Here is a 56250-nt window from a genome sequence, read left to right as displayed (position 1 = left end):
GGCCGCCCACCAGGATGTCGTAGGCAATGGTCAGGGCTGCCACCACGTCCTTGGTGATGATGGCGATGACGATCGCGATGATTCCCAGGGCAAGGACCCAGATGCGGTTGGCCTTGACGTCGTGCTCAGGGTTGTCCGAGTCCTCCGTGTTGATGTCCTTGCCGAACCAGCTGGCAACGAACGGCAGGACATCGGCGCGGGCCACGGTTGCGGCGGCGATGAGGGCGCCCGATGCGGTGGACATCATCGCTGCCACCGCCGCTGCCAGGACCAGCCCGCCGATGCCGACGGGCAGCAGGGTCTGGGCCACCTCGGCGTAGACATCGTCCTTGACTGCGATGTCGATGCCGGAGAGTGCCACGCTGGCAGCCATGCCGATCAGGGCGCCGGCAACTCCGTAGAGGATGCAGTAGATGCCTGCGGTGGCGCCGCCCCAGCGTGCCACGGTGGGGGTCTTCGCCGTGAAGACGCGCTGCCAGATGTCCTGGCCGATCAGCAGGCCCAGGGTGTAGACAACGAAGTAGGTGATGATCGTCTGGACGCCGATGCCGTCGATCTGGAAGAAACTCTCGTCCACCCGGCTGCGGATGCCCTCAAAGCCGCCCGCCGCGTTGAGCGTGAAGGGCAGCATCAGGAAGAAGATGCCCACGGTCTTGATGATGAATTGCACCTGGTCGGCCAGGGTAATGGACCACATGCCGCCCACCGTGGAGTAGACCAGAACGATGGCTCCGCCAACGGCGATCGCAATCGGACGCTCCCAGTCGAAGAGCACCACGAAGATGGTGGCGTAGGCGCCGGTGGATGTGGCACACAGCATCAGGGTGTAGGCGAGCATGACAATGCCGGAGGCCTCCGTGGCCCTGCTGCCGTAGCGCAGGGTAAGCATCTGGGAGACCGTGTAGATCTTCAGCTTTTGGATGGTTCCGGCAAAGAGGAGGCTCAGCAGCAGGACGCCGGCGCCGATGGCCACTACCAGCCACATGCCGGAGATTCCGAATTTGTAGCCGAGGCCCACGCCGCCCACGGTGGATGCGCCGCCCAGCACGACGGCGGCCATGGTTCCGGTATAGAGGAAGGGGCCGAGGCGGCGGCCGGCAACCAGGAAGTCGCTGTTGTTCTTGGTGCGGGACTTGCCCCACCAGCCGAAGGCCAGCATCGCGAGCAGGTACACCACCACGATGGCGATGTTGATGAAACTTGCATCCATGTTGGGCTCCTTGGAGCGTGTTGGCAGCGTGGCGCACGCCGGAAGGAAAGTGGACCGGGCGCCGCTGCAGGATTTGGGGGAGTGAGAGGGGATTCTCGGCTATTGCTCTATAGGCAACAAGTGTTTCCAAAGCGTAGGCTGTGACGGTGATAACAGTCAAGACCGCGTTGGGCCACGGGCCACGCGTGCAATGAGGCGTCACAGAAGGGGCCGGCCACTAGTATTGCTCCAAAGTGGGGCCGGGCTGCCGGCCATGAAAGGTTCGTAGATGAAGGCACTGCCAGTTGAGCCGAGCAACGTTCCAGTGGCCATCGGCTCGAGGATCCGGGCCGCCCGGCAGTCGCAGCGGCTGACCATTGAGCAGGTTGCTGACGCGACGGGGCTGACCAAGGGATTCCTCAGTAGGGTGGAGCGCGACCTTACATCCCCGTCCGTGGCTTCCCTGGTCACGCTGTGCCAGGTCCTCTCAGTCTCCGTCGGCGACCTGTTTGCGGCGCCCGAGACGCACCTGACCAAGCGCAATGACGGGCCGCGGATCTCGCTGGGCGGGCAGGGCATCGTGGAGCGGCTCCTCACAGCGCGCTCGGAGCGGCGCGTCCAGATCATCCAGGCCTGCATCGAACCGCACGGCCGCGGCGAATCCGAGCTCTACGCGGTGGACTGCGACGTTGACGTCCTCCATGTGATCAAGGGCAGCATCCGGCTGATCCTCACCAACGAGGAATACGACCTCAGTGCCGGCGACACCGTCACCTTTCCCGGGCGAGAGCCGCACACCTGGATCAACCCCACCGACAAGCCCGTCGAGGTTCTCTGGGTCCTGGTGCCGGCCGCCAGCCGCTAGCTCCTGCCCGCCCGGCCGTCCCGTGCGCTCCCGCCCGGTTGCCCGGCCGCCCGGCCGCGCTCCGCGGATTTGCGCTGCACCGCGCCCGGCCGGCCCTCGGCCACCGCAGGAAACTGGGCGGGAGCGTCCGCCGGTCAGCCTCGGGATGCCAGGGCAGCCCTGATCTCGGAGACAACCTGCTCTGGGTTGAACCAGATGTGCTCGGGCATGTAGCGGAGAACGGCGTAGCCCTTAACCGTGGAGGAATTGTTCCTGTCCCGGTCCCTGAGCATGTCCGCCCGCTTGGAATGGAACGCGTAGCCGTCAATCTCCACCATAAGGAATCCGTTGAGGAGGAAGTCCACGCGCCCAATTCCGGGTATGTGGACCTGAACTTCAAAGTCGATGCCGTTCACCCGGAAAAGATGCTGGGCGTCCACCTCAATGATGGATTCGGCGCGGAGATCCAGGTCCTGGAGAGCCCGCAGTGCCGGCGCGGACCGGTCCGCGCGGAGTTCCCGTTTCAGGAGCTCCAATGGCAGGCTGTAGAGCCGGATGGCCGATGTCGCCAGGGCAGTTGACGCTGGCGGCGGCAGGCATCCCAGCGCGTGCAGCACGACGTCTTCGACGCCCGCCACTGGCAGGGTTGGGTGGCCGCTGAAGCGCACCGATCGATGCCGGATCAACCCTGCACCGTGGCCATGGTTGCAGGCAAGATGCAGCTGGGGTGGCGCCTTCCTGAGCCAGAGCCCATAGTGCGGCGCCGCGCTCGCGCAGGTCAGCCGCGCGTTGTGATGGATGGCTGCCGCCAGCTCTTTGTTGCAGTTGGGCGCGAGGAAGACTCCACGCTTGGGTTGGTGGGCGCCACGCTGCGTGAGCCGGGCTATGTCCCTTCGCGAGTACCCGGCGTCGAGCAATTGGGCCGTCCGGGCGACTCCGCCGGCTTGTTTCAGGTGCTCGAGGATGTCCATCTGGCAATTCCAGCCGGACGGGACCGGCAATTGGAACAGTGCCCGGGCCGTATGTGGATTCGGTGGGCAGCGCTCTGGCGAGAGTGGATCCAGGACGGGACCCTTCCAGCAAAGTAAACAAGTGGTGCACATAAGGAAACCACCTGTATGATTGCAGTCACACCAGTCCCTCAACTCCTCGAAGGAGAGGCCTCCATTGGAAGAGCTGCGCATCGAAGCCAACGGCAACCTTGGCCCCATCGATTCATCCCGGATTCCGCGTTACGCGGGAGCCGCCACCTATGCCCGCCTTCCTCGCCTGGACCAGGTGGCCAGGGCTGATGTCACCGTGGTGGGCGTGCCCTTCGATTCCGGCGTCTCCTACCGCCCGGGGGCCCGGTTCGGCGCCAACCACGTCCGTGAAGCAAGCCGGCTGCTGCGCCCGTATAACCCGGCATGGGACGTCAGCCCCTTCGAGAACATCCAGGTTGCCGACGCCGGGGACATGGCCGTCAACCCGTTCAACATCAACGAGGCCATCGACACCATCCAGCAGAACGCCCTTGACCTCACGGCAGGCGGCGGCAAGCTGGTGACCCTGGGCGGTGACCACACCATCGCCCTGCCGCTCCTCCGCGCCGCTGCCGAGCGTGCCGGCGGGCCCATCGCCATGCTGCACTTTGATGCGCACCTGGATACCTGGGACACCTATTTCGGGGCCGAGTACACGCACGGCACCCCGTTCCGCCGGGCCGTCGAGGAAGGCATCCTGGATACGGAAGCCATCAGCCACATCGGCACCCGCGGCCCCCTCTACGGCAAAAAGGACCTCGACGACGACCATCGCTTCGGGTTCGGCATCGTCACTTCTGCCGACGTCTACTACCAGGGCGTCCTGGAAACTGTGGCGAAGGTCCGTGACCGGATCGGCAACCGCCCGCTGTACATCTCCGTTGACATCGACGTCCTGGACCCCGCCCACGCCCCGGGCACCGGCACTCCCGAGGCCGGCGGCATCACCAGCCGCGAGCTGCTGGAAATCATCCGCGGCTTCCGCGGCATGAACCTCGTGGGAGCGGACATCGTGGAGGTGGCCCCCGCCTACGACCATGCCGAGATCACCGGCGTGGCCGCCAGCCATGTCGCCTACGAGCTGGTCACGCTGATGGCTGACAATGCCGTGGCAGGGGACCGCTTCGGAGAAGCCAATGGTTACGCCGCCCAGGCCCTCGGCCAGGAAGCCCGCCGCCCGGCAGGCTTCGCCCCGGCAGGCAAGGAGTAGCCGCATGGGCGACGTCACTGCGGGCGCGGCAGCCGCACCCGCTGCAGAGAATCCGGGCGAGGGTGTGCGCAACGGCGGGGACCTCGTCGTCGAAACCCTTGAGGCGCTGGGCGCCAAGACCGTCTTTGGCATCCCGGGCCAGCACGCCCTGGGCCTCTTTGATGCCATGGGCCGCGGAAACCTGCAGTTCGTCTCCTCCCGGGTGGAAAACAACAGCGCGTTCGCCGCGGACGGCTACTCCCGGGCAACGGGCGAGGTGGGAGTCCTGTTCCTGTCCACCGGCCCTGGCGCGCTGACGTCCCTGGCCGGGCTGCAGGAAGCCTACGCCACGGGGGTTCCCATGGTTGTGGTGGCCAGCCAGATCCCGCTCGAGGGCCTGGGGGCCAGGCGCAAGGGCATGCTGCACCAGCTCGATGACCAGAAGGCGTCGGCGGCCAACGTCACCAAGAGCCAGCGCCTGATCCAGCACGCGTCCGGCATCCCGTCCGCCATCCAGGACGCCTGGACCGAGGCGATCTCCTCGCCCCAGGGCCCCGTCTGGCTCGAGATCCCTCAGAACGTCCTGCTCGATCCCATCATGGTGCCCCCTGTGGAGGACGCGCTCGCCGAGGCGGCGGACAATCCACCCAGGGTGGAGCTGGTCCGGGAAGCGGTGAAATGGCTGCAGTCCGCGGAACGTCCTGCCATCATCGCCGGCGGCGGCACGCGGCGGGGTAGGGCCGAAAAATCCCTGCTCTCAATTGCCGAGAAGCTTCGCGCACCCGTGATCTGCACGCCGGGCGGAAACGGCGCCTTCCCCTGGAACCACGAGCTCTCGCTGCAGTCCTGGATCGAGGACCGCTACATGACCGACCTGCTGGAGGACGCTGACGTCCTTGTGGTGATCGGATCGTCCCTGGGCGAGGTCACCTCCAACTACTTCACATTCGAGCCTCGCGGCCGGATCATCCAGATCGACGCCGAACCGAGGGTCCTGGAGTCCAACCGCCCCGGGCTGGGGATTCGGGCAGACGCAGGCCAGGCGCTCGCCGCCCTTGATGAAGCCCTGGACGCCGGGGCTGGCCGGACCGCGCCCACCTGGCACGGAAAACCGCCCGAGGAGCTCGTCAAGGAATCCCTCGCGAAGGTCCGCGCACGCCTGGAGTCGCAGGACCTGTCCAAGGAACTGACGTTCATGGCGGACATCCGCGCGGCGGTGCCGGCGGACATGCAGACATTCTGGGACATGACCATCGCGGCGTACTGGGGCTGGAGCTGCTGGGACGCCCGCGAGGGCCAGTTCCATTCAGCCCAGGGCGCCGGCGGGCTGGGCTTCGGGTTCCCGGCAGCCATCGGCGCGGCCGTGGGACTCGAGACTGTTGGCAGGCCCGCTGGCTCCGCCCGGGTACTCGCAGTATCCGGCGACGGATCCTCAATGTATTCCATCTCTGAACTTGCCACCGCGAGGCAGCACAACGTTCCGGTCACCTGGCTGATTGTGGACGACGGCGGCTACGGCATCCTGCGCGAATACATGGTGGGCGCCTTCGGCAAAGCCACAGCCACCGAACTGGCCCGCCCGGACTTCGTCAAACTTGCCGAGGCGTTCGGTGTGCCTGCCACCAAGGTAGCGCCGGAGGGCGTGGGGGACGCGCTGAAGGCAGGATTCGCCGCTGACGGGCCGAACGTCGTCGTGGTGGAAACCCTTCTGAAGATGTTTGCGCCCACGCACCTGGCGGAGTGACCCGCCACTGCTCCTGAAACCCCGGACGCCCGGAAGGCCCCAGCTCGCATAGAGCTGGGGCCTTTCGCGTACACCCCCGCAAGCGATTAGTTTCCCAAAGCAACAAGTTCTGGGATATGGTTGCTTCAGGCAAACAACTGAGGAGCCCTTCAACCATGGCAGTAGCGCCTGATACGGCAGCGGATCTTGTGTACCAAATCTTCGACCTCCAGCGGGCGGTGCGGTGCATCGCCACCGCCAGCGTGCGCGGGCAGGACACGGGGGTTGCGCTCCAGGGCGTGCTGCGCTTCGTGGGCGAGGGGGAGACCAGGGCCACGCGCCTCGCCGAGCGGCTGGGCGTCAGCGCGCCCGTGCTCAGCCGGCACATCGCGGATCTGGAGGAGCATGGGCTGGTTGTCCGCAGGCAGGACCCCGACGACGGCCGGGCCCAGCTGGTTGCCCTGACGGCCCTGGGAGCGGAAAAACTCCGCCACATCGAGGACCAGCGGACGGCGGTCCTGCAGGACTACCTGCGCGACTGGAGCGAGGAAGACGCCGGCAACACGGCCAGAATCCTGCACAAGCTCACTGAATCACTCAAACAATCAGCCCGGGCAACGGCGGCCGGCACCATCACAACCACCGCTTAGGAGCAGACCCATGGCAAGAACTGCCGCCCCCGCCGCATCAGCCGGCGCCCCCGCAGGCACTCCGCCCGAGATGTCCCACCGCCAGATCATGGAAGCCCTCACGGGGCTCCTCGCCGCCTTCTTCACGGCGATCCTCAGCAGCACCATCGTGGCCAACGCGCTGCCCACCATCATGTCCGACCTGCACGGCACCCAGACCGACTTCGCCTGGGTCATCACCGCCGCGCTGCTGGCCAACGCCGCCACCACCCCCATCTGGGGCAAACTCGCCGACCTCTATAACAAGAAGGTCCTGGTCCAGCTCAGCATCATCATCTTCGTGGCCGGCTCGGTCATGGCCGGCCTGTCCGAAACCATCCCGCTGCTGCTGGGTGCCCGCGTGATCCAGGGCGTGGCCATGGGCGGACTCACGGCGCTGTCCCAGGCCATCATCGGCACCATGATCCCACCGCGGAACCGCGGGAAATACTCCGGCTACATGGGCGCGGTCATGGCAGTCGGCACCGCCGGCGGACCGCTGCTGGGCGGCTTCATCGTGGACAGCCCGCTCGGCTGGCGCTGGACCTTCTTCGTCTGCGTGCCGCTCGCCGTCGTCGCCCTCATCCTGCTGCAGGTCACCCTCAAAATCAGCCATGTCCGCCGTCCCGCCAAGATCGACTGGCTGGGCTCCATCCTGTTGACCTCCGGCGTGAGCCTCCTGCTGATCTGGGTCTCGTTCGCCGGCAATCCCGCCTACTACGACTGGATTTCGTGGCAGACCGCCGCCATGGTGGGCGGCGGAATCCTCCTGCTGGCCCTGCTGGTGCTGGTGGAATCCAAGGTGGAGCAGCCCATCATCCCGCTCAAGATCATCTCGGAACGCACCACGGCACTGGCCATCCTCGCCTCCGTCGCCGTGGGCGTGGCAATGTTCGGGTCGTCCACCTTCCTGGGCCAGTACTTCCAGGTGGCGCGCGGCGCCAGCCCCACGGAAGCTGGGCTCCTGACCCTTCCAATGATCGCCGGAAACCTTGTTGGTTCAGTGGCCTCCGGACAGCTGATCAGCCGGACGGGCAAGTGGAAGGGCTACCTGATCGCCGGCTCCATCCTGCTGATCGGCGGGCTGGGCTTGTCCGGAACCCTGGACCACACCACCGAACTCTGGCACGCAGGGGTCTTCACCGCAGTGCTGGGCCTCGGCCTGGGCATGCTGATGCAGAACCTCGTCCTGGCCGTGCAGAACACTGTCCGGGCGTCAGACATCGGCACGGCAAGTGCCTCGGTTGCCTTCTTCCGGTCCGTGGGCGGCGCCATCGGCGTCTCCGTCCTGGGCGCCATCCTGGCCAACCGGGTCAGCGAGCTGGCCACGCAGGGCCTGGCAACCGCAGGCATCCCCGTAGAAGGAGGTACGGCCGGTGCCAGCATGGACCTGGCGCACATGCCGGAACCTGTCCGCCACATCATGCGGGCCGCCTACGGTGACGCCACGGCGGAGGTGTTCCTGATCTCGGCTGCCGTGGCCGTCGCGGCGCTGGTGTCCGTGCTGTTCATCAAGGAGAAACCCCTCCGGCGCACGGTGGACATCCAGCCGGGTGCCGGGGAAAAGAGCACGACGGCGGAGCTCGCCCCGGCTGGCAGGTGACCCTGAGGGGTAGTCCCCGCGGATGATCTTTCCCGGAGCCTGTTTCACCACGGGGAGGAGTTTCGTAGAGTGGGAAGGCTGAGGATGTCGGCCCCGGCTGCTACTACTTAAGCCTCCTACTCTTTACGAACCCATCATCGAACTCATCCCTAAGGACCCGCGGGCATGCTCCTCACCCTCATACGGCGGTTTTCCAAGCCGTATAGGCCGTTCATCACGGCCGTCATCGTGTTCCAGCTGGCGTCCACCATCGCGGCGCTGTACCTGCCCAGCCTGAACGCCCAGATCATCGACCAGGGGGTGTCCCGCGGAGACACCGACTTCATCTGGCGGACGGGCGCGGTGATGCTGGCGGTCGCGTTCACCCAGGTAGGCACCGCCATTGCAGGTGTGTACTTCGGCTCGAAGACGGCCATGGCCATGGGCCGCGACCTGCGCCGCGGGGTGTTCCGCAAGGTCACCAGCTTCTCGGCCATGGACGTCAACGCCTTTGGTGCCCCGACGCTCATCACCCGCGGCACCAACGACGTCCAGCAGGTCCAGATGCTCGTGCTGATGGGCCTGAACTTCATGGTGGCAACGCCCATCATGTGCATTGGCGGCATCGTCATGGCGCTGCGCGAGGACCTCAACCTGTCCTGGCTGGTGTGGGTTTCCGTGCCCCTCCTGACCGTGGTGGTGGGGTACCTGGTGGTCCGGCTCATGCCGCTGTTCCGGTCCATGCAGAAAAAGATCGACCGCATCAACGCCGTCCTGCGCGAGCAGATCATCGGTATCAGGGTGGTCCGCGCCTTCGTCCGGGAGCCGTATGAAACCGAGCGCTTTGGCGGAGCGAACAAGGAACTGACGGATGTCTCGCTGAAGATCGGCGCCCTGTTTGTCCTGATGTTCCCTGCCATCGGCATGATCCTCCACCTGTCCACCGCGGCCGTGCTGTGGTTTGGCGGGCAGCGCGTGGACTCGGGCGAGATGCAGGTGGGCGCGCTGACCGCCTTCCTGCAGTACCTGCTGCAGATCCTGATGGCGGTCATGATGGGCACCTTCATGGCCATGATGATCCCGCGCGCGTCAGTCTGCGCGGACCGTATTGGCGAGCTGCTCGACGTCGAGCCCTCCATCCACGATCCGGAACGCCCGGACGTGCCGGGCACGCTGGCCGGCGTGGTGGAGTACCGGAACGTCACCTTCGCCTACCCTGGCGCCGAGTCGCCGGTGCTGAGCAACATCAGCTTCACGGCGCAGCCCGGCCAGACCATCGCGATCATCGGCTCCACCGGCTCGGGAAAAACCTCCCTCCTGTCCCTCCTGCCCCGGCTCTACGACCCCGCCGAGGGGGAGGTCCTGCTGGACGGGGTCCCGGTCAGCAGGATGGACCGGGCCGACATCACCCGGCGGGTGGCCCTGGTACCGCAGCGGCCATACCTCTTCTCCGGAACCATCGAGCACAACCTGAGGTTCGGAAAGACCGAGGCCACGGACCAGGAACTGTGGGACGCACTGCAGGTGGCGCAGGGCGACGAGTTTGTCCGCGCCAAGAAGAACGGCCTCGGATCCCGCATTTCCCAGGGCGGGACCAACGTCTCCGGCGGCCAGCGCCAGCGCCTCTGCATCGCCAGGGCACTCGTGAGCAGGCCCCGCGTGTACCTCTTCGACGATTCGTTCTCCGCACTGGACGTGGCCACAGATGCCCGGCTCCGGGCCGCGCTGAAGGGCATCACTGCAGACGCCACCGTGATCATCGTGGCGCAGCGGATCTCCACCATCACCGAGGCGGACCAGATCCTGGTGCTGGACAACGGACGCATCGTGGACCGCGGTACGCACCAGGAACTCCTGGAAACCTCGCCCACCTACCAGGAAATCGTTGAATCCCAGCTGAGCGTGGAGGAAATGGCATGAATGCCCGCAGGAAGGACTCCACCGAGATCAGCGAATCAGCAGCTGACCAGGACGCACCCGACGCGGAGCTGGTGGACAAACCCGTCGAGGACGACGACTTCGTGGAGGAGGAGTTCAAGCCCTCCGAAGCCGACGGAGACATGTTCGGCGGGATGCCCGCCAAGAAGGCCCAGCACTTCTGGCCCTCCGCCAAGCGGCTGATGGGGCTGCTGAAGCCTGAGGCCCTGGGAATCTACGTGGTGGTGGGCATGGTGGTGATCGCCGTGGTCCTGAACGTCATCGCCCCCAAGATCCTGGGCCAGGCCATGGACGTCATCTTTGCCGGAGTGGTGGGAAAGCAGCTTCCGGCCGGCGCCAGCAAGGAACAGTTCGTGGACGGTCTGCGCCAGCAGGGCCAGGACAACTTTGCGGACATGGTTTCCCGGATGGAACTGGTGCCCGGCACCGGCATCAACTTCGACAAGCTCAGCATGCTCATCGCGGTGGTCCTGCTGATGTACTTCGTGGCCAACATCTTCCTCTGGCTGCAGGGCTACGTGCTGAACCGCATCGTGATGAAGGTGATCCGGCGGCTCCGCGATGACACCGAACGGAAGCTGAACCGCCTCCCGCTCAACTACTTCGACACCCGCCAGCGCGGCGACGTGCTGTCCCGGGTAACGAACGACGTCGACAACATCCAGCAGGCGCTCCAGCAGGCCTTCGCCCAGCTCATCAACTCGTTGCTGACCGTCATCGGCATCGTGGTGATGATGTTCATTGTGTCCTGGCAGCTGGCCCTGATAGCGCTGGTTGCCCTTCCCCTCTCGGGGGTGGCAGCGGGCATGATTGGCGTGCGCAGCCAGAAGCTCTTTGCCGCCCAGTGGAAGAACACGGGGGCGCTGAACGGGCAGATTGAGGAATCCTTCTCGGGGCATGACCTGGTGAGGGTGTTCGGCCGCGACGCGGACATGCTGGAACGGTTCGAGGAACGCAACGAGGAACTGTACAAGGCCAGTTTCGGGGCGCAGTTCGTCTCCGGCATCATCTTCCCGGTCATGCAGTTCGTCTCCTACCTCAGCTACGTGGGCATCGCCGTGGTGGGCGGATTGCGGGTGGCTTCCGGGTCCATGTCCCTGGGCGACGCCACCGCGTTCATCCAGTACTCCCGCGAGTTCACGCAGCCGCTGGGCCAGATGGCCGGCATGGCAAACATGCTGCAGTCCGGCGTGGCCTCCGCTGAACGGGTATTCGAGTTCCTCGACGCAGACGAGCAGGACGAGGAAACCGCCACCGAGCACCTCCCGGCCAGGACTGACGGGCACGTTGACTTCAACAACGTCACCTTCAGCTACACCGAGGACAAAAAGCTGATCGAGGACCTGTCCTTCACCGCCGAACCGGGAAACACCGTGGCCATTGTGGGGCCCACTGGCGCAGGAAAGACCACCCTGGTCAACCTGGTCATGAGGTTCTACGAGCTCAACGCCGGTTCCATCATGCTGGACGGCGTGGACATCACCCACCTCAGCCGCTCCGAACTCCGCTCCAAGGTGGGCATGGTGCTGCAGGATGCCTGGCTGTTCGGCGGGTCCATCTACGACAACATCCGCTACGGCAACCTCGAAGCCACCGAGGAACAGGTGATGGCCGCTGCCAAGGCCACTTTCGTGGACCGCTTCGTGCGGGCCCTGCCGGAGGGCTACAACACCGTCATCGACGAGGAAGGCAACAACGTCAGTGCCGGCGAGAAACAGCTGATCACCATCGCCCGTGCCTTCGTGGCGAATCCCTCGCTGCTGATCCTCGATGAGGCCACCAGCTCCGTTGACACCCGCACCGAGCTGCTGGTGCAGAAGGCCATGGCCGCGCTCCGCACGGACCGCACCAGCTTTGTCATTGCCCACCGGCTCTCAACGATCCGCGACGCCGACACCATCCTGGTGATGGAAAACGGCAGGATCGTGGAACAGGGCAACCACAAGGTCCTCCTCGCCACGAGAGGCGCGTACTACCGCCTCTACATGTCCCAGTTCGCCGGGGCGGACGCAGAGGACGTCCCGGTGGACGATTCGACGGCGGTGCACAGTTGAGCACCAACGAAAGCCAGCGGATCGAGGTCCTCATCCCCATGCGCTGGGGAGACATGGACGCCTACGGGCACATCAACAACGTGCAAATTGTCCGGATGCTTGAGGAAGCCCGCATCGCGGCCTTCGGCCCGCCCCGCGGTGCCGGCCTGCCCGGAGTTGACCCGCACGTCTCCCTGTTCAACGACGTCCCGGACGGCACCATGGCTTTGGTGGTGGACCACAAGATCAGGTACGTCAGGACTCTTGAGTACCGGAACGTGCCGGCCGTGGTGCAGGTGTGGATCGGCGCCGTCAAAGGGGCCAGCTTCGACATCCACTACCTCATCCAGGACCCGGTCACCCGGGAGGGCTGCGTCAAGGCGAGCAGCCACCTGGCGTTCGTGGACGAGGCCACGGGAAGCGTGCGGCGGCTGACGCCTGAACAGAAGGAACGCCTGGCACCGTTCACGGCCTGACGCGGATGCGCCGGCACGCCCGGTTGCGCAGGAGCAGCAAGCACCGGAAACTGAAAACCTAAACAAGGAGCAAACATGGCCCAGAAAAAGACCTGGAAAGAAATGTCCCCGTCAGCAAAGGCCGGCACCATCCTGGTGGCCATCGCGCAGGTGTCCCTGCTGGTGGCGGCGCAGCGGGACATTTCGAAGCGGCCCGCGGCACTCATCAACGGTCCGAAGGCCGCATGGCGGGCAGCATCCTTCATCAACTTCATCGGCCCCGTGGGCTACTTCACCTTCGGCCGGAAGCGTCCCGGCGCCGGCAAGTAGCGGCACCGGAGCTGCCGGGGGCCAAAGAAGACTAGACCGGCACCCGAAATGTGAAGGTGGTCCCTTCGCCCAGGGCGCTGTCCACCTCGATGGTCCCGCCGTGTGCCTCGACGATCGCCTTGCTGATCGGCAGGCCGAGGCCCACGCCGGGGATGGCTGTCCTTCGGACAGTGCTGGCGCGGAAGAACTTGGCGAAGACTTCGGACGCGTCTTCCGGGCTCAGTCCCATGCCGGTATCGGTGACCCGGCATGCCAGGTGTCCGTCCTCCCGCGCGAGCGAGACCATCACGCTGCCGCCGTCGGGGGAGTACTTGATGGCGTTGGACACCAGGTTGTCCAGCACCTGAGAGATCCTGGGCCCGTCCACGTGGGCCTCCAGCCGGTCCGGGGTATCAGCATCCAGCGCAACTCCCGAAGCTGCTGCCCGGGGGATGGCAGAGGAAACGCTGGAGCGGACCAGTTCTGCCACGTCCACGGCCTCGGGCGTCACGATCAGCTGGCCGTTCCGGCTGGACAGCAGGTCCGATACCAGCGTCAGGAGCCGTTCGGAGTTCCGGCGGATGATTTCCAGCATGTCACGCTGGGTGTCCTCGGGCTCGTCGCCAAGAAGGATTTCCACGTAGCCCAGGATCGAGGTCAGGGGCGTCCGGAATTCGTGCGAGACGCTGGAGACGAAATCATCCTTGGCCGTCAGGGCGTTCACCAGGTCCGTCACATCGCTGAAGACAATCACGGAACCGGCAAACGCGCCGTCGTCGTCCTTCATGGCCCGGGCGGTGGTCACGAAGGCGCGCTGTTCTCTTCCGGAGCCCAGCCACACAAGATAATCGGTGAAGGTTTCCCCGAGGACGGCGCGGCGGACCGGCCGCTGCTCCACGGGAACCAGCGTCACGCGGTCCGGCCCGAAGACCAGCAACTGGGACTCGTTCGGGTCCGCGATGTCCTTGGGCCGGGCGAGTTCGTGGTTGATCCGCTGCCTTCTGTTCATCAGGACGTCGTGCCCGTCCGCGTCGACCGCAAGGACCCCCAGATGGACAGTGTCCAGGATGGTGTTCAGGAGCGCCCCCTGGCGCTGGCTGGTGCGCAGGTTGTCCTGCAGCTGGGCATCCTTCTCCTCAAGCGCGCGCTGCTGCCGCGTCATGCTGAGCGTCAATACGCTGACGGACACCCCGATGCCGAGCATCATGACCGGAAGGAGCAGGGACCGCGCCAGGTCCTGGGGCGTCGGGCTCCCCTCCAGCAGCAGCGGGACCCAAATGATGGCAAGCGGGGCCAGGAAGGACAGCCACAGGGATGTCCGGGGGTAGTATCCGGACGCGCACAGCCAGATCACCGGGAACACCGCCAGCAGGCTGATCCCAGTGAGGCTTTCCTGCCCGCCGCCCTCCCGGCCCACGGCGATGGAGACAAAGTCCAGCAGCGGAATGATGAGGAAACTCGTGTACGGCAGCCGGTCCCACGGAATGAGGTAGCAGAGGGCCATGATCACCAGCTGGGACACCAGGAAGGCCACGAACAGCGGGTTGTCCATGGTGACGGGGAAAAAGGCCCACACCAGGAATGCCGTGAGGAGCGTGGTCACGAACAGCGGCATCTGGCTCAGCGCCACCCGGTCCGTCAGCCGGTACTCGTGGAAGGGCCGACGGAAGAACCTCAGCTTGCCCGAGGACCAGGCCACGGGGTGGTCCATGGCACGGAACTTGCGGGGCGGGGTGTGTGAAGCCATGCCAGCAGGATATCGGCAGCCAGCTATACTTCAGACGTTGGCTGCTGAGGGGGCGCTATGAGTGATGCACGAGTGGGACTGGTCATCGAGGATGACCACGACATCCGGGAACTGGTACGCACCGTGCTGTCCCAGGCCGGGTTCGACGTAAGCGTTGCCAGCAGCGGGGCAGAAGGTGTCCTTGTGGCCAAGACCCTCAATCCGGATGTCATCACCCTGGACCTCGGACTGCCGGACATCGACGGGTTTGAGGTCTCCCGCCAGATCCGCGAGTTTTCGGACGCCTACATTGTGATGCTCACGGCCCGCACCGAGGAGCTGGACACCCTGATCGGGCTGGAGTCCGGGGCTGACGACTACCTCACCAAACCGTTCCGCCCCAGGGAGCTCCGCGCCCGCATTGCGGCGATGATGCGCCGCCCCCGCTCTGTCGCCGATCCTGCTGACGCCATGCCAGGAGATGCCGCGGCCGACGGCGGCGCCGCCCACCCGGAGCGCGGGAACTTCAGCCACAACGGACTGGAACTGAGCTACGCATCCCGGACCGTGGTTGTTGACGGCAAGGAAATGAACCTGACCCGCACGGAGTTCGAACTCCTGCACGCCCTCCTGGAAGCCGGCCGGACAGTCCGGACCAAGTCCGACCTGGTGCGCCGGCTGCGGGACGAGGATTACGACGTCGGCAGTTACATCAGCGAGGCAGACGAACGGTCCGTCGAGGTCCACATGGGCAACCTTCGCAAGAAGCTGGGCGACTCACCGCAGAAGCCGCGCTGGCTCCAGACCGTCCGTGGCGTGGGTTACCGCCTGGCTCCGGGCGAACACTGAGACTGCAGGCGGTGCATGGTCTGCCGGCTGCACAGGTTGATGGGCCGGAGGTATGCGGCGGCAAGCTGCGGCAGGACGACTGCCACATCTGAGTGGCGGGCTTCGGTGCGGAGCTCACCCTCCAGGTCCATGGCCAGGCCGGCCAGCCGCTCGGCACCCACCATCTGGCTGGAGGTTTTCAGGCTGAGGACTGCGTCCACCGAACCTTCCAGGTCTCCCGTGGTCAGCGCCAGCCGGAGGCGTCCAATCCGGTGCGGCAGGTACTCAATGAAGTTCCCCACGAAGACCTTGCAGTACCCCTCGTCCTCTTCCAGTTCCTCCCTCAACCGGTCGAGAACGGACTGGTCCACCAAGGGCCGGGGGGCATCATCTGCGGCGCTCATGACGGTCCTTTCGGCGGGAGCAGTCCCTTCCTGGAAGGGGGCGGTTACGTGCGGCATTTGTTTCACTTCAGGTTAGGGGCGTTGCTTTCGCGCGACGGGTTTTGGAAACAGAATTGTGGGTTTCTTGATGAGACTGCGGGTTTACCCCTCCGCCGTGGGCCCGTAGTTTTTGTGCCCGGCTTTGCGCCCGGTTCCCAGCTTGGGAGCGGTTGCAGCGGGGCTGGGAATAGGGTTGTGGTTTGCCTGGATTTGAACCCATCCATACTTCTTGCCAGCACTCAAGAACTGCGGCGGGAATGCCCAAAGATTGGCTCAAGATGCTTGAAAGCGGCGAATCCTGATTGGGGGCAGGCACGCAGGAGCGGCGATTCAGCGGCCGGTTTCCAGGAACCGCACCAGCTCGGTTTCCAGCGCGGAGCTGTCCTTGAGTTCGCATTCCCACACGGTGAGGACCTGCCAGCCGGCGTCTTCCAGCAGGCGGCGTTGATGGGCGTCCCGGTCGCGGGTCCGGCTGCGCTTGGCAGCCCAGAATTCGGCGTTGGCCTGGGGCGCGTGCAGGCCCACGCGGCAGTCATGGGAGTGCCAGAAGCAGCCGTTGACAAAGATCACTTTGCGGCGGCCGGCGAACACCAGGTCCGGGTTGCCGGGCAGGCGGGTGGCGCCGGCTCTGCCATGCAGCCGGTAGCGGTATCCCTTGGCATGGAGGAGCCTGCGCACCAGCAGTTCCGGCTTGGTGTTCTTGCCCCGGATCCGGGACATATTCCAGCTGCGCCGCTCAGGAGTGAGCTTGTCCGCCATGCCTTCAGTCTAGGAGCTCCTAGATTCCGCGTTCCGGCTGTTCGCCGAATTCGAAGTGGCGGCCGCTGACGGACGTCGGCTCAATCTCCACGTAGAAGTCCTTCAGGGTGGGCACCCAGGTCTTCAGCCCTAGTTCCTCCACCGCTGCCAGCTCTGCAGAGTTGCTGAGGACGCGCGCTTTTCCACGCAGCACCACGGACCAGGCCTCCTCCGAGAGGATGCCGTCCGTTTCGAAGAGAACCGTGGAGTTGATGGTTAACTGGGCCAGCTTGTTGCCCGGAGCCGTCCGGAGATAGATTTTCCGGTTGGCCGTGACGTAGTTGACCGGGAAGATATCCGGCTCCCCCGCGACGGACACCACCAGCCTTCCGTGCTTGGTGCCCTCCAGCAGACGCCAGGACTGTTCGTCGTCGAGTTCCAGAACGGGTTGTCCATCCACATGTTCAAACATCATGACGCCATTCTTCTACGTAATGTAGAAACACGCCAGAGGTTTCGGGAACTTTGGGCGCCGGTCAGGAGGTGGCGGTTCCATGCCGTGAGCAGCTGGCAGTCCAGGCGTGGGGTGACACCTGGACCTTGAGTCGGCGCCCGCACTGGCCGCAGTAGCGCGGCGGTTCCAGCTGAAGCCGGGCAGCGCACTCCCCGTGAGCGGTGCCCGCCATGTGCACATCGCCCGCTTGGAGGACGTTCGACGGCGGCGCGCTCCCGCCGTCGAACGTTTCCTTCGGGGACAACTCGCCGCAGTGGCCGCAGAAGCTCCCGATGATTGAGCTGGTTGAGCGGTTGGGGATCATAGGGTCTTCTGGAGTTCCTTGATGGGCATGTTGAGGTCCACCAGCAGGTTAAGGTCGGCGGCGGCGGGACGGCCCAGGGTGGTGAGGTAGTTGCCCACGATGACGGCGTTGATCCCGCCCAGCAGGCCCTCGCGGGTACCGAGGTCGCCGAGGGTGAGCTCCCGTCCGCCGGCGTACCGGAGGACGGTGCGGGGCATGGCCAGCCGGAACGCGGCGATGGCGCGGAGGGCGTCCTTGCCGTCCATCAGTTGCTGGTTTTCCAGCGGCGTGCCCGGCCTCGGATTGAGGAAGTTCAACGGCACTTCGTGCGGTTCCAGGGCAGCCAGTTGCGCGGCCAGCTCTGCGCGCTGTTCGAGTGACTCGCCCATGCCGATCAGCGCCCCGCAGCACAGTTCCATGCCGGCATCCTTGACCATGGCGCAGGTCTCCAGCCGCTCCTCGTAGCTGTGGGTGGTGACCACCTGCGGGAAGTAGCTCCGTGCCGTCTCGAGGTTGTGGTTGTAGCGGTGCACTCCCCATGAGGCGAGCTGGTCGACCTGGTGCTGGGTGAGCATGCCCAGGGAGCAGGCGATGTTGATGTCCACTTCCTCAGTGATGCGGTCGATGGCGAACTTGATCTGGTTCATGAGTTTGATGTCGGGTCCGCGGACGGCTGCCACGATGCAGAATTCAGTGGCCCCTGTTGCTGCTGTTTCTTTGGCTGCCTTGACCAGCTCGGGGATGTCCAGCCAGACGCCGCGGACGGGGCTGTCAAAGAGTCCGGACTGGCTGCAGAAGTGGCAGTCCTCCGGGCAGCCGCCGGTCTTGATGGAAATGATCCCTTCAACCTCCACGTCCTCACCGCAGTGCTTGAGGCGCACCTGGTGGGCAAGCTCCAGCGCGGCGGGGACTGCGGGATCGGGGAGCCGCAGAACCTCCACCAATTGAGCCTCCGTGAGGCCGATCCCATCTTCCAGGACCTGTTGCCGGGCGGTCTCCAGGATTGGATATTCCGTGGTGCGGGAAATGGTTGTCATCGCCGTCCTAGCTTTCGGTTGTGATCTCCTTCCGACAGTAATTCCGGTATCTTTGGCCGGTTTTGTGGAAGGGCAACAATGGGCGGCAACAGCTTTTGTTTACGGCAACAGTCAAGGCACAACTCCTCCGAATAGCCGCCAAGCTCCTCTGCCACGTGACCGGCATGGAGTTTGAACGTCTGGACATGGTGCGGCGGTCGGCGAAGGACGCGCCCGACGGCGGCCCGCAGTATGTCGCGTCTTCCACGGACAAGGCGGGGAGTTGGTGTTGCCTCCGTAGAAGTAGCTTCTCCAGGGCAGGGCTTTGCCGTACCAAAAGCCGGCGCGTGAATGCACCGGCTTTTCCTATGACTTCTTTCAAGGTCTCCAGAGAGTGATAAAACCTTGGGCGGGTGTCTGTGGATAAGTCTTATCGCCGAAATGTGACCTGGGCTACCCTTAAGTCATTGTCCGGAGTTAGCCGTCTTGAAACTACTGGGGGATTAGCGGCCCATGACATCATTCAACGTCTCCACGCCTTGGGGAATCCGGTCAGCTGCTGCCGGTGCTGCTGTTGCTGCGGCACTCATGCTGGCCGGCTGCGCGGGTGGGGCCCCCGCAGATCCCGGTGCCGTGTCCTCCACGCCGACGGTTTCGGCCACGTCCAGCCCGCCGTCAACCCCGTCCCCGACACCCACCGCTGCGTACAAGCCGGCCGACGCCTCCGGTCCCGCCCAAAACGTCCCCGTCCCGGTGCTGCCCGAGGTCGCGAAGACGGAGACGAAAGAGGGGCTCGAAGCGTTCGCAAAGTACTGGTTTGAACTCTTAAGTTACGGTTACGAAACAGGCGACACAAAGCCCCTGTCCGCCATGACGAGTCCCTCGTGCACCATGTGTGAACGAGCCAAGCAGGTTCAAGAAGGGTGGCATCAAGACGGTCGCTGGTTGGCTGGCGGAAAAGTGACTACACCCTCCATAAATACCACCTTCATCAGGGCTCCTGATGGTAACTATCAGGTTGCGGTACAGGTTTCGCAAGAGCCGCTGAGCTATTACAACCCAGACAAGTCGCTAGACAGCATCGACCCCAAACCGACGGATTCCGGAAGTCTGATGTTGGCGGTATTCCGAGACGGTGCTTGGTTCGTTCAAACAGTTGAGCCGATCGTCGGTTAACGAGATGAAGGTCCTTTTCCGGGTTTTCTCCATGGGATTTCTGCTTTGCTCGGTGATTCTGCCAGTTGAGGCTAGTGCTGACTCACGATTAGTCGTAGCGGTGAGCGTAGTTGGGGAGAATGACGGCTCCGCGACGCCAAAGCCCGTGACTCCGCCCCCAAAAGGGCATTGGAGCTCAGGAGGAGCGGGCGTAACGGGATGGCAGCTGAATTCGGGTTCAGGGGATTTCTCCCGGCCTGAGCCAGGTACGGTAAATACCGACCCCAACGAGTATAAGTACGAACTCCAGTGCCACCTCGGTGGGGGAGACTTCGATACTCCTTGCCTTGGCCGCCAGCTGGAGTGCAAGGATGGGCCCGACGGCGAAGAAGGCATTCCCGTCACCTGGCTCTCCCGGCCCCGGGGTGTACCCGGCGCTGTGTGGGCTCATCACTCCGGCCCAACGTGCCTCTTCGACGCCAGGCCCGAGGACTTGCTGCCCAGGATCGCAGCTGACATCCAGCGGGAGTTCCAGAGCCTGCCGGTGAATGCTGGAACGGTGGTGGCCCAACCCAGCCCGCACACGTTGCGGGGTGCCGAGACCAACTTCTATGCGGACGCAGCCGAGCAGCAGTTCGACGTCACCATGTTCGGGCAGCAGGTACACATCGTGGCCACCCCGGTCCAGTACACGTGGAACTACGGCGACGGAACCGTGTTCGGGCCCCAGCCATCCATGGGCGGGCCGCTGCCCCAGGACCGGTGGGGTGAAAAGACCCGGACCAGCCACGCCTACGGGGCTACCGGCGACTTCCAGGTGGTGCTGACCACCACCTTCCAGGGAACCTATTCGGTCAATGCCGGGCCGCCCCTGCCGATTCCCGGCCAGGGCCAGTTCAGCGCTCCTCCGCAAACCATCAGCGTGTGGCGCTCGCTGACGCGCAACTACGCGGACGACTGCAACGCCAACCCCCAGGGCCAGGGCTGCCCCGGGACCGCCAGGTAGGAGGCGGCCAATAGCCGCGAAGCCCAACGTCCACGTGCTGTGATTCCCATCGCAACAGGAATAGTTGCGGCTGCATCCCGGTTGGCGAAGGCAGTAAACCTTCAGCCTTCGAAAGGAACCGCGCATGCTGTTTTCCCCCCTCAACCTCGGCGAACTTGAGCTTCCGAACCGCCTGGTCATGGCACCCTTGACGAGGCTCCGCGCAGGTGAGGCAGGGGTTCCCGGTCCGCTCGTCGCAGAGCATTACCGCCAGCGCGCGTCCCTCGGCCTCATCGTCAGTGAAGGAACGTTCCCAACTCCGGTTGGCCGCTCCTACGCCGGCCAGCCCGGCATCGTCACCGAGGAACAGGTGGCCGGCTGGAAGAAGGTCACCGACGCCGTCCACGCCGAAGGCGGCCGCATGTTCGCCCAGATCATGCACGGCGGACGGGTATCGCACCCTGACATCACCGGCGGACTCGAGTTGGTGGCCCCCAGTGCCGTCGCAATCGACGGCGTCGTCCGCACCCCGCAGGGGAAGCAGCCCTACCCGGTACCGCATGCCCTGACCACGGACGAGCTCCCCATGGTGATCCAGGAATTCGTCAACGCGTCACTCAATGCCATCGAGGCCGGATTCGACGGTGTGGAACTGCACTCGGCAAACGGGTACCTGCTGCACGAATTCCTGGCCCCGAACTCCAACGTGCGGGACGACAGCTACGGCGGCTCACCTGAGAACCGTGCCCGGTTCGTCATCGAAACAGTCAACGCCGTGGTGGCAGCCGTGGGCGCCAACCGCGTGGGCATCCGCATCTCTCCGGAGCACAACGTGCAGGGCATCGCCGAGACCGGCGCCGCTGACGTCCGCGCCACCTACGAGGTGTTGGTGGACAGCATCGCCCCGCTCAACCTCGCCTACCTGAGCATCCTGCACCACGAGCCTACGGGTGACCTGGTCCAGGACCTCCGGGTCCGTTTCGGTGGGACCTTCCTGGTCAACACCGGCTTCGGCGTAATCACCACCCGTGACGAGGCCGCGTCCCTGGTGGACGACGGACATGCCGACGCCGTGGTGGTGGGCCGCCCCGCCATCGCCAACCCGGACCTCGCCCGCCGCTGGAAGGAAAGCCTTCCCCTGAACGAGCCGGATCCCTCCACCTTCTACGCTGACGGCGCGGAGGGCTATACGGACTACCCCGCCTACCAGAACTAGGACGGCAATCAACGACGGCGGCGGCACCCAGCTTGGGTGCCGCCGTCGTTGGCTGCGCGGTGTGCTGTCCCGGCAGCGGGCGCCGCAGGCCATCCGACGGCCTTTGGCTCAAACTCTGGAGATTTGGCCCGCCGGGTCCTCCAGGATGCCGGCGGTGATCAGATCGTACTCCAGCGAATGGACTTTTACTAGGGCCATATTTGAGCTGTTTCAACCCGCTACAGCAGCGCCTCCCTGCCGGTTCCTTCCTTCATGACAAGCCTGCCGTCCTCGATCGAAACCAGCACGCTCTTCGGCCTGCCGCTCACCTTGGTGATTGCCTTCAGGCCGCGGTTCGTCACCTCCACGCCCACCTGAGCGCCCTTCGCCGGCAGCTCCACGGACACCTCGTTGGCGATGCCAAGGATCGGATTGGTGGAGACCCCAATATCCCGCCGCGCCTGCTTCCCGTTAACCGTCACGGTGATGTTGGCCTCGTCGAACCCCTCCTGAAAAATGATAAGCAGTTCCCTCATGGTGGCCTCTTCCTCGAGCATTGGGTGCCTGTGACGGCACCTCAACTACAGCACTTTGCCGGCGGCAGCGGAATACCCTTGCCCGGAACAGCCGGTGTGGCGCGGACCCGTGCTCAGCAGTGGAGCCGCGCAACCCGGTAAGGCAAGATGTTCTGGTGACTCAACTGCCGCAGGCCCCTTCCGCCCCGTCCGCCTCCCCGACAACGGACGATGCCATCCATGCCCAGATCGCCGCCGAGCTGGGCGTCAAAGCATGGCAGGTGAAGGCAGCCGTTGAACTGCTCGACGGCGGATCCACCGTGCCGTTCATCGCCCGCTACCGCAAGGAAGCCACCGGGACGCTGGACGACACCCAGCTCCGTGAGCTCGACGAACGGCTCCGCTACCTCCGCGAACTTGCCGACCGCCGTCGTGCAGTCCTGGAGGCGATTGACGCGCAGGGCCAGCTGACGCCGGAGCTGAAGGCGGCCATCCTCGCGGCGGACACCAAGTCCCGGCTGGAGGACATCTACCTGCCCTTCAAGTCCAAGCGGCGGACCAAAGCGCAGATCGCGCGGGAAGCCGGCCTTGAACCCCTGGCCGATTCCCTGCTGAAGCGGCCGGACCTGGACCCGGAACGCGAAGCCGGCAAGTACCTCAACCAAGAACATGCCATCACCGACGCCGCAGCGGCGCTCGCCGGGGCACGCTCCATCCTGGTGGAGCGGGTGGCCCAGGACCCGGACCTGGCCGCCGACCTGCGGGAGCGGCTGTGGGCGCAGGGCCGCATGGTCTCACGCGTGAAGAAGGGGAAGGAAAGCGACGGCCAGAAGTTCGCTGACTACTTCGAGTTCGCCCAGGCCCCTGCGGGCATGCCGTCCCACCGGGTGCTCGCGCTGCTGCGCGGGGAAAAGGACGGCGTCCTGGAGCTGGACCTTGCCGAGGCAGATCCACAGGACGACGCCGCCCTTGCCGCCGCGCGCACGCGCTACGAGTCGGCGGTGGCCAGGTGCCTCGGGGTCGCCGACAGGGGACGTCCCGCCGACCCTTGGCTGATCCAGACCGCGCAGGTGGCGTGGCGTTCCCGCTTGCTGTCCCGGCTGACGGCCGACCTTCGCGGCAGGATGTTCGCCGCCGCGGAGGACGAAGCCGTCCGCGTTTTCGCGGCGAACCTGCGGGACGTCCTCCTGGCTGCCCCGGCAGGAAACCGGGCAACCCTTGGCCTGGACCCGGGTCTCCGGACCGGCGTCAAAGTGGCCGTGGTGGACGGCACCGGCAAGGTCGTTGCCACCGACACCGTGTACCCTCACGCCCCCTCGCGGAAGTGGGACGAAGCACTGGCCACGCTGGTCCGGCTGGCCCGGCAGCACGCCGTCGAACTCGTGGCCATCGGTAACGGCACGGCGTCCCGGGAAACCGACAAGCTGGCAGCCGAACTGATCAAGCGGCTGCCGGATGTGGACCGCAAGCCCCAGAAGCTGGTGGTTTCGGAAGCGGGCGCATCCGTGTATTCCGCCTCGGCACTGGCTGGGGCGGAGCTTCCGGGCATGGACGTGTCGCTGCGCGGCGCGGTTTCCATTGCCCGCCGCCTCCAGGACCCCCTCGCCGAGCTGGTAAAGATCGATCCGAAATCCATTGGCGTGGGCCAGTACCAGCACGATGTGACAGCCTCGAAACTGGACCGCAGCCTGGACGCGGTGGTGGAGGACTGCGTGAACGCCGTGGGCGTGGACGTCAACACAGCCTCACCCGCGCTGCTCAGCCGCGTGGCCGGCGTCGGACCCTTGCTGAGCGAGAACATCGTGGCCTACCGGAACGAACACGGCCCCTTCGCCAGGCGAAATGACCTGAAGAAGGTGCCACGGCTGGGTGCGAAGGCGTTCGAGCAGTGCGCGGGCTTCCTCCGGATCAATGGGGGAGCGGAGCCGCTGGACGCCTCCAGTGTCCACCCCGAGTCGTACTCGGTTGCCCGGAAGATCCGGGCCGCGGCGGGATCGGCACCGGCCTCCTCCTTGGACCCCCGTGACTTCGTGGACGAGACGTTCGGCCTGCCCACGGTCCAGGACATCCTGTCCGAGCTGGATAAACCGGGACGGGACCCGCGTCCCGCGTTTGCGGCCGCAACTTTCTCCGACGGGATTGAGAAAATTTCCGACCTCAAACCAGGGATGGTGCTGGAAGGAACCGTGACGAACGTTGCGGCGTTCGGCGCGTTCGTTGATGTGGGGGTCCACCAGGACGGACTGGTGCACGTGTCCGCCATGGCGAACCGCTTCGTCTCCGATCCGCGGGAAGTGGTGAAGTCCGGCCAGGTGGTCCGCGTCAGAGTTCTGGAGGCGGACCCGGACCGGAAGCGGATCTCCCTGACGCTGCGGCTCGATGACGAACCCGCCGCCGGACGCACGGGCACGGGGCGCGCCGGCGGCACCCCGCAGAACCCGGGACGCGGCAGGGAGCAGGGCGGTAGCCCGGGGCGGAAGGCGCCTTCGCCCGGCCGTTCCGCTGCGGCGCCCGCGCCTGCGAAGAGGGAAGCTCCCGTCAACACGGCCATGGCTGAGGCGCTGCGGAAGGCCGGCCTGGGCAAGTAGCTGTTGCGTGGAGGTTCAGGCGAGCGACAGGACGAACGCGAGGACAAACCCTGCCGCCGTGCTGAGGGCTACCGCGGGGCCGCCGTGTTCGTAGGCCTCCGGCATCAGGGTGTCCGCGAGGGACGCGATCACGGCTCCGGCGGCAAAGGCCAGCGGTATGGATATTGCTTCCGGATCGGTCCCGGACAGGGGCCCGGCGCCGAGCACGACGGCGATGACCAGCAGGGCGGCACAGGCCACCCAGAGCCCGATGATGCTGCCCGCCGACCGGCCCTGGCTCCGCATCGAGGCTGAACCCACCAGCGCTTCAGGGAAGTTGGAGACAAAGATTGCGGCCAGCAACGCCAGCCCGCCTGTTCCCTCACCTAGGGAGATTCCAAGGGCCATGTTTTCCGGGACGCCGTCCAGTGTGACGGCGGCCAGCAAGGCCAGTCCGGCCGCCCCGCTTGTGGACGCTGAGGTAGGGCGTTTGTCGCTTGCTGCTGCGTCAGTATCGAGCTTGGCGCTGCCCTGGACCTCGTCCGCCGCCGTGGCCTGCTTTGCGTCTCCGGGTTGTGCCCACCGGTCCAGCAAAGCGCTCAGGACCGTGAAGACCACCGCACCCAGCATCAGGCCAAGGGCGGCGCGGATAATGCCGCCGCGTTCGTAGGCGTCCTCGAACAGTTCGAAAGCGAGGGCGGTGATGAGGGCGCCGGCGGCGAAGGCCAGGAGCATGGCCAGCAGCCGCTTGGGCAGTTCGAACCGGACGCCGATCAAGGCACCCAGAACCAGGGCGCTGGATGCTATGACGCCAAACCACAGCGACATCATCCGGCAAGTATAGGAGCGTCCGGTTGACGTGGGAAGATGCCGCATTGGCTCAGTGGACACCTCCGCGGAGGCGGGCTTTCGGCGCCAGGGAGATTCTGCAAAGGTGGTTTCATGACGTATTTCCTGGAGTACACGATTCCCGCGGCAGGCGACGACGCCGGGTTTGATTTTCCCCACCACGAGATCAACCCCGGCACCACCATTCCGTTATCGGAGACGGGAGCGGAGACCGTGCACACCACGGAGCTGCCAGCCAGGACTGGCATCATCGGTGCCACCGTTCCGGAGGCGAAACTTGAAGCTGAACAGCTGATCAGCCACAGCCGCGCCTCTGAAGGCTCCCTCTACTTTGACCCGTCCAATTCGCTCCAGTCCGGGGTCGGAACGCTCGTGGCCACCTTCAGCGAGGGCCGGGGCTGGCAGGACGCGTGACTTCCCGGCGCTGGCTTTGCTCCCGGCCTTAACCCCGAGCGCCGGTGACCACCCTCGGCCAGCCGAACTGGGTCCGCACCCCCGGCGAGTACAGGACCGATTCTGGCGGGCCATCCACGTCAATGCCTGCCGAGCTGATGAGTCCATCGTGAAGATCGTGGAGATCAGCCTTGTGTAATGCCCAAGGTTCATGGGTGTTGGGGATGTGGATGGTCCGCCCGTGGAATCTGCTGTGCAGTCCGAACCGGGCTGTGACGTGGATGGACAGGGGGTCGTCAGCCACCGAATGTGGGTCGGGAGTGACGCTGAAGCGGCTGGACGCGCCTTTCCGGAAGCGGCTGACGGAATAGCCGCTGGGGCCGCCACCCACGTCTTCAGGCGGTGTTCCCCATGACCGGATGCGGGACCACACATACGGTATTCCCGCTTGCCGGGCAGCCAGGACAACGGGAAGCCGGTTCGCGTCAAGGCTCAGGAACACCACGCCCCTGGTTCCGTCCGGCTCCCGCGAGTAGAGGCGCACGTTGACCTCGTTGAAGCTGCCCAGGTACGGAATTCCGGGCCCGCGACCTATTCCGGCGCCCTTCATGCGGAAGCCGATGAGGCCCACCCAGGAACAGCCGTCGAATACGTCCGGCGCCACCCCTGGCGGCATGAACCGGGCAGCGGATGATTCCGGGATCCGCCAATGCAGGAAAACCGCGTCAAGCCAGCGCTGGTCCATGATGGTTGGCAGGGGCAGGCCAGGCGGATCGGGCCAGAGGGCAGCGGCGCTCGGGCGTTGTTCCATGGCCAGGATCCCTACGTAGGACGCGATATTAAAGCGAGTACACATTACTGGTGTCTACCTTGCGGGGCCGACCCTATGCTCAACCTACCCGGGGCCGAGGAAGGAACCAAGGCCCGGTGATTGCTCCTGCAGTGGGGCGTCCAGCGGCCGGAGTTCTCTAAGTCCAGTGAAGTGGTGAGGCGTTTGTCCATTTCCACCCAGCCCCCAAACTCTTTTTCTAAGCCTTCGGCCGCGCCGGAGGGAGCGTCTATCAGCGTGGTCATTCCCACCCTGAACGAGGCCCAAAACATCCCCTGGGTCCTTCGGCGCATGCCGTTGTATGTGGACGAGGTGGTGATCGTTGACGGCCGTTCCACGGACAACACCGTCGGGGTGGCCCAAGCACTGCGCAAGGACATCGTGGTGGTGAACGAGCTGCGCAAAGGCAAAGGCGTCGCGCTGCGGTCAGGATTTGCCGCAGCCACGGGCGATATCATCGTCATGCTCGACGCCGACGGAAGCATGGATCCAAGGGAAATCGGCTGGTTCATTTCTCCACTCCAGCACGACTACGACTTCGTCAAAGGCTCCCGGTACGTCACGGGAGGGGGGTCGGAGGACCTGACGTGGCTGCGGCGCACAGGAAACCGTGCGCTGACCGGGCTGGCCAACGCGGTCCTGCACAGCAACTACTCTGATCTTTGCTACGGCTACATCGCATTCCGGCGGGAGTGCCTGGACGTCCTGCAGCTGGAATCCGACGGATTCGAGATCGAGACTGAGCTGATCGTCAGGGCCGCCAAGGCCGGCCTCCGGATAGCCGAGGTCCCCAGCCTGGAGTTGAACCGCATCTCCGGGGCATCAAACCTCCAGACTTTCCGGGACGGCTGGCGGGTGCTGGGGACAATGGCACACGAGTGCCTCCTCTGGGAGGCCCCCACTGCCGGTGCACGTCCCGAGGCGCTGCGTCGCGTGAAGTACGCCTATGCCAATGTGAGCTTCCCGCGAACGCCCACCGATCCGATGAGTGTCCTTCCTGCCATAAGCGTGGCGTGAACATGACGCATGTTGTGTTCCCTACGGTCACCGTGATCATCTGCGCTTACACGGCTGAACGCTGGGTGTGGCTGCTGGACGTCATCGATTCCCTCCGCTTGCAGACCTGGGCACCCAACGAAGTCTTCGTGGTTGTTGACCACAACGAGGAACTCTTCGAGCAATTAACCAAGACCGTCGATGACGTCACCGTCGTCCGGAACACCGGCCCCCGCGGACTTTCCGGGGCACGCAACACTGGCGTGGGCCTGGCGGATTCAGACGTCGTCGCCTTTCTCGACGATGACGCAGAGGCCGCGCCGGACTGGCTGGAACGCCTGATCACCCTGTACGACGATCCCGAGGTGCTGGCAGTGGGCGGGCGGGTGGTACCTGTCTGGGAAAAGGGCCGTCCCGGGTACTTCGGTGAAGAGCTGGACTGGATCGTTGGCTGCAGCCACCGGGGCCTGCCACGGGTTGCAACCGAGGTCAGGAACGTCATTGGTGCCAATATGTCGTTCCGGCTCGATGTCATACGAACGGTGGGCGGTTTCAACCTCTCCTTGGGCCGGCGTGGTTCCATCCCGCTGGGCTGCGAGGAAACCGAGATCTGCATTCGGTCGAAGATGGGGGCGCCCGGATCCCGCATCGTTTACGAGCCGGCCGCGCTGGTGCGCCACCATGTACCCGCCAGCAGGGGAACGGTCCGCTACATGCTTTCAAGGTCCTGGTCGGAAGGTATCTCCAAGGCCCAGGTCAGCCACATCGTAGGGCACAAGCGGGCCCTGGGCCCCGAGCGCAGGTACGTCCGAAGAATCCTGCCCCGTGCCATCTTTGCAGGGATGAGGGACTGGAGCCGTGGCGATCCTGCCGGCCTTGGCCGCGCGGTTGCCGTGGTGGCGGTCGTGGCCTTTACGTCTGCGGGTTACTTCCGGGGACGCCACCTTGCCCACTTTCCCGGGCGCCCCCTGGACCAGCCGGTCCTGGCCGGGGTCAGTCCGTGGCGGGAGGTGCAGTGAACGTCGCCACCTGCCACCGCGACGCCACCGCGGACACCGTGGACACGGCCGGCGCCGTCCACATCATCTGACCGACACCACCCAGACAGGGGACGACAATGCGCACCTCGCAGACCAACGCACTGCACTTCGATATCCACGGACGCGTCACGATCCGCGTCGACGCCAAGGCGCCGGCAGCCCACCAGCTCCGGAGCATGCTGGCCTGTTTCGCCACCGACGCCGAGCGGCCGGCCGACATTGTCGTCGATGACCAGCCGGAGCCGATGCCTGATGCGGGCCTGCTCGAGCACGAGCTTGCCTATACGGAGGACAGCGTCCGCTTCAATGCCGACAGGGTCCAGGTGGTGAGGGACGGAGAACAGTGGCGCATCCACGGCGCGGGCGAGCTGCTGACCTCCGTGGTACCTGTCCTGGACGCCGCCATGATCGGCCGGGGAGCCGCCATGATCCACGCGGCAACAATGGCTTACCGGGGCCAGGCCATCGCGCTTCCCGCCGCCGGTGGCACCGGCAAAACGAGCACCGCCGCCAAGCTGATGCGCCGCGACGGGTGGTCGTTCATGGGTGACGACTGGGCCTTCCTCGCCGAGGACGCCACACTGCTCGGCTACGCAAAGCCTATGTTCATCAAACCCCATCACCGGGCCATCTACCCGCACCTGTTCGAAGGTGTCCGGAAGCCCCTCGTGCCGTCGCGGCTCTCGCAGAGCGTCGGCAGGCTCACAACGATCGTGCACCCGTACGTCATCCGTTATCCGCGTCTTGCGGACTTCTCCCGGAGATGGTCGCCGGAGCACCGCATGGTGACGGCGGAGACCGCGTTCCCCGGACGGAAAGTCACCACTGCGGCCCCACTTGCGGCCGCAGTGTACGTCGAGCGCTTCGAAGGCACACGGACCCGGATTCTCGAGCGGACAGCGGATTGGATGGTCGACCGCATGATCGGCAACTTCCATATCGAGATGGCGGGCTTTTCGCAACAAATTGTGACCGGCCTGGCGGCCACGTCCGTTGTCCCGTGGCGGGAGCACTTCGCGGCCAAGGGGGTCGTGCTGAGCAAGGCACTCGACGGACGGCCCTGCCACCTGCTGCAGGTGCCTTCCGCGTACACGGCAGACGAGGCATCGGACGACATTGTCCGGCATCTCGAACAGCTGCTGCCGTCGGTCCTCGACGAGCAGGCCTAGGGGGCGGACACCGTGGATCACAGTCCTGCCGAGGTCACCGCGGTTGTCCCTGCCCGCAACGCGGAACTTATGCTGCCCCGTTGCCTGGAGGCCCTGCGAGAGTCGGGGGTCGCCGAGATCATCGTGGTGGACGGATGCTCCACGGACGGAACCGTCGCCATCGCCCGTGCCGCCGGCGCCCGGGTGGTCAGCGACGAGGGCCGCGGCCTGCCGTGGGCGAGAACACTCGGTGTGCGGAACAGCAGCACCCGTTGGGTCCTGCTGGTCGACTCCGACGTGGTGTTCGGGCCCACGGGGGTCGCCGACCTGCTGACAGAGCTGGTGGAGGGCGGCTATGACGCCCTCCAGGCCGGGTTGGAGAGTGTCGGCGGACCGGGATACTGGGGACAGGCGCTCGCACACCACCATCGCACCGGGCGCAGCCGCAACTGGTTCGGGCTCGTCGCCACGCTCGTTGACCGGGAACTGATGCTGGGTATGGGTTTCGACGACTCGTTTAGGTCGGGGGAGGACATTGAGCTGCGCTGGCGGATGCGGGACTCGGGCCTGCGGACTGCTGTGTCGCAGCGAGTGATGGTCGAACACCGCTTCGCTGCAGACGATTTCGACTTCGCGCTCGACCAGTTCCTCATGGACGGAACCGGACTGGGCAAGATGATCCGCAAACACGGCTGGCGCGGTGCGAGGCTGGCGCTGCTGCCCGCCGCCGCGGCAGTCCGGGGCAGCGCCTTGAGCCTTGCGGCGGGCCAGCCCCGGTGGCTGCGCTACTACGTTGCCTTCTGCTGGTACAACTACGCAGGCCTGGCGCGGGGTCTCGCGTCGTGAGGGCTGGGCGGGGAACAGCCGAGACGGACGCCTCAACCGTCCGGCACTCCGCCCTGCGCAGCTCGCTCGGCCTCGTCGTCGCAAAAGCCGCCCAGACGGGCGCAGGTTTCGCTTTCTGGGTCGTGGCCGCGCGCGCTACGTCCGACCGCGAGGTCGGGCTCACCATGGCCGCGGTCTCGGCGGTGATGCTCTGCACGCAGCTCGCGGTGCTCGGTGCAGGGTCGGCCGTGATCGTCTCGGTGGGACGCGGGGAGCCGCCCGCGCGGGTGCTGGACGCCGCGTTCGCCATCGTGGGGGTGGCGGGCCCCGGACTGGCCCTCGGCTACCTTGTGCTGCAGGCGGCCGTGACGCCGGATACAGCCTCCCTGTCGGTTCTCTTCTGGCTCACTTTCCTTGTTGCTGCCGTCACCGGCACCCTGGTCATCGTGCTGGACCAGGCGCTCGTAGCCCTGGGACGAGGTGCCAGCGCAGCCCCAAGGTACGCGTTGGGCGGCGGCGTGGCACTCGGGGCCGCGGGGCTCGTGGCCTGGCGGGCGCACGGTGCCTCCGCCGATGTGCTGATGGCCTGCTGGACGCTCGGGACCACCGTGGCGTGCGTCGTGGGTGCGATCCAACTGCGAAGACTGGTCGGCTACCGGCCGAGGCCCACCTTGCGTGCGGCGCGCGGCCGTTCACTGCTGGCCCTGGGCCTGCCGAACCAGATCCTGACGCTGACCGAGCGCGCTCCCGGGCTGCTGCTACCACTCCTGCTCGCGCACCTGGTGTCGCCGGAGGCAGCCGCCTACTGGTATCCCGCCTGGATGATGGCCTGGGCCGCCTACACCGCTCCCATGCTGATGGGCATCGTCCAGTTTTCCGAAGGTGTCCGCGAGCCGGGCCGCCTGGTAGCCACCACCTGGGCGAGCCTCCGATGGTCGCTCGCCGTAGGAGGCCTGGCCGCCGTCGTCCTCGTCGTCTTTGCCCGCCCGCTGCTCGGGCTGATGGGCGAGCGCTACGCCGACTCGTCCGCGGACGCCCTGCGGCTGTTGGCGGCAGGACTGGTGGCATATGCCGTGCTGCAGGCCTACAACGCCGTGTGCCGGGCCCGCGGACGCTACGCTGAGGCGATCATCGTTGGCGTGACGCTCGGAGCCGCCCTCTGCGTCGGAGCCCTCCTGGCCGCCGAGCGTGGGGCCAGCGCCATGGCGCTTGCCTGGCTGGTGGTGCTCTCCATCGGTGCAGCGGGGGCCGGCATCCGGCTGGTGGCCGTCCTCCGGCGAGTCAAGCAGGACTCGCGATGACCAGCACGATCGATGCCCCCAGCCGTACCGAGCGACGCTGGAAGCTCCGCGACGTGGGGTGCGTTGTGGCTGGCGCCGCGTCCCTGGCTCTCGCCGCGGGGGCCGCCTCCACGGTGGAGGTACCCATTAATAGCGACCTAGGGCTCCTCGCCGTGCTGCCCTACCCGTTCTGGGCTGGGGTCCTGCTCCTTAACGTCGCCTTCGCCGTCGCTCTGCGAGGCGACGACGAGGGCCCGGCACGCCGCCCGGTCATGCTGTGGCTCATCGGGGTGCTCGTGCTCATGCTCTTCGGGACCGCGGCCTTCGTGACGGATATCCCGCGGGGGGAGGTCGCCTTCCGCCACCTCGGCATCGCCGACGCCCTCTCCGAGACCCAGGGGATCAACCCAGACATCGACGCGTACTTCAACTGGCCGGGCTTCTTCGCCCTCCTGGCGACCATCCTGGGGGCGACCGGCCTCGACCCGGTCGCCGTTGCCCTCTGGGCACCGGTTTTCAACATGGGTCTGTGGCTCGCCGCCATGGGCGTGCTGACACGTTATCTGACGCGCGATCCGCGGCGTCGGTGGCTTGCGCTATGGCTCTTCTGCCTCGGCAACTGGCAGGACCAGGATTACCTTTCGCCCCAGGCCTTCGGATTCTTCCTCTACCTTGTCGTCGTGGCACTGCTCGTCGGGCCCCTGGCCGCACGGGCCCCGGCCTTCGGCGGCTTCAAACGCACCGCCCTTGAATCGTGGTGGCGGCGGCGGTCGCCCGCCGAGCCGCGGCATGCCCACCGGGTAAGCGCCATCGCGGTGGTTATCCTGCTCGTCACGGTCATCTGCGCGAGCCACCAGTTGACGCCGTTCATGCTGCTCATCGCCATGATCGCCCTCACCCTGAGCGGACGTGTCTGGCCCAGCCGGCTGCCCCTGATCACCGCTGTGGTGCTGTCACTCTGGCTCGTCTACCCCGCCAGTGCCTACCTCGTGGGCCACCCGCCCCTGGAGGACGCAGGCCTGCTGGCCGCGGCCGAGGCAAACGTCGTCGACCGCGTGAGCGGGACCCCCGGGCACGTGTTTGTGGTCCAGGTCCGGATGGCCCTCACGGTGGTGCTGTGGCTGCTCGCGGCGGTGGGAGCGCTGCGCGACTGGCGCAGGGGGCGCCTCGACATCAGGGTGGTCCTCCTGGCTGTCAGCCCGCTGCTGCTTTTCCCCGCACAGCTGTACGGCGGGGAGATGCTCATCCGCGTTTCGCTGTTCGCGCTGCCCTTCGTGGCGGTCCTGGCCTGCTCGGTCCTGCTTCCCACGCATCGCACCAGGCGCCCCTCTGCCGGAGCCGCGGCCGGGCTAGCCCTGGCCTGCACCCTGCTGGCCATGCTGACCGTGACAGGGCGCTTCGGGAACGCCCAGTATGACGTCTTCACCGACGGCGAGATGGCCGCCGTCGTCGCCGCACAGCGTCTGGCGCCCCCAGGCTCCGCGATCATCTCGGCCGCCCACCCGACGCCTTGGCGCAGCGACTCCTACCTTGAGAACAAGTATCGGACGATCGACGAACTGTGCCAAACGGACTTGTCAGCGGAGGTGTGCGGCCCCCTCGTCTACAACTACGCCCGGCACAACCCTGCCGGTGCCGTGCTGCTGCTCACGCGCTCGTCAGAGGCGAGCCTCGTGCTGCAGGGTGCCACCAGCGAGAGCGGCTTCGCCGAACTGGAGGACTGGCTGGGGGCACAGGACGGCGTGGAGTTCGTGTTCGGCAACGCCGACGCACGTGCGTACCGGGTGGCGCCATGAGCGGCAGCGTCAACCGGCTTACCCTGGCGCTCGGTCTTGCGGCGGTGGCACTGTCGCTGGTGACGCTCGTCGGGCTGCCGACACCGCTGCAGGCGGTGGCGGCGACGGCCGTCCTCGTCCTGCTCCCGGGGCAGGCCCTGGCCCGGCTCACGCCGGTGACCGACGCCGCGCTCGGCGCACTGCTCGTCCTGGCGCTCGGCCTCGCCACCCTCACGGCGGTGTCCACGGCGATGTTCTACCTCGCTGTCTGGTCGTGGCAGGCGTGCGTCGTCACGATGGGCGCCATCACCGTCCTCGCCTGCCTGGCCCGCGCGCGAAGGGAGACGGCATGATGATCGACGTGTTGATCGACCTGGCGGGCCTGCTCGCGGCCGCAGCACTGCTTTTTACCCTCGTCGCGCTCGAGGTCCGGCGCACGCAACCGGACACCGGGCAGCCCGCGCGTCCAAGGATCCTCGGCCGGACCGTGGGCACCAGGGTGGTTGCCGCCATGTGGGTGATGTACCTGGTCCTCTTCCTTCCACGCGTGCTGGGACTGCTCGTATGAGCGGCGCCGCGCGGTGGCTGCTCCTCAGCGACCTCCATCTGGGCGTGACGGACCGCGATCCCCGGTATCCAGGCAGGATGCTGACCGGGTTCCTGCGGCGCGAGGTGCTCGCAGCCTCCGGTCCGCAGCAGCACGTCGCGTTCGTGGGCGACACGTTCGAGCTGGTCGGCTGCAGCGGGGACGGGAGCGTGGCCCGGCTTGAGTCCATCCGCGCCCGCCATCCCGGAACGTTCCAGGCGCTGGAGGAGTGTGCGGCGCGGGGCGTGCAACTGCACTTCGTGTGCGGCAACCACGACGTGGAGCTGGCCCGCCCCTCGGTGGCTGCCCGCCTGGCGGCGCTGCTGTCACCGGCCGAGCCCGCACGGGTCCAGGTGCACCCGTGGTTCCTGCACGTGCCCCGCGTGCTGGTGGCCGAGCACGGGCACCAGCACCACGCGCTGCACCGCATACCCGACATTCTCCGCGCTGCGGTCAACGGCACCGACGGACTGGACCTGCCCCCGCTCGCCGCCTGGAACGCCGATCAGTCAAGGTCGCGCCTGGGCCGTGCCGGGGCGGTTGCCCAGGCCTGCCTGGCGTCCGAGCGGGCGGAACGCCGCGTGCGGGAGCCCGCATACGCCGAGCTGTTGCAGGCCGAGTCGTTCCGGCTGGGGCTTGACGGGGTGGCTGTCCGGGACTTGGCGCGCCTGTCCCGGTTCCGGACCGTGTCCGCGCTCCCGGCGGCCGCTACCCGCATGGCGCTCGCGGCCGCCGGGCGCAGCGCCGCCGGCGGAAAGGCCCCTGCCGCGGCGGTCCGGGTGGCCCGTACCCTTGAGGCGCACGGTGCCGGGGTGGCCTGGTACCTGTCGGGCCATACCCACCGTGCCCTTGAGTCGTCCCTCGGGGCCTGCGCCACCCGGTACGTCAACACCGGCACCTGGTGTTCTGACGTGCGCGGCCGCGGGCCCGACCAGTCGGACCGCCGGGTATTCCCGTATGCCGTGGTGGACGTCGCCCCCGACGGCGGCACCAGCGGCGGGCTGCGGTACTGGCGTCCGGACGCCGGCTGAGCCGCACCGGCCGGCTGCAGCACTGCGCCGGCGCCGGCAGCCAGGCGGGAGCTAGGGGTGGCGAACCCCGGCGCCGGCGAGGACGGCCCGGTACCCCTCGCGGAATGAAGGATAGGTGAACGCGAATCCGGTGCTGCGCAGGAGTCCGTTGCTGCAGCGCTTGTTGCCGCCCCGCGCCGGCCCGGCATCGCCCACCGGGGGCTCCGCGAGGCCCATCTCCGTGGCGAGGAAGCGCAGTACCGTGCCAAGATCGGCGGGATCGTTGTCCACGCCAACATAGGTTGCTTCGGGATTGGCGGCCATCGTCGTGAGGTGGACCATGGCAGCAGCAGCGTCGTCCCGGTGGATGCGGTTGGTGTACCGGATATCCTCCGGAACAACGGCGGAACCGGTGCGGACCTGGTCGATCAACCTGGTGCGCCCAGGGCCATAGATGCCGCCCAGGCGGAGGGACGTCGCTGTGGTGGCCGTGCCGCTGAACCGGTCCCGGATGAGCTGCTCGGCTTCCAGCAGGACGCGTCCGGAAAACCCGCCGGGCGCAGTCGGGGTGTCCTCATCCACCCAGCCGCCCCCGGCATCACCGTAGACGGCGGTGGAGGAAACAAAGAGCACCCGGCCCGGCTGTACGCCGTCGCGTTCCAGGGCGTCGAGGACGTGGGCGGATCCATTCACATAGGCCGCGCGGTAGGCCTCCTCGGAGGGCGAATCGGCAGCAACGGCTATGACGACGGCGGTGGTGTCGGCGGGAACCGGCGGCAGTCCGGGTGCGCCCAGGTCAGCCGCGACACCTTCGATGGCGGCCGGCAGTTTCGCGGGGGAGCGGCGCCAGCCCACCACGCGGTGGCCCAGGGCGTGGAACCGCAGCCCGGCTTCGGTCCCCAGGTCACCACAGCCGGCGAGGAGGATGGTCATGGGTTACGGTGCCTCCACCGGGAAGAACACGCGCGGGTCCTGCAGGAGCGCCGGGTAGGTGAACGCGGAACGGTCGATGACTTCGGTGACCGTGAAGTTCCTGCCGAACCTGCCGTCCTCCAGCGTGATGGGCCGGCCGACCACCTGCCCCACCGCGAACTTTGCGCCATGCTCGAACGGGACGGCAACGGGCGTCTTTCCGGGAAGGGTCGAGAAGGCCTCCTCCTGCGCCAGCCGCTTCCGGGTGGGCTTCTTCACCAGTTGCTTGGGCGGTGCTTTGCGGGACTGACGGGACGGGCGCCGGGACCCGTCGTCGACGAACACGGGGGAGTAGTCCCCGTCCGCACCCGGCGCATCAGCGGCGGCAGCGGTGCTCCCGTTCACCGGCGGAAGGGCCACGGTATCGAGCGTCTGGGGATCGACGTCGTCGTGCGGGGACCTCAGGATCCACAGGATGTCACCCTCAGGCTCCTGCGGCAGGAACTCATGGCGCGGCTCCGGCCAGACGTAGTCCATCTCCGGTATCGCATCCGCGAAGACCGGGGTGTAGAACTTGGGTTCCTTGCGCACCAGCTTGGAGCGGTGGCTCAGGTGGAAATCCGGGTCGCCAAGCCACGGCGGCATGGGGATCTTCGCCGCGTAATCCGGGTGGGCTGCCTGCGGCGCGAACTCCGCGATGTTGGCCCGGGTGTTGTCCGGGTGCCCGCGCTTGGTCCACTCGTCAACCATTGCCAGCCCGTACATGGTGAGGGCCGGCACGTACCCCATCCACATCCGGATGGCCGGGTGGGTCTGCCAGCCGTAGCCGGGAATCACCAGGGCTCGCAGTGTCTGCAGCGCCTCAACGCGCTGCTTGCCCAGCCTGGCGGTGTCCAGGGCAGCGGCGCTCTGCCGGAAATCAGGGTACGGGAGGAAGGTTTGCATCCCTTCAGTCTGACGGCACCTGGCGGATGTGCCAATTGCAGTGCCACGGACCACATGCGTAAGGGCCGGATGTCCACATGGTGGACCTATGCATACGCAAGTGTCCTCCACCCACTAAGATCACCGCAACCACCCCAGCGTTTTGGAAGCTCCCTCATGACATCAACACCTGAAAAGACCACCGCCACCACCCCCGCCCTGCCCCGCTACGGGCAGATGCTGGGCCCGGAAGCAAAGGGCATTCTTGTCCTTGACGAGTTCACCCTTGATCCCGCCGCGGCCCGCAAGGAACAGCACCGCTTCCGCGACGGCATGGCCGCAGTCGCCCTGACAATGCGCCGCATCGCCGCGCTCCGCATTGTGATCGCCATCGTGGCCATCGGAAACCTGCCGCTCTTCCTGCTCTCGAGCGGCTGGTGGATCTACGGCGTTTCGCTCACCCTCGTGGTTGCCGTCCACGCCGCCGTCACCTGGCTGAACCGGCACGAGCCGCGGCTGAAGCAGCGCTCTGCCCTGGAACTGCACAAGCACCGTGAAAGCAGCGCGAACTACCGCAAGGTCCGCGACGCCGTGAAATACATGATCGATACCCCCGCAAGAATGAACGAGCACCTCTACCTTGAGCTGCTCGCAGCCAAGCGCGTCGCCCTCAACCTGGCCCACGGCACAGTTGCCCTGCTGGACACCAGCGACGATTCGGCCTGGAAGGTGCGGATCGTCAGGGAACTGCCCGCCGCCGCATAAGGACCCCCTGGCTGCGACCTGCAAGCGTTAAAGAACGACGCCGGCACATCCCCTTGTGGGGGCGTGCCGGCGTCGTACGCGGTCAACGGAATTTGTCTATCGCCGACCTGATTTTGGTGCCCCGAAGGGCAGCTGCCTCAACAGCCACTAGGCCGGAAGCTGGATGACCTGTCCCGCGAATACAAGGTTGGGATCCGCAATGGTGTCCAGGTTGGCGTCGGCAAGGTGCTGCCAGCCGCCCTGGATCCCCAGCTTCTCAGCCACGATGCTCAACGTGTCCCCGGCCTGCAGCGTGTAGGTCTCTCCGCTGAGGGCCACGGCCGTTACGTGCTTCGCAACCGGAGCCGCCTGCACGGGTGCGCTCTGCTGCACCGGTGCGGCCTGGACCGGAGCCGCCTGCACGGGTGCGCTCTGGACCGGAACGGACTGCGGCGCAACGCCGGTGCCGCTGCCGCTCAGGCCCAGCTGGGCGGAGCAGGAGGGCCAGGCGCCCCAGCCCTGCGAGGCCTGGACCCGCTCAGCAACGGCGATCTGCTGCTCGCGGCTGGCGTCAGCGGCGGAACCCGTGCCGCCGAAGGCAGCCCAGGTGGTGGGGCTGAACTGCAGGCCGCCGGAGTAGCCGTTGCCGGTGTTGATGGACCAGTTGCCGCTGCTCTCGCACTGTGCCAGGGCATCCCACGTGGAGGTGCTGGTGGCATTGGCAGCGGTGGCTGAGAGAGCCAGGCCTGCAGCGGAGATGGCGGCTACAGTTGCTCCGCGGCGTGCGGCAGTACGGAATTTGGTGTTTTTCATGATGGGTGATGCTCCTGAAGGCCACCTGCGCTGCTTCCGTCCCCGGAGATCATCGCGCCACTGCCCGCCCCTGACGAATAGAGGTCGTTTCGGTGGCTGCCTGCTGGGCAGTTGTGGTGAAGGCAGCACCGGGCATTCATGGGTCCGCCAGCGGCGGGCATGCCTTTCACGCTAAGACATTGCGCCGCCGTTATCAAATCGAGATGTTTCTGGGCGTTGGCTGGTGATTCCCTGACCGAGCGCGGTTGCCAGGTACGGGGCGGTGCGGCTTTCGGTGGAACGGGCAACGGCGGCAGGCGTCCCGGTTGCCATGATCCGGCCGCCCTTGTCCCCTCCTGACGGGCCGAGGTCAATGACCCAGTCGGCGCCGGCAACCACGGCCATGTCGTGTTCAACCACCACCACTGAGTTGCCGGCGCCCACCAGGCCGTGGAGCTGTGCCATCAGGAGCTGCACGTCGGCGGGGTGCAGGCCGGTGGTGGGTTCATCCAGGAGGTAGAGGCTGTGGCCGCGCTGTGCCCGCTGCAGCTCCGTGGCCAGCTTGATTCGCTGCGCTTCCCCGCCTGAGAGCTCTGTGGCTGGCTGCCCCAGCCGCAGGTAGCCCAGGCCAACATCCCGCAGGCTCTTGAGGCTCCTGGCCGCAGCGGGCACGGCGGCCAGGAACCCGGATGCGGCATCCACCGTCATGGCCAGGACCTCGGCGATGTTCCGGCCGCGGTACTGCACCTCAAGGGTCTCAGGGTTGTAGCGGGACCCGGCGCACTCCGGGCACGGGCCGTAGCTGCCGGGAAGGAAAAGCAGTTCGACGGCGACGAACCCCTCGCCCTGGCAGGTTTCGCAGCGCCCGCCTGCCACGTTGAAGGAAAACCTGCCGGCGCCGAAGCCGCGGGCCCTGGCCTGCTCCGTGGCGGCGAATTCCTTGCGGACGGCGTCGAACAGCCCGGTGTAGGTGGCCAGGTTGGACCGCGGGGTCCGGCCGATGGGCTTCTGGTCCACAGTCACCAGGCGGTCAATGCGGTGGCTGCCGAGGACGCTGCCCAGCTCCAGGGGCTCCGCGGAGCCTTCCTGCTCCGCGGGGGTCCTGAGTCCTGAGCCCACAGCCTCGCCCAGGACCTTGCTCACCAGCGTGGACTTGCCGGAGCCGGATACCCCGGTGACCGCCGTCAGCACGCCCAGGGGGAACTCGGCATCCAGCCCGCGCAGGTTGTGCCGGGTGATGTCCTTCAGCTCCAGCCATTCCTCCGGTTTCCTGGCCCCGCCGGCACCGGAACTGCCGCGCGGGACGGATCCGCCGTCGTCGAACAGGAACGGCCTGGTGACGGACTCCTCAACCGCGGCGAGGCCGTCAACCGGCCCGCTATAGAGCACTTCGCCGCCGCCTTCGCCGGCGCGGGGGCCCACGTCAACCAGCCAGTCCGCCCTGCGCACCACATCCATGTTGTGCTCCACCACGAACACCGAGTTGCCGGAGGACTTCAGCTGCTCAAGCACCTCCAGGAGCGGCTCGGCGTCGGCCGGATGAAGCCCGGCAGATGGCTCATCCAGCACGTAGATCACACCGAACAGGCCGGACCGCAGCTGCGTGGCAATCCTGAGCCGCTGCATCTCGCCCGGCGAAAGGGTGGGGGTGGCCCGGCCGAGAGCCAGATAACCGAGCCCGAGGTCCAGCAGGACCGTGATGCGCTGGAGCAGGTCCCGGGTGATGGCCACCGCCACCTCATTGGATTCTCCGGAAAGCTGCGTGCGGGAGGCCGTACCGGCGTCGTCCAATACAGCGGTGGGACGGACAACCTCGGCGAGTTCCACCATGGGGAGCCCGTTGAGTTCCGCAATGGTCCTGCCCGCAAACGTGACGGCCAAGGCCTCGGGCACCAGGCCCGTCCCGGAACAGCGGGGGCACGGCCCGGACTCCATGAAGGCCAGTACGCGCTCACGCATGGAGGCGCTCTGCGAATCGGCCAGCGTATGGAGGACATAGCTCCTGGCGCTCCAGAACCGCCCCTTGTAGGGTTTGGCCACGCGGTCCCTCTGCGGTGTCACTTCCACCACGGGCTGTTCCTCGGTGAAGAGGATCCAGTCACGGTGTTTTTTGGGCAGCTTGCGCCACGGGACATCGACGTCGTAGCCCAGGTGGGTGAGGATGTCCCGCAGGTTCTTCCCCTGCCAAGCGCCCGGCCAGGCCGCGATGGCGCCGTCTCGGATGGTCAGGGACGGATCGGGGACCAGCGAGGACTCTGTCACGGTGTGCGCGACGCCCAGGCCGTGGCATTCCCGGCAGGCGCCGGCGGCGGTGTTGGGGGAGAAGGCGTCAGAGTCCAGCTGGGTGCTGCCGGCCGGGTACGTGCCCGCCCGGGAGAACAGCATGCGGAGGGAGTTGGAGAGCGTTGTGACGGTTCCCACCGTGGACCGGCTGCTGGGAGCGCCGCGGCGCTGTTGAAGGGCGACGGCGGGAGGCAGCCCGCTGATCAGCTCCACCTTGGGGTTGTGCCCCTGCTGGATCAGGCGGCGGGCGTATGGGGCGACGGATTCGAAGTAGCGCCGCTGGGCCTCGGCATAGATGGTGCCGAACGCCAGGGAGGACTTGCCGGACCCGGAGACGCCGGTGAACGCCACGATCGCATCGCGCGGGACATCCACATCCACGTTGCGGAGATTGTTTTCGCGGGCTCCCCGGACCCGGACAAAGCCGTCGGTGGCCGGGGCAGGAACCGGGTACTGCAGGTCATCAGCGTGCTTAGCGTTCTGCATTGGTTCGACTCTAGTGGTGATTCCGGCGCGGGGCATTATCCTGACCCGATGGATAACTTTGCCGGCGGCACTGCCGTGCCCGAAACAGAACTGGACGCAGCAGAGCTGGAAGTCCCCGCCAGGATCCTCCCGGTGGCCGAGCTGCACCTGCACATTGAGGGAACCCTCCAGCCGGAGCTGATCTTCGCGCTCGCGGAGCGGAACGGCATCGCGCTCCCGTATGCAGGCCTGGACGAGCTGCGGGAACGGTACGAGTTCACGGACCTGCAGTCCTTCCTCGACCTGTACTACGCCAACATGGCCGTGCTGCAGACGGAGCAGGACTTCGCCGATATGACCCGCGCCTACCTTGAGCGGGCCGCTGCCGCAGGGGTGCGGCATGCCGAAATCATGATGGACCCACAGGCGCACCTCTCGCGCGGCATCCCGCTGGAAGCGTGCGTCAACGGCGTTGCGTCCGTCCTGGCCACGTCCCAGGAGGAGTTCGGGATCTCCACGCTGCTGATTGCCGCCTTCCTGCGGGACCTCTCCGAGGAATCCGCGCTGGAGGTCCTGGACGGCCTGCTGGCCATGAACGCTCCGATTGCTGCCATTGGCTTGGACTCCGCCGAGGTGGGAAACCCGCCGTCCAAGTTCGAGCGGCTCTATGCAAAAGCCCGCGAGGCAGGGCTGCGGCTGACCGCACACGCGGGGGAGGAGGGGCCGGCGTCGTACATTATCGAGGCCCTGGACATCCTGGGCGTGGAGCGGATCGACCACGGCATCCGCTGCATGGACGATCCGGATTTGGTGGAGCGCCTGGTGGATGCGCGCATCCCGCTGACGGTATGCCCGCTCTCCAACGTTCGGCTCCGGGCCGTGGACACCCTGGCAGACCATCCACTTCCTGCCATGCTGGCGGCCGGCCTGAACGTGTCCGTGAACTCCGATGATCCGGCCTACTTTGGCGGCTACGTGGACGACAACTTTGCCCAGCTTGGGGCGGTCTTTGAGCTCTCCGACTTCGACAAGGCAAGGCTCGCCGCGAACTCCATCCACTCGTCCTTTGCTTCCGAGGAGCGGAAGGCGGAGCTGCTGGACGAACTGAATGGCGGGGATGTGGTGCACCCCTAACGTGTCCGAGGCAACAGCAGCGCCGTCGTACCGCTAAACTGGGTGCCGCAGGCGTGTCCGGGAAGTGCAGTGCGGCACCCATGTCAGCGCTCAAGGGTTGTGCAGCCAGCCCGTTTCCCGAGACCTCAGCCTCACTTGTTGGGACGTCCGCTTAATAGTCGGTCACGACACGCAGTGTTAACCATTTCAAGTCGCGCGATTTAACGGGCAGTTGGCAAGATGCCTAAGACCGATCGCTTTTATAAAGGGGAATCATGGCCAAGTCCACCGCAGAAAACACCTTCCTTCGACTCAAGACCGTGCTGGATGTCCTGACCGAAGGTGTGTGGTCCGGCGATGCACTGAACGCGGGCCAGGTCCTCGCCGAGGCAACGGCCCGGGTCCCGTTCAACGAGCATGAGGCCGAGCTGCTCAGCGGCGGCATTCCCCGCGGCCACAAGACGCTCACCTCGGCCACCGCCAAGCTGGTCAAGGCCGGCTGGCTGGTCAAGGGCCGCTCCGGCTGGACCATCACCGACGAAGGCATGCGCGCCACCGTCGCCTTCCCGGACGCTGTCTCCTTCGCCAGCGCGCTCGACGCCGGCACGCCCATCCCCGCCGACGTCCAGGTTCCCACCGCTCCCGAGGGCTTCGTCCGGAAGACCACCGCGGTTCCTGAAACGGCAGCTGCCGGCACGGACATTAAGAAGACCACCAAAAAGACGCCTGCCAAGAAGGCTGCTGCCGCCGTTGGCAAGGCAGCCAAGGTGCTCGAAGACGCCGTCGAACCCGTGGTGAAGGCTGTCCGCAAGGGCAAGGCGCCGGCCACAACGGAGGAAGCTGCCGCTCCCGCAGCGCCGGAGGCCTTCGAGGACGCGGACGTCGAGACGCACCCGCAGCCCGAAGCCGTGGCTGTTGCCGGCGACTTCAATACCTTCCTGGGCGCTCCGGAGAACTGGGCGCCGCAGTATGACGAAGCGCAGATGGAGTTCGATTTCCTGGACCAGATCTGGAAGAAGAGCGCCGAACTGCCCGCCGGTTTCTACACCTTCAAGATCGCCATCAACCGCTCCTGGGATGAGAACTACGGCGCTTTCGGTGCGTTCGACGGCCCCAACCACGAACTGCACCATGCCGGCGGCACCGTCACCATCCGCTACAACCACAGCACCCGCGACATCACCATCAACTAACGGGTTGCCCGCCCGCCCAACCAGGTAGCAGTTAATGTCGTTTTGGAGGCTCAAAATGACACTTACTGCTACCTGGTTGGGCCGGCGGCGCTGACTTAGGGGAGGCACCATGGCGAGGCACGCAGGGCCGTCATCCGGAGCACCTGATGGGCGGGACAACGACGCTGTGGCGGGCGCGGTCCGGCTGGAGGCGCGCGTTTTCGGCATGGTGCAGGGAGTGGGCTTCCGCTTCTGGACCATGGGCAAAGCGGAAGAACTGGGCCTGGCCGGCGAAGTGACGAATCTCGGCGACGGTTCGGTCGCCGTGGTTGCCGAGGGCCCCGAGCCACAGGTCCGGGCGCTTCTCGTCTGGCTGAATTCCCGCAACACCCCCGGCCGCGTGGAGCGGGTTGAGGAATCTCTCTCCGCAGCCCAAGGCAACTTCCGCGGGTTCAGGGCCCACTGACCCGCATCTCCCGTCAGGCGCGCGGGCTAAGGCCCAGGAACGCGCCCAGCTCCTCCAGGGCTGCGGGCCGGTGCGGCATGTAGCTGGTGAGCTCGGGGGAGCGGATGATGACTGCCCGCCACTGCCCCCGCGAGACGGCAACATTGATCCGGTTCCTGTTCAGCAGGAACTCGGCTCCCCGCGGTGCTTCAGCCACGGCCGAGCATGCCATGGACACGAGCACCACGGGTGCTTCCTGCCCCTGGAACTTGTCCACCGTCCCCACCCGGACCTGCGGCAGGCCGGCTTCCTCCAGTGCCTTGCGGACCAGATGGACCTGGGCGTTGTAGGCGGCCACCACCAGCAGGTCCTGCTGCCCGAGGGGCCGGAACTCATTCTCGGCACCAGGCTTCCATTTCAGGCCCAGGTGCAGTTTCGCCTGCCGGACCACCTCGGCGGCCTCCTCCGGGGATGCGGTGGTATTGCCGGAGTGTTCCACGAACACGGTTTCGACGCCGGGCGGCAGCTCCTCGAGGCTGCGCAGCGAAGCCGCCGGTGCGGACTGCAGCTTTCCTTCATAGCTGAGCCGGGACACCGCACGGCACAGGTCCGGATGCATCCGCCAGCTGTCTGCCAGGAAGTACCCAAGGCTCGCAGGCAGGGTGGCGTGCCCCGCGGCCAGCCAGCCCAGCGCCGATTCATCCACCGGCTCAGGGTGGGCACCCTGGGTGACCTGGGGCAGCTGCTGCGGATCACCGAGCAGGAGAAGCCGCTTGGCCGCCCGCGCAACGGCAAGGGTGTTGGCCAGCGAAAACTGTCCGGCCTCGTCGATCACCAGGAGGTCCAGCGAGCCAGCCGGGACCTCCTTGCCCGTCATGGTCCACGCGGTGCCGCCCACCAGGCAGCCGCCGGGGGATGCGAGCAGCTGGGCGACGTCGCCGTCCCCCGTGCGGGTCCACGGGACGTCGTGCGGCGCAGCCAGCTTCTTGGCCACGGCCGAGGGGGAGACGCCGCCCGTGTCGATGGCACGGCAGAGCAGGTTTTCAACCACGTTGTGCGACTGGCCCACCACGCCAATCTTCCAGCCACCGGCCACCAGGCTGCCGATGACGTGGGCGCCCACGTAGGTCTTTCCGGTGCCGGGTGGACCCTGGACGGCCAGGTAGGAGTGCTCAAGGTCCCGGAGCGACGCCGTGATGGCTGCGGCGTAATCCGGGGAGCCCACGGTGTCATGGCGTACCTCCACCGGGCCGGGCAGCGTGCGCAACCGCGGGGCCTTTTTCCGCAGGATGTCCAAGCCGGGGTGGGGTGGCAGCGACGGCACGGAGGAACCAACCGTGCGGGCAAGCTCGGCGATGGCAGCCTCAATGCTGGTGGTGGCCAGCGGCTGGTCCTCGGTGAGCGCGATGGGAAGGTTCGGGTAGGCGGCCACCTTTCCGGTCTCCCGCTCGGCCACGGTGATGATGGTGTGCTCCGGGTTGTCAGGCGCCGGGGCGACGTCGCTGATCCTCGTTCCAAACGAGAAAGCCCGTGCGCCTGGAGCAGCATCCGGGGCCGCCATGCCTTCCGGCGGCGGCGCGTCGTAGAGCCGGCACCACGTGGAGTCCGCGCGGAAGTCCGAGCCCTCCGTCATAGTGCCGCGCAGTCGGAGGGTCCGGGTCCGCATCCGTTCCCGGGGTTTGGCCAGCGCCCAGTCCGAGGCAACCTCCGCCGACGACACCAGGAACACGTTCCGCTGGTCCGCCCAGTTCTCGGCCGGTGCCTCCACCCGATCGAAGTGCTGCCACCAGAACTGCTTGCGTTCGCGGCGGTGGTAGCCGGTGGCGGCGGCCACCATGGCGATGGCCCGTTCGTCGTCAGTCCAAGCCCGGTCCTCCGGTAGGCCTGCCAGGTATTCGCGCAGCGTGGTTTCCTCAGGAGTTTCCTGGGCCGCTTCCGGGCGTGTTTCCTGTTTCGTTTCCCGGGCCGCGTCCCCTGCCGCTGCTGGCTGGCGGGCCTCGGCCTCTCCGGCTGCCGTTCCGCCGGCCTGCCTGGCGACGTCCAGTAACCAGTCCCGAAGCCGGAGCGTGGACAGACAGTCGTATTGGTTGTAGTCCGAGATGGACGCCAGGACCTTGCCTGCCTCGGCGTGATCCCCCGCGTCCCTGGCCGCGCAGTAGGCGGCGTAGGCCACCACAGACGCGCCGGCGTCTTTGACGTCACCCGAGCGAAGGTTGCTGCCCATGTACAGCGGTTCCAGTTTCTTGATGGAGTAGGACGCCTCAGAGATGCGCAGCGACTGCCGGACCGTGGCGTAAAGATCTACCAGCAGCCCTTCCCGCAGCCAGGAGTCCACGGTGTCCTCCCCGGCCTGGTGTGCCAGGGAGAGGTTGCGCAGGGCCGTTTTTTCATAGGCGGCGTAGTGGTAGACGTGCATGTCCGGGTAGCGGGCGCGGCGTTCTTCCACGTAGGCGAGGAAGTCCAGGAAGGCGCGGCGCTCCTCGGACCGGGAATGGGCCCAGAACGGGCGGAACACGGGATCGCCGGGATGGTCCGCGTCCGGCGCCTCAACAACGCCGAACAGGTACTCGATGCCCCAGGCGCCGGTAGCCGGATCCTGCCAGAGGGGATCGCCCTCGAAATCGAAGAAGATGTCCCCCGGGCTGGGCGGTGGGAGCAAGCCTATGGTGTTGTCAGGCAGGACGGTGAACGAGACGGTGTGGGGCCTGCCGTCCTTGGTGAAGGTCCGGGACCCCGCCACCGCGTCCAGCCCCAGTTGCATCCGCGCCTGGGCCCGCAGCCGGACCACGGAATTCCTGGCGTCGGCGGCAGGCATCGCCGCCAGTTCATCGATGGTGGTGATGCCTGCCGCGTGGAGCTTCTTCCGCTGCACCACGGACATTCCGGCCACCATCAGCAGGTCCCGGTGCGCCTGGACCTGCTCGGCGCAGTAGTCGCACCGGCCGCAGTGGACGATCCCCGGTTGCTGCCACTTCACGGTAGCCTCACCTGCCCTGTGCTCCGCGGTCAGCTCGCGGAAGCGCCGGCGCCGTTCACGGAAAACCGGCAACAGGTCGGGAAGGGAGTGGCTGCTGCGGAGCCAGTCTTCGCCCACGCGGGTCCCCAGTACCAGGGTGACCACCGGCGAGGGGTCCAGCCCCATCCCTAGCAGTTGGTCGCCGTAGGCCGCGAGCTGCAGGAGGGCGCCCACTTTTGCGTGCCGCGCCAGTTTGGTGTCCCAGACCTCGTACCGGCCCGGGCTGCCTGTGCCCGCGGCCTCGTTGACCAGGAAGTCCGCGTAACCCAGGAACTCCCCGTCAAAGAAGGTGGCCTGGAACACCACGTCAGCCCCGGACCGCAGGGCGAGCTCGGTCTCCGCGTGCTTGGCCTGCAGGTCCCCGCGCAGGTTCTGGCCGCGTTCGAGCGAATAGACGCCGGCGCCGCGGCTGGCATCCCACTCTCCGTACCGTGCAACCAGGCTGGCCAGGACGGTCTGCTCGTGCCGGTCGCCCAGCTCGCCGGCGCGGACCTGCATCTCGTCCGCGGGGAACTCCGCCTTGGGGGTACGGCCCAGTTTCTCGTCCAGGATCCGGAGCGTGCGGTACTCACACTCGCTGGCGGCAACCAGGTCGCTGGCCGAAAACACCAGGTCCGGCGGCGCGCCGGCCGCTGCGGCTTCGAGCAAGAACACGGGGCCTCCCCATCGACAGCCGGGCTGTCATCGCCGGGCCGGAAGCGGTTCCCCTGGCCCTGGTCCAAACGTAGCAAGGGGCACTGACAAACAGACAAGCTTCAAAGTAGGTAGCAGCAAGTGTCGTTCTGAGCCCTCAAAACGACACTTGCTGCTACCTAGTTGGGTGGGACGATCAGTTTTCGGCGGCCGCCCGCACCTGGGCTTTGTCGTGTTCGTCGTGGGCTTTCCGCAGCAGGTCAAGGAACTCGGTCTCGTTGCGGATGAGCCGCTTGTACTTCTCCGGAAGCTTGCGGATCTCGTTCTCCTCGCGGCACATCGCGGCGAAGATCTTATCCCGCTCGTTCATGTCCGTCTCGTAGTTGAGGTCCAGGTACTCGACGGCGTGCCGCCGGGCGCCGGAAACGGCATTCTTGGCCTTGCCCTTGGGGCTGAAGATGGACGCCAGGACCGTGATCACCAGGACGCCGAGGATGACGCTCAGCGAAACGCCCGTGCTGACTTCCACCACGCTGACGTGCTCGCCGTCGTTGATGAACGGCAGGGTGTTCTCGTGCAGGGCGTGCAGGATGAGCTTCACGCCGATGAAACCCAGGATGACGGCGAGGCCGTAGGACAGGAAGATCAGCCGGTCCAGCAGTCCGTCGATCAGGAAGTAGAGCTGGCGCAGGCCCATCAGGGAAAACGCCGTGGCCGTGAAGACAATAAAGACGTTCTGGGTCAGGCCGAAGATCGCCGGGATGGAGTCCAGCGCAAACAGGATGTCCGTGCCGCCGATTGCCACCATCACCAGGAGCATCGGGGTCAGGACGCGCTTGCCGTTCTCAACGGTGAACAGCTTGTCGCCGTCGTAGTGTTCGGACGCCGGCAGGAACTTCTTGGCGAGCCGGACCACCAGGCCCTCGGAGTCGTCGTCGTGGCTGCCCGGCTTGAGCAGGTTTCCGGCGGTGATCAGCAGGATCAGGCCGAAGATGTAGAACACCCACGCGAAGCTGTTGATCAGCGCAGCGCCCAGGAGGATGAAGCCCGTGCGGGCGATCAGGGAGAAGACGATGCCGAACAGCAGCACCTTCTGCTGGTCCGCGCGGGGTACCCGGAAGCTGGCCATGATGATCAGGAACACGAAGAGGTTGTCCACGGACAGTGCCTTCTCCGTGATGTACCCGGCGAAGTATTCGGTACCCATGGTGGGTCCGCCGAACAGCAAAACGCCCAGTCCGAAGAGCACCGCGATGCCCACATAGATCGAGGACCAGATGGCAGCTTCCTTGAGCGAGGGCGTGTGGGCCTTGCGCACATGGAAGAAGAAATCGAAAGCCAGCAGGCCCACGATTCCGGCAATGGTCAGGGTCCAAACATAAGCAGGTACTTCCATGCTGCGGGCCTTTCGTCGGAGTCTCCTTAAAGCCTACCCACCTATGCCGGCTTCAGGAGTTCGTGTTCCACAACGGCGGCGCGCGAGAGGGTCTTGTAGCCCTCGTGTTCGAACAGGACGGTGATGACGTCCTCCTCGTGCCGCATCACCAGGCCCGGTCCCCACTCCTTGTGGACCACGGCGGACTGAAGCGGGAACGGTTCCGCCGCCCGGCCACCCGAGGCGGCGCCGCCGTCGTCCGCCCTGTCACTTGCGGGGTGCCGGGCGGCGTCGGCGCAGGCATCGCAGTTGCCGCACGCCTCCGCCAGCTCCTCGCCGAAATAGCCCAGCAGGAACTGGCGGCGGCAGCCGTCCGCCTCGGCATAGGCGCGCATCATGGTGAGCCGGGACTGGTCAACGCGCTGGCGGGCTTCTGCGAGTTCGACGGCGCCGCGCACCAGGGCGGGCAGCTTGGCTTTGGAAGCCAGCCGGACACCGCGCTTGCCAAGCGAGACCGCGCCGGTTTCCTCCAGCTGGTTCAGCAGTCCGGTGATGCGCCGGGACGGAAGCCCCGTGAGATCAGGCAACGCCGACTTGGGCGTGGGCCCGCCCGCTGCCTTCAGTACTTTCAGCAGCGCCAGCAGCGAGTCGGGATCGGGGGAGTGGGTGGCGAAGAACTTCCGCAGGCCCAGGTCCTCCGAGCGGTAGTGGAGCACGGCGGACGCAGGTTCCCCGTCACGTCCGGCCCTGCCAATTTCCTGGTAGTAGGAGTCCAGCGATTCCGGAATGTCCGCATGGACCACGAAGCCCACGTTGGGTTTATCGATCCCCATGCCGAAAGCGGTGGTGGCCACCACCACGTCGAGCCCGTCCGACAGGAACTGTTCGTGGATGTGCTCCCGGTCCGCCGCGGAACGGCCGGCGTGGTAAGCCTCCGCGCGCAGCCCCTCCTTGCACAATTTTGCAGCGTACTTCTCGGTGTCCTTGCGGGTGGCGGCGTAGAGGAGCCCATGCCTGTCGCGGACCAGGGCGGCCACCTGCTTCAGCACGGCCTTGCGTTTGTCCTTGTCCTCGTGGTGGCGCACGACGTCCAGCCTGATGTTGGGCCGGTCGAATCCGCGGACCAGGACCAGCGGGTCCTCCATGCGCAGCCGCGCCACGATTTCGTCCCGGACCGGGGGTGATGCGGTGGCGGTGAGGGCGGCCACGGGAGGATTGCCGAGCTGTTCGCGGACGTGGCCCAGGCCGAGGTAGTCGGGGCGGAAATCGTGGCCCCAGGACGAGACGCAGTGGGCCTCATCCACCACGAACAGGGAAATGCCCAGGGCTGCGATGCGGTTCACAGTCTTGTGCTTGGCCAGCTGCTCCGGGGCCAGGAACAGGAATGTGGCTGTGCCGCTTTCCACCGCCTGCCAGGCCGCCTCCACCTCGGAATCGCTGTGGGAGGAGTTGACAGCCACTGCCGCGCCCGGACCCAGGTCCCCGTCCAGCCCCTCCAGCTGGTCCTCCTGCAGGGCAATGAGGGGGGAAACGACGACGGCGGGACGTCCCGTGGTGTTGTGCAGGTGTTGCGCCGCGACCTGGTAGATCGCGGATTTGCCATAGCCGGTGGGCATGACGGCCAGGACGTCGCGGCCGGCGGCGAGGGCTGCCATGCCGGCCAGCTGGCCGTCCCGCAGGTGGGGCAGGGAGAAAGAGGAGGCCGCGAGGGCGGCAAGGGCAAGATCGTCGGACATGGGGGGCTCCGCGCAGAGTGGTTCCTCCGGCCGCTTGCTTCAGCCAAGGTCACCAGCCTAACGCCAGCCGCGTGCCGCCGTCGTCCGTTGCCCATGGTGCCCGCCGGGCAGGGGAGCTGCCCTCCTTGACTTCCCCGCCACCCTGAACAAGTGTGGGGAAGGAACCGGCCCGCCGAAACATCGGAAGACGGCCGCGCCTGCAGAACGCAAGGAGAACCAGCCGTGACGCGCAAGAATCCCGAAGTTGAAGAGGCCGACGAATCCGACATTGAAGTCAGCGGCCACCCGAAGACATGGGCAGCGGGAGTGCCGGGCGTCTACCATTCCATGCAGCCGGCTCTGAAGCACATGGGCCTGGAACGGTCCAGGAAGACACTTTTGGCGCTGAACCAGAAGGATGGGTTCGACTGCATGAGCTGCGCGTGGCCGGACCCGGGCCACCGCAAGACGTTCGAATTCTGCGAAAACGGCGCCAAGGCCGTGACGTGGGAGGCCACCCCGGTGGTGATTGGCTCCGACTTCTGGCAGGAGCACCCCGTCAGCGAACTGCTGAAGCGCTCCGAATACTGGCTGGGCATGCAGGGACGCCTGACCGAGCCGGTGTACAAACCAGCAGGGGAGGACCACTACCGGCCCGTCAGCTGGGACGAGGCGTTCGGGATCATTGCGGACAAGCTGAAGTCCCTGCCCAGCCCGGACCAGGCCGCCTTCTACACCAGCGGCCGCACCTCGAACGAGGCCGCCTTCCTCTACCAGCTGTTCATCCGCGGGTACGGCACCAACAACCTGCCGGACTGCTCCAACATGTGCCACGAGTCCTCCGGCTGGGGCATGGGCCAGACCATCGGCGTGGGCAAGGCCACGGTTTCCTATGACGACTTCGCCAAGGCGGACCTGATCATCATCATGGGCCAGAACCCGGGAACCAACCATCCGCGGATGCTCACCGCACTGGAGGAGGCGAAGGAAGCGGGTGCAAGCATCGTGGCAGTCAACCCGCTGCCTGAGGCCGGGCTGATGCGCTACAAAAACCCGCAGAAGGTCAAGGGCATCATCGGCCGCGGCACCGATCTGGCGGACCAGTTCCTCCATATCCGGATCGGCGGGGACATGGCGCTGCTGCAGGCGGTGTCCCGGCGGGTCCTCGACGCCGAGGCCGCCAACCCGGGAACCGTGCTGGACCATCAGTTCCTCGAAGAACACTGCCAGGGCCTCGAGGAGCTGCGGGCGCACCTTGCCGAATTGGACGAGGCAGCGGTCCTGGAAGCCACCGGCCTGCGGGCCGAGGAAATCGACGAACTGGCCGACCGCTACCTCCGTGCGGAGAAGGTCATCATCACGTGGGCCATGGGCATCACCCAGCACAAAAAGGGTGTGGCCACCATCAAGGAGATCATCAACCTGCTGCTGCTGCGCGGCAACATCGGCAAGCCCGGCGCGGGCGCCTCACCCATCCGCGGGCACAGCAACGTCCAGGGGGACCGCACCATGGGCATCTGGGAGCAGATGCCGCCGGCGTTCCTGGACGCCCTGGGCAAGGAGTTCAGCTTTGAACCGCCGCGGGAGCACGGGGCGGACGCGGTGGAAACCATCAGGCAGATGCGCGACGGCGGGATCAAGGTTTTCATCGCGATGGGCGGGAACTTCGTGGGCGCCATGTCGGACACCCGTGCTGCCGAGGCGGCGATGAGCGGCACGGACCTCTCCGTCCAGATCTCAACGAAACTGAACCGGTCCCACGCCGTGACCGGCTCCGAGGCGTTGATCCTGCCCACGCTGGGCCGCACCGAAATCGACATGCAGGAGTCCGGCCCGCAGTTCGTCTCGGTGGAGGACACGGTCTGTGCCGTGCACGCCTCCCACGGCACCGTTGCACCGGTGGCCCCGAACCTGCTCTCCGAGGTGGCGATTGTCTGCCAGCTGGCGCAGCGTGTGCTGGGAGACAGGATTTCCGCAGACTGGGCCGGATTCCAGAAGGACTACGACCTGATCCGCGAGCATATCTCCCACGTGGTGGTGGGCTGCGAGGACTACAACCGGAAGATCCGGCAGGAAGGCGGCTTCGTCCTGCCCAACGGGCCCCGCGATTCCCGCACGTTCAACACCCCCACCGGCAAGGCCATGCTCACTGTCAACGAACTGGAACATGTGGAGCGTCCGGCCGGCACCCTGATCCTGCAGAGCATGCGCTCGCACGACCAGTTCAACACCACCATCTATGGCCACAACGACCGGTACCGGGGGATCAAGAAGGGCCGCGAGGTGGTGTTCGTGAATCCGGAGGACCTGGCCGAGCTGGGGCTTGAAGACGGGCAGCACGTGGATGTGCGCGGCGTGTATCCGGACAACGTGGAGCGGGTCCTGCGGAACTACCGCCTGGTGTCCTACCCGTCAGCGCGGGGATGCGCGGCCGCCTACTATCCGGAAGCGAATGTCCTGGTGCCGCTGGAGAGTGTGGCGGAAGGCAGCCAGACGCCGGTCTCCAAAGCCGTGATCGTAAAGCTGGAGCCCATTACCGCGCTCGAGGAGGAGCCGACCGCCGCGGGCTAGGGTGCCTGGCCCGCACGAGCGGCCCGCGCCCGCATAAGCGGCCCGCGCCCGCATAAGCGGCCCGGGGCCGCTATTGGGCTGTGTCCGCCCAGCCCTTGCTGGAGGGGCCGCCGTCGTGCCCGTCTTCGCACAGCTGGAACGCCACGTCTGCTGCTTTCGCTATAGAGGCCGTTGATGCTTCCTTGGTGCCTGCACTGCCCGTGCCGGCTTCCAGCCCGGCGGCGTAGCCCACCATGAACGTGGTGATCGGGGCTGCGGCATGGGTAACGGAGTCGGCAGACTTGCGGGCCAGGTCCAGGAGCAAATCGTGGTCCACCTTCAGGTCCAGGATCTGCAGCGCCTGGGCCAGCCGGTTGCTCCATTGGTCCAGGATCTGCATTTCGTCCTCGTTGGCTGGCATGTCCGCTCCTTGGTTAACGTCAGTGTCGGGACAGTGGATCGTCCTCCGTGCCGAGACTACAAGGCTTCGCAGCGGAAGTCATCGGTTCCGGCGGATGCCCGCGTAACCCCCAATCCACAAACAGGTAGTCAGCCGGGCTTACCACCCCTAGATATGGCGGCGGTCCGTGCTTAGACTGGGCGCACCCCACTCCGGGAAGCTCTCCGGCAACTGATCCCCAGCCATCAGCAGATGCTGGACGGTGCCTGTCCGGCGGGGCGTGCATCACCACTCATGAATCACGGCCGCCCTACCGTGCGATCCGTGGGATAACAGGAGAAAAAGATGACAGGGAACAAAGCCGTTGCCTACAAGGGGCCAGGGAAAGTCGAACTGATCGACATCGACTACCCCACGTTCGAACTGAAGGACGGGCCGGGCGTCAACCCGGCAAACGTCGGGCGCGCCGTCAACCATGGCGTGATCCTGAAGACAGTGGCCACCAACATCTGTGGCTCGGACCAGCACATGGTGCGCGGCCGCACCACCGCACCGCCGGACCTGGTGCTGGGGCATGAGATCACCGGCGAAGTGGTGGAAGTTGGCCGCGACGTTGAATTCATCAAGGTAGGGGACCTTTGTTCAGTCCCGTTCAACATTGCCTGCGGCCGTTGCCGGAACTGCAAGGAGCGCAAGACGGGCATCTGCCTGAACGTGAACCCGGACCGCCCGGGCAGCGCCTACGGTTACGTGGACATGGGCGGTTGGGTGGGCGGCCAGGCCAACTACGTGCTGGTGCCGTATGCCGACTGGAACCTGCTGAAGTTCCCGGACAAGGACCGGGCCATGGAGAAAATCCTGGACCTGGCCATGCTTTCGGACATCTTCCCCACGGGATTCCACGGTGCCGTGAGTGCCGGCGTGGGGGTGGGTTCCACGGTGTACATCGCGGGGGCCGGTCCCGTGGGCCTGGCAGCGGCCACCAGCGCACACCTGCTGGGCGCCGCCGTCGTGATTGTTGGCGACCTGAACGAGGACAGGCTGGCGCGGGCGCGCAGCTTCGGCTGCGAAACGGTGGACCTCACCAAGGGGGGACCGGCGGAGCAGATTGAACAGATCCTGGGCGTACCGGAAGTGGACTGCGGCGTGGACGCGGTGGGCTTCGAAGCACGCGGCCACGGACACGGCAAGGACGCCGAAGAGGCTCCGGCCACGGTGCTGAACTCGTTGATGGACATCACCGCTGCCGGCGGTGCGCTGGGCATCCCGGGGCTGTACGTGACGGGCGATCCGGGCGGCGTTGACGAGGCAGCCAAGAAGGGTGCCCTGAGCCTGAGCCTGGGTACCGGTTGGGCGAAGTCGCTGAGCTTCACCACGGGCCAGTGCCCCGTGATGAAGTACAACCGGCAACTGATGATGGCCATCCTGAACGACAAGGTGCACATCGCCAAGAACGTGAACGCCAAGGCCATCACGCTGGAGGAGGCGCCCCAGGGCTACGCGGAGTTCGACGCCGGTGCGGCCACCAAGTACGTCCTCAACCCGAACGGCTACCTGAGCTAGGCCGGAACGGGCCAGGCGCCGCCGCAGACGGGGCGGCGGACGGTGATGTCCGGTAAGGGACGGGTGCGGAAATAGATGCCCTTCGGCTGAGGTTAGGCTGAAGGACACACCGCATCGAAGGAGATCCCCTTGAGTGACATCACCGTCCGCCACAACCCCGACCGCGACCGCTTCGAGATCCTCGACGCCGGCAACGTGATTGGCAAGGCGGCGTACAAGGAGTACGACGGCGGCGCCTCGCTGGAGCGGATTTTCTACCACACGGTGATCAACGAGGAATACGGCGGGCAGGGCCTTGCGGGCCAGCTCGCCACCGTTGCCCTGGACGAGACGGTCAAGGCGGGCGTGGGCTTTGTTCCCGTCTGCCCCTTCATCAAGAAGTTCCTCGCCAAGCACCCCGAATACGCCAGCGATGCGGTGGCCGTGAAGCCCGCGCACCTGGAGTTCCTCGATGGGGCCCTGGCCAGCCGCGCCCGCTGACGTGCAGGGCGTCCGCCCGA

The 56250-nt window shown here is 66.4% G+C and carries 50 protein-coding genes and 1 pseudogene (1 of these 51 only partly in view); 31 read left to right on the top strand and 20 right to left on the bottom strand.

Features of this window, described 5'->3' with window-relative positions; translation table 11 throughout:
- Window positions 1–1210, bottom strand: the 5' portion of a protein-coding gene (locus AC6CHP_RS14155) for a sodium:solute symporter family protein (RefSeq protein ID WP_377194831.1). It extends 308 nt beyond the left edge of the window; the window shows 1210 of its 1518 coding nt (coding positions 1–1210); its start codon is at window positions 1208–1210; the stop codon falls past the left edge of the window.
- 268 nt (window positions 1211–1478) lie between these two features.
- Between AC6CHP_RS14155 and AC6CHP_RS14150 the strand changes: the two genes are divergently transcribed.
- On the top strand, window positions 1479–2054 hold the full coding sequence (locus tag AC6CHP_RS14150) for a helix-turn-helix domain-containing protein (RefSeq protein ID WP_104186205.1): 576 nt from the start codon (window positions 1479–1481) through the stop codon (window positions 2052–2054).
- 134 nt (window positions 2055–2188) lie between these two features.
- On the opposite strand, the gene AC6CHP_RS14145 is transcribed toward AC6CHP_RS14150, so the two are convergent.
- Complete coding sequence (locus AC6CHP_RS14145; protein WP_427115507.1) at window positions 2189–3004, bottom strand: DUF559 domain-containing protein; 816 nt, start codon at window positions 3002–3004, stop codon at window positions 2189–2191.
- Between the two features lie 196 nt (window positions 3005–3200).
- On the opposite strand from AC6CHP_RS14145, the gene speB reads away from it, so the two are divergent.
- The 8 genes and pseudogenes from speB (at window position 3201) to AC6CHP_RS14105 (ending at window position 12973) form a co-directional block, all read left to right on the top strand.
- Window positions 3201–4265 (top strand): agmatinase, encoded by a 1065-nt coding sequence (gene speB / locus AC6CHP_RS14140; RefSeq protein WP_377194834.1) that lies wholly within the window; start codon window positions 3201–3203, stop codon window positions 4263–4265.
- 4 nt (window positions 4266–4269) lie between these two features.
- Window positions 4270–5988, top strand: a complete 1719-nt coding sequence (locus AC6CHP_RS14135) for a thiamine pyrophosphate-binding protein (RefSeq protein ID WP_377194835.1) — start codon at window positions 4270–4272, stop codon at window positions 5986–5988.
- Between the two features lie 155 nt (window positions 5989–6143).
- Window positions 6144–6617 (top strand): MarR family winged helix-turn-helix transcriptional regulator, encoded by a 474-nt coding sequence (locus tag AC6CHP_RS14130; RefSeq protein WP_498230552.1) that lies wholly within the window; start codon window positions 6144–6146, stop codon window positions 6615–6617.
- Between the two features lie 70 nt (window positions 6618–6687).
- Window positions 6688–8187, top strand: a pseudogene (locus AC6CHP_RS14125) (MFS transporter); the annotation flags it as partial.
- A 216-nt stretch (window positions 8188–8403) separates the two neighbouring features.
- The gene (locus tag AC6CHP_RS14120; RefSeq protein WP_498230550.1) at window positions 8404–10137 is read left to right on the top strand and encodes an ABC transporter ATP-binding protein; all 1734 of its coding nucleotides are present in this window, start codon (window positions 8404–8406) and stop codon (window positions 10135–10137) included.
- Window positions 10134–12209 carry an ABC transporter ATP-binding protein gene (locus tag AC6CHP_RS14115; RefSeq protein ID WP_498230548.1) on the top strand — a complete coding sequence of 692 codons (2076 nt, stop codon included), beginning with the start codon at window positions 10134–10136 and terminating at the stop codon, window positions 12207–12209. The genes AC6CHP_RS14120 and AC6CHP_RS14115 overlap by 4 nt, the downstream gene beginning before the upstream one ends.
- Window positions 12210–12247: 38 nt before the next feature.
- The gene (locus tag AC6CHP_RS14110) at window positions 12248–12664 is read left to right on the top strand and encodes an acyl-CoA thioesterase (RefSeq protein ID WP_498230629.1); all 417 of its coding nucleotides are present in this window, start codon (window positions 12248–12250) and stop codon (window positions 12662–12664) included.
- 75 nt (window positions 12665–12739) lie between these two features.
- On the top strand, window positions 12740–12973 hold the full coding sequence (locus tag AC6CHP_RS14105; RefSeq protein ID WP_104186210.1) for a PLDc N-terminal domain-containing protein: 234 nt from the start codon (window positions 12740–12742) through the stop codon (window positions 12971–12973).
- Window positions 12974–13004: 31 nt separating this feature from the next.
- Here the strand turns inward: AC6CHP_RS14105 and AC6CHP_RS14100 are convergent, their stop codons facing one another.
- A complete protein-coding gene (locus AC6CHP_RS14100) occupies window positions 13005–14663 on the bottom strand; it encodes a sensor histidine kinase (protein ID WP_427115531.1) in 1659 nt (552 codons plus the stop codon).
- 93 nt (window positions 14664–14756) lie between these two features.
- Between AC6CHP_RS14100 and AC6CHP_RS14095 the strand changes: the two genes are divergently transcribed.
- Window positions 14757–15527 (top strand): response regulator transcription factor, encoded by a 771-nt coding sequence (locus tag AC6CHP_RS14095; RefSeq protein ID WP_181038099.1) that lies wholly within the window; start codon window positions 14757–14759, stop codon window positions 15525–15527.
- Here the strand turns inward: AC6CHP_RS14095 and AC6CHP_RS14090 are convergent.
- The 5 genes from AC6CHP_RS14090 to bioB all read right to left on the bottom strand — a co-directional run bounded on the left by AC6CHP_RS14090 (window position 15500) and on the right by bioB (window position 18521).
- The gene (locus AC6CHP_RS14090; RefSeq protein WP_427115498.1) at window positions 15500–15910 is read right to left on the bottom strand and encodes an Hpt domain-containing protein; all 411 of its coding nucleotides are present in this window, start codon (window positions 15908–15910) and stop codon (window positions 15500–15502) included. The genes AC6CHP_RS14095 and AC6CHP_RS14090 overlap by 28 nt on opposite strands.
- 369 nt (window positions 15911–16279) lie before the next feature.
- Entirely contained in the window at window positions 16280–16708 is a 429-nt protein-coding gene (locus AC6CHP_RS14085) for a very short patch repair endonuclease (protein ID WP_427115497.1), read from the bottom strand.
- 19 nt (window positions 16709–16727) lie between these two features.
- Window positions 16728–17162 (bottom strand): pyridoxamine 5'-phosphate oxidase family protein, encoded by a 435-nt coding sequence (locus tag AC6CHP_RS14080; protein ID WP_427115496.1) that lies wholly within the window; start codon window positions 17160–17162, stop codon window positions 16728–16730.
- Between the two features lie 61 nt (window positions 17163–17223).
- Window positions 17224–17373 carry a biotin synthase auxiliary protein BsaP gene (gene bsaP / locus AC6CHP_RS14075; protein ID WP_485064120.1) on the bottom strand — a complete coding sequence of 50 codons (150 nt, stop codon included), beginning with the start codon at window positions 17371–17373 and terminating at the stop codon, window positions 17224–17226.
- Between the two features lie 128 nt (window positions 17374–17501).
- Window positions 17502–18521 (bottom strand): biotin synthase BioB, encoded by a 1020-nt coding sequence (gene bioB, locus AC6CHP_RS14070; protein ID WP_498230544.1) that lies wholly within the window; start codon window positions 18519–18521, stop codon window positions 17502–17504.
- A 492-nt stretch (window positions 18522–19013) separates the two neighbouring features.
- On the opposite strand from bioB, the gene AC6CHP_RS14065 reads away from it, so the two are divergent.
- The gene (locus AC6CHP_RS14065; RefSeq protein ID WP_427115494.1) at window positions 19014–19676 is read left to right on the top strand and encodes a DUF6318 family protein; all 663 of its coding nucleotides are present in this window, start codon (window positions 19014–19016) and stop codon (window positions 19674–19676) included.
- A gap of 217 nt (window positions 19677–19893) precedes the next feature.
- Here the strand turns inward: AC6CHP_RS14065 and AC6CHP_RS14060 are convergent, their stop codons facing one another.
- Entirely contained in the window at window positions 19894–20106 is a 213-nt protein-coding gene (locus tag AC6CHP_RS14060) for a hypothetical protein (protein ID WP_427115493.1), read from the bottom strand.
- Window positions 20107–20148: 42 nt separating this feature from the next.
- Between AC6CHP_RS14060 and AC6CHP_RS14055 the strand changes: the two genes are divergently transcribed.
- Together AC6CHP_RS14055 and AC6CHP_RS14050 are read left to right on the top strand one after the other, a co-directional pair.
- Entirely contained in the window at window positions 20149–20661 is a 513-nt protein-coding gene (locus AC6CHP_RS14055; RefSeq protein ID WP_377194845.1) for a hypothetical protein, read from the top strand.
- A gap of 124 nt (window positions 20662–20785) precedes the next feature.
- Complete coding sequence (locus tag AC6CHP_RS14050; protein WP_427115492.1) at window positions 20786–21856, top strand: alkene reductase; 1071 nt, start codon at window positions 20786–20788, stop codon at window positions 21854–21856.
- 218 nt (window positions 21857–22074) lie between these two features.
- On the opposite strand, the gene AC6CHP_RS14045 is transcribed toward AC6CHP_RS14050, so the two are convergent.
- The gene (locus AC6CHP_RS14045; protein ID WP_104186219.1) at window positions 22075–22392 is read right to left on the bottom strand and encodes a hypothetical protein; all 318 of its coding nucleotides are present in this window, start codon (window positions 22390–22392) and stop codon (window positions 22075–22077) included.
- Between the two features lie 134 nt (window positions 22393–22526).
- Between AC6CHP_RS14045 and AC6CHP_RS14040 the strand changes: the two genes are divergently transcribed.
- On the top strand, window positions 22527–24938 hold the full coding sequence (locus AC6CHP_RS14040) for a Tex family protein (RefSeq protein WP_498230540.1): 2412 nt from the start codon (window positions 22527–22529) through the stop codon (window positions 24936–24938).
- 15 nt (window positions 24939–24953) lie between these two features.
- Here AC6CHP_RS14040 and AC6CHP_RS14035 read toward each other — a convergent pair whose 3' ends face one another.
- Window positions 24954–25748 carry a ZIP family metal transporter gene (locus AC6CHP_RS14035; protein ID WP_188730841.1) on the bottom strand — a complete coding sequence of 265 codons (795 nt, stop codon included), beginning with the start codon at window positions 25746–25748 and terminating at the stop codon, window positions 24954–24956.
- A 111-nt stretch (window positions 25749–25859) separates the two neighbouring features.
- Here AC6CHP_RS14035 and AC6CHP_RS14030 point away from each other — a divergent pair, with 111 nt between their 5' ends.
- Window positions 25860–26180, top strand: a complete 321-nt coding sequence (locus tag AC6CHP_RS14030) for a hypothetical protein (protein WP_188730839.1) — start codon at window positions 25860–25862, stop codon at window positions 26178–26180.
- Between the two features lie 28 nt (window positions 26181–26208).
- Here AC6CHP_RS14030 and AC6CHP_RS14025 read toward each other — a convergent pair whose 3' ends face one another.
- Window positions 26209–26970 (bottom strand): YqjF family protein, encoded by a 762-nt coding sequence (locus AC6CHP_RS14025; RefSeq protein WP_498230627.1) that lies wholly within the window; start codon window positions 26968–26970, stop codon window positions 26209–26211.
- A 255-nt stretch (window positions 26971–27225) separates the two neighbouring features.
- On the opposite strand from AC6CHP_RS14025, the gene AC6CHP_RS14020 reads away from it, so the two are divergent.
- The 9 genes from AC6CHP_RS14020 (at window position 27226) to AC6CHP_RS13980 (ending at window position 35669) form a co-directional block, all read left to right on the top strand.
- Window positions 27226–28005, top strand: a complete 780-nt coding sequence (locus AC6CHP_RS14020; RefSeq protein ID WP_229675368.1) for a glycosyltransferase family 2 protein — start codon at window positions 27226–27228, stop codon at window positions 28003–28005.
- A gap of 2 nt (window positions 28006–28007) precedes the next feature.
- Entirely contained in the window at window positions 28008–29003 is a 996-nt protein-coding gene (locus AC6CHP_RS14015; protein ID WP_498230537.1) for a glycosyltransferase family 2 protein, read from the top strand.
- A 98-nt stretch (window positions 29004–29101) separates the two neighbouring features.
- On the top strand, window positions 29102–30193 hold the full coding sequence (locus AC6CHP_RS14010; RefSeq protein ID WP_498230535.1) for a hypothetical protein: 1092 nt from the start codon (window positions 29102–29104) through the stop codon (window positions 30191–30193).
- 12 nt (window positions 30194–30205) lie between these two features.
- Window positions 30206–31018 (top strand): glycosyltransferase family 2 protein, encoded by an 813-nt coding sequence (locus AC6CHP_RS14005; RefSeq protein ID WP_498230533.1) that lies wholly within the window; start codon window positions 30206–30208, stop codon window positions 31016–31018.
- Window positions 31015–32298 (top strand): lipopolysaccharide biosynthesis protein, encoded by a 1284-nt coding sequence (locus AC6CHP_RS14000; RefSeq protein ID WP_498230531.1) that lies wholly within the window; start codon window positions 31015–31017, stop codon window positions 32296–32298. Before AC6CHP_RS14005 ends, AC6CHP_RS14000 begins: the two co-directional genes overlap by 4 nt.
- The gene (locus AC6CHP_RS13995; RefSeq protein ID WP_498230529.1) at window positions 32295–34073 is read left to right on the top strand and encodes a glycosyltransferase; all 1779 of its coding nucleotides are present in this window, start codon (window positions 32295–32297) and stop codon (window positions 34071–34073) included. Before AC6CHP_RS14000 ends, AC6CHP_RS13995 begins: the two co-directional genes overlap by 4 nt.
- Window positions 34070–34405 carry a hypothetical protein gene (locus tag AC6CHP_RS13990; protein ID WP_498230527.1) on the top strand — a complete coding sequence of 112 codons (336 nt, stop codon included), beginning with the start codon at window positions 34070–34072 and terminating at the stop codon, window positions 34403–34405. The genes AC6CHP_RS13995 and AC6CHP_RS13990 overlap by 4 nt, the downstream gene beginning before the upstream one ends.
- Window positions 34402–34620: a hypothetical protein gene (locus AC6CHP_RS13985; RefSeq protein ID WP_188730825.1), complete on the top strand. Its 219-nt coding sequence runs from the start codon at window positions 34402–34404 to the stop codon at window positions 34618–34620. Before AC6CHP_RS13990 ends, AC6CHP_RS13985 begins: the two co-directional genes overlap by 4 nt.
- Complete coding sequence (locus AC6CHP_RS13980; RefSeq protein ID WP_498230525.1) at window positions 34617–35669, top strand: metallophosphoesterase family protein; 1053 nt, start codon at window positions 34617–34619, stop codon at window positions 35667–35669. Before AC6CHP_RS13985 ends, AC6CHP_RS13980 begins: the two co-directional genes overlap by 4 nt.
- 51 nt (window positions 35670–35720) lie before the next feature.
- Here the strand turns inward: AC6CHP_RS13980 and AC6CHP_RS13975 are convergent, their stop codons facing one another.
- On the bottom strand, window positions 35721–36581 hold the full coding sequence (locus AC6CHP_RS13975; protein ID WP_188730821.1) for an SDR family oxidoreductase: 861 nt from the start codon (window positions 36579–36581) through the stop codon (window positions 35721–35723).
- Between the two features lie 3 nt (window positions 36582–36584).
- The gene (locus AC6CHP_RS13970; protein ID WP_188730819.1) at window positions 36585–37505 is read right to left on the bottom strand and encodes an MSMEG_6728 family protein; all 921 of its coding nucleotides are present in this window, start codon (window positions 37503–37505) and stop codon (window positions 36585–36587) included.
- Between the two features lie 156 nt (window positions 37506–37661).
- Here AC6CHP_RS13970 and AC6CHP_RS13965 point away from each other — a divergent pair, with 156 nt between their 5' ends.
- Entirely contained in the window at window positions 37662–38249 is a 588-nt protein-coding gene (locus AC6CHP_RS13965) for a hypothetical protein (RefSeq protein ID WP_104186234.1), read from the top strand.
- Between the two features lie 147 nt (window positions 38250–38396).
- Here the strand turns inward: AC6CHP_RS13965 and AC6CHP_RS13960 are convergent, their stop codons facing one another.
- The gene (locus AC6CHP_RS13960) at window positions 38397–39041 is read right to left on the bottom strand and encodes a transglycosylase family protein (RefSeq protein ID WP_377194855.1); all 645 of its coding nucleotides are present in this window, start codon (window positions 39039–39041) and stop codon (window positions 38397–38399) included.
- Window positions 39042–39212: 171 nt separating this feature from the next.
- A complete protein-coding gene (uvrA, locus tag AC6CHP_RS13955; RefSeq protein WP_377194856.1) occupies window positions 39213–41789 on the bottom strand; it encodes an excinuclease ABC subunit UvrA in 2577 nt (858 codons plus the stop codon).
- Window positions 41790–41837: 48 nt separating this feature from the next.
- On the opposite strand from uvrA, the gene AC6CHP_RS13950 reads away from it, so the two are divergent.
- The 3 genes from AC6CHP_RS13950 (at window position 41838) to AC6CHP_RS13940 (ending at window position 44519) form a co-directional block, all read left to right on the top strand.
- Complete coding sequence (locus AC6CHP_RS13950) at window positions 41838–42902, top strand: adenosine deaminase (RefSeq protein WP_498230521.1); 1065 nt, start codon at window positions 41838–41840, stop codon at window positions 42900–42902.
- Between the two features lie 254 nt (window positions 42903–43156).
- Window positions 43157–44074, top strand: a complete 918-nt coding sequence (locus AC6CHP_RS13945; protein ID WP_188730811.1) for a pullulanase X25 domain-containing protein — start codon at window positions 43157–43159, stop codon at window positions 44072–44074.
- Between the two features lie 109 nt (window positions 44075–44183).
- Complete coding sequence (locus AC6CHP_RS13940) at window positions 44184–44519, top strand: acylphosphatase (protein WP_498230519.1); 336 nt, start codon at window positions 44184–44186, stop codon at window positions 44517–44519.
- 13 nt (window positions 44520–44532) lie between these two features.
- On the opposite strand, the gene AC6CHP_RS13935 is transcribed toward AC6CHP_RS13940, so the two are convergent.
- The 3 genes from AC6CHP_RS13935 to AC6CHP_RS13925 all read right to left on the bottom strand — a co-directional run bounded on the left by AC6CHP_RS13935 (window position 44533) and on the right by AC6CHP_RS13925 (window position 51258).
- Window positions 44533–48168 carry a TM0106 family RecB-like putative nuclease gene (locus tag AC6CHP_RS13935; RefSeq protein WP_498230517.1) on the bottom strand — a complete coding sequence of 1212 codons (3636 nt, stop codon included), beginning with the start codon at window positions 48166–48168 and terminating at the stop codon, window positions 44533–44535.
- A 175-nt stretch (window positions 48169–48343) separates the two neighbouring features.
- Window positions 48344–49543, bottom strand: a complete 1200-nt coding sequence (locus AC6CHP_RS13930) for a TerC family protein (protein WP_188730805.1) — start codon at window positions 49541–49543, stop codon at window positions 48344–48346.
- 41 nt (window positions 49544–49584) lie between these two features.
- Window positions 49585–51258: a RecQ family ATP-dependent DNA helicase gene (locus AC6CHP_RS13925; protein WP_498230515.1), complete on the bottom strand. Its 1674-nt coding sequence runs from the start codon at window positions 51256–51258 to the stop codon at window positions 49585–49587.
- 222 nt (window positions 51259–51480) lie between these two features.
- On the opposite strand from AC6CHP_RS13925, the gene AC6CHP_RS13920 reads away from it, so the two are divergent.
- Window positions 51481–53808 (top strand): FdhF/YdeP family oxidoreductase, encoded by a 2328-nt coding sequence (locus tag AC6CHP_RS13920; RefSeq protein WP_498230513.1) that lies wholly within the window; start codon window positions 51481–51483, stop codon window positions 53806–53808.
- A 70-nt stretch (window positions 53809–53878) separates the two neighbouring features.
- On the opposite strand, the gene AC6CHP_RS13915 is transcribed toward AC6CHP_RS13920, so the two are convergent.
- Window positions 53879–54208 (bottom strand): DUF6457 domain-containing protein, encoded by a 330-nt coding sequence (locus AC6CHP_RS13915; protein WP_104186243.1) that lies wholly within the window; start codon window positions 54206–54208, stop codon window positions 53879–53881.
- A gap of 324 nt (window positions 54209–54532) precedes the next feature.
- Here AC6CHP_RS13915 and fdhA point away from each other — a divergent pair, with 324 nt between their 5' ends.
- Together fdhA and AC6CHP_RS13905 are read left to right on the top strand one after the other, a co-directional pair.
- Entirely contained in the window at window positions 54533–55750 is a 1218-nt protein-coding gene (fdhA, locus tag AC6CHP_RS13910; RefSeq protein ID WP_188730799.1) for a formaldehyde dehydrogenase, glutathione-independent, read from the top strand.
- A gap of 129 nt (window positions 55751–55879) precedes the next feature.
- On the top strand, window positions 55880–56230 hold the full coding sequence (locus AC6CHP_RS13905) for a GNAT family N-acetyltransferase (protein ID WP_498230511.1): 351 nt from the start codon (window positions 55880–55882) through the stop codon (window positions 56228–56230).
- Window positions 56231–56250: the final 20 nt, after the last annotated feature.

Source organism: Pseudarthrobacter sp. GQ63, from assembly GCF_059758765.1.
This window is presented reverse-complemented; position numbering and strand designations above follow the sequence as displayed.

Bases quoted from the DNA above. Each gene is read 5' to 3' on its own strand.
- AC6CHP_RS14115 (WP_498230548.1), top strand. From the start codon at position 10,134: ATGAATGCCCGCAGGAAGGACTCCACCGAGATCAGCGAATCAGCAGCT.
- AC6CHP_RS13995 (WP_498230529.1), top strand. From the start codon at position 32,295: ATGACCAGCACGATCGATGCCCCCAGCCGTACCGAGCGACGCTGGAAG.
- AC6CHP_RS14110 (WP_498230629.1), top strand. From the start codon at position 12,248: ATGCGCTGGGGAGACATGGACGCCTACGGGCACATCAACAACGTGCAA.
- AC6CHP_RS14065 (WP_427115494.1), top strand. From the start codon at position 19,014: ATGACATCATTCAACGTCTCCACGCCTTGGGGAATCCGGTCAGCTGCT.
- AC6CHP_RS14025 (WP_498230627.1), bottom strand. From the start codon at position 26,970: ATGGAACAACGCCCGAGCGCCGCTGCCCTCTGGCCCGATCCGCCTGGC.
- AC6CHP_RS13970 (WP_188730819.1), bottom strand. From the start codon at position 37,505: ATGCAAACCTTCCTCCCGTACCCTGATTTCCGGCAGAGCGCCGCTGCC.
- AC6CHP_RS13915 (WP_104186243.1), bottom strand. From the start codon at position 54,208: ATGCCAGCCAACGAGGACGAAATGCAGATCCTGGACCAATGGAGCAAC.
- AC6CHP_RS13940 (WP_498230519.1), top strand. From the start codon at position 44,184: ATGGCGAGGCACGCAGGGCCGTCATCCGGAGCACCTGATGGGCGGGAC.
- AC6CHP_RS14035 (WP_188730841.1), bottom strand. From the start codon at position 25,748: ATGATGTCGCTGTGGTTTGGCGTCATAGCATCCAGCGCCCTGGTTCTG.
- AC6CHP_RS14080 (WP_427115496.1), bottom strand. From the start codon at position 17,162: ATGATGTTTGAACATGTGGATGGACAACCCGTTCTGGAACTCGACGAC.
- bsaP (WP_485064120.1), bottom strand. From the start codon at position 17,373: ATGGCGGGCACCGCTCACGGGGAGTGCGCTGCCCGGCTTCAGCTGGAA.
- AC6CHP_RS14030 (WP_188730839.1), top strand. From the start codon at position 25,860: ATGACGTATTTCCTGGAGTACACGATTCCCGCGGCAGGCGACGACGCC.
- AC6CHP_RS14120 (WP_498230550.1), top strand. From the start codon at position 8,404: ATGCTCCTCACCCTCATACGGCGGTTTTCCAAGCCGTATAGGCCGTTC.
- AC6CHP_RS14045 (WP_104186219.1), bottom strand. From the start codon at position 22,392: ATGCTCGAGGAAGAGGCCACCATGAGGGAACTGCTTATCATTTTTCAG.
- AC6CHP_RS13945 (WP_188730811.1), top strand. From the start codon at position 43,157: ATGGCCAAGTCCACCGCAGAAAACACCTTCCTTCGACTCAAGACCGTG.
- AC6CHP_RS13975 (WP_188730821.1), bottom strand. From the start codon at position 36,581: ATGACCATCCTCCTCGCCGGCTGTGGTGACCTGGGGACCGAAGCCGGG.
- fdhA (WP_188730799.1), top strand. From the start codon at position 54,533: ATGACAGGGAACAAAGCCGTTGCCTACAAGGGGCCAGGGAAAGTCGAA.
- AC6CHP_RS14095 (WP_181038099.1), top strand. From the start codon at position 14,757: ATGAGTGATGCACGAGTGGGACTGGTCATCGAGGATGACCACGACATC.
- AC6CHP_RS14105 (WP_104186210.1), top strand. From the start codon at position 12,740: ATGGCCCAGAAAAAGACCTGGAAAGAAATGTCCCCGTCAGCAAAGGCC.
- AC6CHP_RS13990 (WP_498230527.1), top strand. From the start codon at position 34,070: ATGAGCGGCAGCGTCAACCGGCTTACCCTGGCGCTCGGTCTTGCGGCG.
- AC6CHP_RS14085 (WP_427115497.1), bottom strand. From the start codon at position 16,708: ATGGCGGACAAGCTCACTCCTGAGCGGCGCAGCTGGAATATGTCCCGG.
- AC6CHP_RS14060 (WP_427115493.1), bottom strand. From the start codon at position 20,106: ATGAGCCCACACAGCGCCGGGTACACCCCGGGGCCGGGAGAGCCAGGT.
- AC6CHP_RS13960 (WP_377194855.1), bottom strand. From the start codon at position 39,041: ATGAAAAACACCAAATTCCGTACTGCCGCACGCCGCGGAGCAACTGTA.
- AC6CHP_RS14100 (WP_427115531.1), bottom strand. From the start codon at position 14,663: ATGGACCACCCCGTGGCCTGGTCCTCGGGCAAGCTGAGGTTCTTCCGT.
- AC6CHP_RS13950 (WP_498230521.1), top strand. From the start codon at position 41,838: ATGGATAACTTTGCCGGCGGCACTGCCGTGCCCGAAACAGAACTGGAC.
- AC6CHP_RS13980 (WP_498230525.1), top strand. From the start codon at position 34,617: ATGAGCGGCGCCGCGCGGTGGCTGCTCCTCAGCGACCTCCATCTGGGC.
- AC6CHP_RS13930 (WP_188730805.1), bottom strand. From the start codon at position 49,543: ATGGAAGTACCTGCTTATGTTTGGACCCTGACCATTGCCGGAATCGTG.
- AC6CHP_RS14130 (WP_498230552.1), top strand. From the start codon at position 6,144: ATGGCAGTAGCGCCTGATACGGCAGCGGATCTTGTGTACCAAATCTTC.
- AC6CHP_RS14010 (WP_498230535.1), top strand. From the start codon at position 29,102: ATGCGCACCTCGCAGACCAACGCACTGCACTTCGATATCCACGGACGC.
- AC6CHP_RS14145 (WP_427115507.1), bottom strand. From the start codon at position 3,004: ATGGACATCCTCGAGCACCTGAAACAAGCCGGCGGAGTCGCCCGGACG.
- bioB (WP_498230544.1), bottom strand. From the start codon at position 18,521: ATGACAACCATTTCCCGCACCACGGAATATCCAATCCTGGAGACCGCC.
- AC6CHP_RS14015 (WP_498230537.1), top strand. From the start codon at position 28,008: ATGACGCATGTTGTGTTCCCTACGGTCACCGTGATCATCTGCGCTTAC.
- AC6CHP_RS14090 (WP_427115498.1), bottom strand. From the start codon at position 15,910: ATGAGCGCCGCAGATGATGCCCCCCGGCCCTTGGTGGACCAGTCCGTT.
- AC6CHP_RS13925 (WP_498230515.1), bottom strand. From the start codon at position 51,258: ATGTCCGACGATCTTGCCCTTGCCGCCCTCGCGGCCTCCTCTTTCTCC.
- AC6CHP_RS14135 (WP_377194835.1), top strand. From the start codon at position 4,270: ATGGGCGACGTCACTGCGGGCGCGGCAGCCGCACCCGCTGCAGAGAAT.
- AC6CHP_RS13985 (WP_188730825.1), top strand. From the start codon at position 34,402: ATGATGATCGACGTGTTGATCGACCTGGCGGGCCTGCTCGCGGCCGCA.
- AC6CHP_RS14050 (WP_427115492.1), top strand. From the start codon at position 20,786: ATGCTGTTTTCCCCCCTCAACCTCGGCGAACTTGAGCTTCCGAACCGC.
- AC6CHP_RS13965 (WP_104186234.1), top strand. From the start codon at position 37,662: ATGACATCAACACCTGAAAAGACCACCGCCACCACCCCCGCCCTGCCC.
- uvrA (WP_377194856.1), bottom strand. From the start codon at position 41,789: ATGCAGAACGCTAAGCACGCTGATGACCTGCAGTACCCGGTTCCTGCC.
- AC6CHP_RS14150 (WP_104186205.1), top strand. From the start codon at position 1,479: ATGAAGGCACTGCCAGTTGAGCCGAGCAACGTTCCAGTGGCCATCGGC.